Annotated in this window: 48 protein-coding genes and 1 pseudogene (1 of these 49 cut by a window edge); 24 read left to right on the top strand and 25 right to left on the bottom strand. The window is 73.9% G+C overall.

The window, feature by feature from the left end:
- From GXW83_RS21415 to GXW83_RS21400, 4 genes are all read left to right on the top strand, one after another.
- Positions 1 to 1,124, top strand: partial view of an XdhC family protein gene (locus tag GXW83_RS21415; RefSeq protein WP_182444627.1) — the 3' portion only. The gene continues 61 nt to the left of window position 1, outside the view; only the last 1,124 of its 1,185 coding nucleotides appear in the window; its start codon lies beyond the left edge, outside the window; it ends in the stop codon at positions 1,122 to 1,124.
- 248 nt (positions 1,125 to 1,372) lie between these two features.
- Positions 1,373 to 2,050: a response regulator transcription factor gene (locus GXW83_RS21410; protein WP_182444626.1), complete on the top strand. Its 678-nt coding sequence runs from the start codon at positions 1,373 to 1,375 to the stop codon at positions 2,048 to 2,050.
- 80 nt (positions 2,051 to 2,130) lie between these two features.
- The gene (locus tag GXW83_RS21405) at positions 2,131 to 3,432 is read left to right on the top strand and encodes a sensor histidine kinase KdpD (protein WP_225447158.1); all 1,302 of its coding nucleotides are present in this window, start codon (positions 2,131 to 2,133) and stop codon (positions 3,430 to 3,432) included.
- 142 nt (positions 3,433 to 3,574) lie between these two features.
- Complete coding sequence (locus GXW83_RS21400; RefSeq protein ID WP_225447157.1) at positions 3,575 to 4,669, top strand: endo alpha-1,4 polygalactosaminidase; 1,095 nt, start codon at positions 3,575 to 3,577, stop codon at positions 4,667 to 4,669.
- A 6-nt stretch (positions 4,670 to 4,675) separates the two neighbouring features.
- Here GXW83_RS21400 and GXW83_RS21395 read toward each other — a convergent pair whose 3' ends face one another.
- Positions 4,676 to 5,578 (bottom strand): polysaccharide deacetylase family protein, encoded by a 903-nt coding sequence (locus GXW83_RS21395; protein ID WP_182444624.1) that lies wholly within the window; start codon positions 5,576 to 5,578, stop codon positions 4,676 to 4,678.
- A gap of 450 nt (positions 5,579 to 6,028) precedes the next feature.
- Here GXW83_RS21395 and GXW83_RS21390 point away from each other — a divergent pair, with 450 nt between their 5' ends.
- The 4 genes from GXW83_RS21390 to GXW83_RS21375 all read left to right on the top strand — a co-directional run bounded on the left by GXW83_RS21390 (position 6,029) and on the right by GXW83_RS21375 (position 10,787).
- Entirely contained in the window at positions 6,029 to 6,298 is a 270-nt protein-coding gene (locus GXW83_RS21390; protein ID WP_182444623.1) for a hypothetical protein, read from the top strand.
- Positions 6,291 to 6,782 carry a hypothetical protein gene (locus tag GXW83_RS21385; RefSeq protein ID WP_225447156.1) on the top strand — a complete coding sequence of 164 codons (492 nt, stop codon included), beginning with the start codon at positions 6,291 to 6,293 and terminating at the stop codon, positions 6,780 to 6,782. Before GXW83_RS21390 ends, GXW83_RS21385 begins: the two co-directional genes overlap by 8 nt.
- A gap of 500 nt (positions 6,783 to 7,282) precedes the next feature.
- Positions 7,283 to 8,542: a hypothetical protein gene (locus GXW83_RS21380; RefSeq protein ID WP_182444622.1), complete on the top strand. Its 1,260-nt coding sequence runs from the start codon at positions 7,283 to 7,285 to the stop codon at positions 8,540 to 8,542.
- Between the two features lie 19 nt (positions 8,543 to 8,561).
- Entirely contained in the window at positions 8,562 to 10,787 is a 2,226-nt protein-coding gene (locus GXW83_RS21375; RefSeq protein WP_182444621.1) for a tetratricopeptide repeat protein, read from the top strand.
- A 10-nt stretch (positions 10,788 to 10,797) separates the two neighbouring features.
- On the opposite strand, the gene GXW83_RS21370 is transcribed toward GXW83_RS21375, so the two are convergent.
- The 5 genes from GXW83_RS21370 to GXW83_RS21350 all read right to left on the bottom strand — a co-directional run bounded on the left by GXW83_RS21370 (position 10,798) and on the right by GXW83_RS21350 (position 15,620).
- A complete protein-coding gene (locus GXW83_RS21370) occupies positions 10,798 to 11,556 on the bottom strand; it encodes an AfsR/SARP family transcriptional regulator (RefSeq protein WP_182444620.1) in 759 nt (252 codons plus the stop codon).
- A gap of 193 nt (positions 11,557 to 11,749) precedes the next feature.
- Complete coding sequence (locus tag GXW83_RS21365; RefSeq protein WP_182444619.1) at positions 11,750 to 12,433, bottom strand: ATP-binding cassette domain-containing protein; 684 nt, start codon at positions 12,431 to 12,433, stop codon at positions 11,750 to 11,752.
- Positions 12,423 to 13,109: an ABC transporter ATP-binding protein gene (locus tag GXW83_RS21360; RefSeq protein ID WP_182444618.1), complete on the bottom strand. Its 687-nt coding sequence runs from the start codon at positions 13,107 to 13,109 to the stop codon at positions 12,423 to 12,425. Before GXW83_RS21360 ends, GXW83_RS21365 begins: the two co-directional genes overlap by 11 nt.
- A complete protein-coding gene (locus tag GXW83_RS21355; protein WP_182444617.1) occupies positions 13,106 to 15,070 on the bottom strand; it encodes an ABC transporter permease in 1,965 nt (654 codons plus the stop codon). Before GXW83_RS21355 ends, GXW83_RS21360 begins: the two co-directional genes overlap by 4 nt.
- A gap of 4 nt (positions 15,071 to 15,074) precedes the next feature.
- On the bottom strand, positions 15,075 to 15,620 hold the full coding sequence (locus tag GXW83_RS21350) for a hypothetical protein (RefSeq protein ID WP_182444616.1): 546 nt from the start codon (positions 15,618 to 15,620) through the stop codon (positions 15,075 to 15,077).
- Between the two features lie 84 nt (positions 15,621 to 15,704).
- Between GXW83_RS21350 and GXW83_RS21345 the strand changes: the two genes are divergently transcribed.
- Both GXW83_RS21345 and GXW83_RS21340 read left to right on the top strand, forming a co-directional pair.
- On the top strand, positions 15,705 to 16,334 hold the full coding sequence (locus GXW83_RS21345; RefSeq protein ID WP_182444615.1) for a hypothetical protein: 630 nt from the start codon (positions 15,705 to 15,707) through the stop codon (positions 16,332 to 16,334).
- A 6-nt stretch (positions 16,335 to 16,340) separates the two neighbouring features.
- Positions 16,341 to 17,666 (top strand): ABC transporter substrate-binding protein, encoded by a 1,326-nt coding sequence (locus GXW83_RS21340; RefSeq protein ID WP_182444614.1) that lies wholly within the window; start codon positions 16,341 to 16,343, stop codon positions 17,664 to 17,666.
- 18 nt (positions 17,667 to 17,684) lie between these two features.
- On the opposite strand, the gene GXW83_RS21335 is transcribed toward GXW83_RS21340, so the two are convergent.
- Both GXW83_RS21335 and GXW83_RS21330 read right to left on the bottom strand, forming a co-directional pair.
- Positions 17,685 to 18,131, bottom strand: coding sequence for an adenylyltransferase/cytidyltransferase family protein (locus GXW83_RS21335; RefSeq protein WP_225447155.1), 447 nt, complete (start codon positions 18,129 to 18,131; stop codon positions 17,685 to 17,687).
- A 66-nt stretch (positions 18,132 to 18,197) separates the two neighbouring features.
- The gene (locus GXW83_RS21330) at positions 18,198 to 19,019 is read right to left on the bottom strand and encodes a CDP-alcohol phosphatidyltransferase family protein (protein WP_182444613.1); all 822 of its coding nucleotides are present in this window, start codon (positions 19,017 to 19,019) and stop codon (positions 18,198 to 18,200) included.
- Positions 19,020 to 19,169: 150 nt separating this feature from the next.
- Between GXW83_RS21330 and GXW83_RS21325 the strand changes: the two genes are divergently transcribed.
- The gene (locus GXW83_RS21325; protein ID WP_182444612.1) at positions 19,170 to 20,477 is read left to right on the top strand and encodes a glycosyl hydrolase family 28-related protein; all 1,308 of its coding nucleotides are present in this window, start codon (positions 19,170 to 19,172) and stop codon (positions 20,475 to 20,477) included.
- A 19-nt stretch (positions 20,478 to 20,496) separates the two neighbouring features.
- Here the strand turns inward: GXW83_RS21325 and GXW83_RS21320 are convergent, their stop codons facing one another.
- The 3 genes from GXW83_RS21320 to GXW83_RS21310 are packed head-to-tail and all read right to left on the bottom strand — an operon-like array spanning position 20,497 to position 25,414.
- Positions 20,497 to 22,071 (bottom strand): oligosaccharide flippase family protein, encoded by a 1,575-nt coding sequence (locus tag GXW83_RS21320; RefSeq protein WP_225447154.1) that lies wholly within the window; start codon positions 22,069 to 22,071, stop codon positions 20,497 to 20,499.
- Positions 22,068 to 23,861, bottom strand: a complete 1,794-nt coding sequence (locus GXW83_RS21315) for a lipopolysaccharide biosynthesis protein (protein WP_182444611.1) — start codon at positions 23,859 to 23,861, stop codon at positions 22,068 to 22,070. The genes GXW83_RS21320 and GXW83_RS21315 overlap by 4 nt, the downstream gene beginning before the upstream one ends.
- Positions 23,858 to 25,414 (bottom strand): hypothetical protein, encoded by a 1,557-nt coding sequence (locus GXW83_RS21310; RefSeq protein WP_225447153.1) that lies wholly within the window; start codon positions 25,412 to 25,414, stop codon positions 23,858 to 23,860. The genes GXW83_RS21315 and GXW83_RS21310 overlap by 4 nt, the downstream gene beginning before the upstream one ends.
- Before the next feature lie 169 nt (positions 25,415 to 25,583).
- On the opposite strand from GXW83_RS21310, the gene GXW83_RS21305 reads away from it, so the two are divergent.
- A complete protein-coding gene (locus GXW83_RS21305; RefSeq protein ID WP_370466745.1) occupies positions 25,584 to 26,723 on the top strand; it encodes a glycosyltransferase family 4 protein in 1,140 nt (379 codons plus the stop codon).
- 44 nt (positions 26,724 to 26,767) lie between these two features.
- Here GXW83_RS21305 and GXW83_RS21300 read toward each other — a convergent pair whose 3' ends face one another.
- From GXW83_RS21300 to gmd, 3 genes are read right to left on the bottom strand one after another with little or no spacing between them, the layout of a single operon-like run.
- Positions 26,768 to 27,868, bottom strand: a complete 1,101-nt coding sequence (locus GXW83_RS21300) for a glycosyltransferase (RefSeq protein WP_225447151.1) — start codon at positions 27,866 to 27,868, stop codon at positions 26,768 to 26,770.
- Between the two features lie 44 nt (positions 27,869 to 27,912).
- Positions 27,913 to 28,482, bottom strand: a complete 570-nt coding sequence (locus GXW83_RS21295; RefSeq protein ID WP_182444609.1) for a DapH/DapD/GlmU-related protein — start codon at positions 28,480 to 28,482, stop codon at positions 27,913 to 27,915.
- Positions 28,479 to 29,492 (bottom strand): GDP-mannose 4,6-dehydratase, encoded by a 1,014-nt coding sequence (gene gmd / locus GXW83_RS21290; RefSeq protein WP_182444608.1) that lies wholly within the window; start codon positions 29,490 to 29,492, stop codon positions 28,479 to 28,481. The genes GXW83_RS21295 and gmd overlap by 4 nt, the downstream gene beginning before the upstream one ends.
- A gap of 106 nt (positions 29,493 to 29,598) precedes the next feature.
- Here gmd and GXW83_RS21285 point away from each other — a divergent pair, with 106 nt between their 5' ends.
- Positions 29,599 to 30,582, top strand: coding sequence for a GDP-L-fucose synthase (locus tag GXW83_RS21285; RefSeq protein WP_182444607.1), 984 nt, complete (start codon positions 29,599 to 29,601; stop codon positions 30,580 to 30,582).
- 145 nt (positions 30,583 to 30,727) lie between these two features.
- Here GXW83_RS21285 and GXW83_RS21280 read toward each other — a convergent pair whose 3' ends face one another.
- Together GXW83_RS21280 and GXW83_RS35110 are read right to left on the bottom strand one after the other, a co-directional pair.
- Entirely contained in the window at positions 30,728 to 32,134 is a 1,407-nt protein-coding gene (locus GXW83_RS21280) for an exopolysaccharide biosynthesis polyprenyl glycosylphosphotransferase (protein WP_182444606.1), read from the bottom strand.
- A 346-nt stretch (positions 32,135 to 32,480) separates the two neighbouring features.
- On the bottom strand, positions 32,481 to 35,459 hold the full coding sequence (locus GXW83_RS35110; protein WP_304940968.1) for a LamG domain-containing protein: 2,979 nt from the start codon (positions 35,457 to 35,459) through the stop codon (positions 32,481 to 32,483).
- Positions 35,460 to 35,625: 166 nt separating this feature from the next.
- Here GXW83_RS35110 and GXW83_RS21265 point away from each other — a divergent pair, with 166 nt between their 5' ends.
- Entirely contained in the window at positions 35,626 to 35,895 is a 270-nt protein-coding gene (locus GXW83_RS21265; RefSeq protein WP_370466887.1) for an STAS domain-containing protein, read from the top strand.
- 72 nt (positions 35,896 to 35,967) lie between these two features.
- Here GXW83_RS21265 and GXW83_RS21260 read toward each other — a convergent pair whose 3' ends face one another.
- Positions 35,968 to 36,696: a hypothetical protein gene (locus tag GXW83_RS21260; protein WP_182444604.1), complete on the bottom strand. Its 729-nt coding sequence runs from the start codon at positions 36,694 to 36,696 to the stop codon at positions 35,968 to 35,970.
- 290 nt (positions 36,697 to 36,986) lie between these two features.
- Here GXW83_RS21260 and GXW83_RS35395 point away from each other — a divergent pair, with 290 nt between their 5' ends.
- Complete coding sequence (locus GXW83_RS35395; protein WP_182444603.1) at positions 36,987 to 37,670, top strand: hypothetical protein; 684 nt, start codon at positions 36,987 to 36,989, stop codon at positions 37,668 to 37,670.
- Positions 37,648 to 38,283, top strand: a pseudogene (locus tag GXW83_RS21250) (phosphoribosyltransferase); the annotation flags it as partial. The gene GXW83_RS35395 and the pseudogene GXW83_RS21250, both read left to right, overlap by 23 nt.
- A gap of 64 nt (positions 38,284 to 38,347) precedes the next feature.
- Here the strand turns inward: GXW83_RS21250 and GXW83_RS21245 are convergent.
- Positions 38,348 to 39,130 carry a G1 family glutamic endopeptidase gene (locus GXW83_RS21245; RefSeq protein WP_182444601.1) on the bottom strand — a complete coding sequence of 261 codons (783 nt, stop codon included), beginning with the start codon at positions 39,128 to 39,130 and terminating at the stop codon, positions 38,348 to 38,350.
- Positions 39,131 to 39,285: 155 nt separating this feature from the next.
- A complete protein-coding gene (locus GXW83_RS21240; protein WP_225447150.1) occupies positions 39,286 to 40,224 on the bottom strand; it encodes a squalene/phytoene synthase family protein in 939 nt (312 codons plus the stop codon).
- A gap of 34 nt (positions 40,225 to 40,258) precedes the next feature.
- Between GXW83_RS21240 and GXW83_RS21235 the strand changes: the two genes are divergently transcribed.
- A complete protein-coding gene (locus GXW83_RS21235; RefSeq protein WP_182444599.1) occupies positions 40,259 to 41,188 on the top strand; it encodes a deoxyribonuclease IV in 930 nt (309 codons plus the stop codon).
- A 51-nt stretch (positions 41,189 to 41,239) separates the two neighbouring features.
- On the opposite strand, the gene GXW83_RS21230 is transcribed toward GXW83_RS21235, so the two are convergent.
- The 4 genes from GXW83_RS21230 to GXW83_RS21215 form a co-directional block, all read right to left on the bottom strand.
- Positions 41,240 to 42,055 (bottom strand): ABC transporter ATP-binding protein, encoded by an 816-nt coding sequence (locus GXW83_RS21230; RefSeq protein WP_182444598.1) that lies wholly within the window; start codon positions 42,053 to 42,055, stop codon positions 41,240 to 41,242.
- Positions 42,052 to 43,086 (bottom strand): iron ABC transporter permease, encoded by a 1,035-nt coding sequence (locus GXW83_RS21225; RefSeq protein WP_182444597.1) that lies wholly within the window; start codon positions 43,084 to 43,086, stop codon positions 42,052 to 42,054. The genes GXW83_RS21230 and GXW83_RS21225 overlap by 4 nt, the downstream gene beginning before the upstream one ends.
- A 19-nt stretch (positions 43,087 to 43,105) precedes the next feature.
- Complete coding sequence (locus GXW83_RS21220) at positions 43,106 to 44,107, bottom strand: ABC transporter substrate-binding protein (protein ID WP_182444596.1); 1,002 nt, start codon at positions 44,105 to 44,107, stop codon at positions 43,106 to 43,108.
- Between the two features lie 273 nt (positions 44,108 to 44,380).
- Positions 44,381 to 45,097: a TetR/AcrR family transcriptional regulator gene (locus tag GXW83_RS21215; protein ID WP_182444595.1), complete on the bottom strand. Its 717-nt coding sequence runs from the start codon at positions 45,095 to 45,097 to the stop codon at positions 44,381 to 44,383.
- Positions 45,098 to 45,222: 125 nt separating this feature from the next.
- Between GXW83_RS21215 and GXW83_RS21210 the strand changes: the two genes are divergently transcribed.
- The gene (locus GXW83_RS21210; RefSeq protein WP_182444594.1) at positions 45,223 to 45,966 is read left to right on the top strand and encodes a DUF2470 domain-containing protein; all 744 of its coding nucleotides are present in this window, start codon (positions 45,223 to 45,225) and stop codon (positions 45,964 to 45,966) included.
- Positions 45,967 to 46,120: 154 nt separating this feature from the next.
- On the opposite strand, the gene GXW83_RS21205 is transcribed toward GXW83_RS21210, so the two are convergent.
- A complete protein-coding gene (locus tag GXW83_RS21205; RefSeq protein WP_182444593.1) occupies positions 46,121 to 46,867 on the bottom strand; it encodes a FadR/GntR family transcriptional regulator in 747 nt (248 codons plus the stop codon).
- A gap of 494 nt (positions 46,868 to 47,361) precedes the next feature.
- Here GXW83_RS21205 and GXW83_RS21200 point away from each other — a divergent pair, with 494 nt between their 5' ends.
- The 6 genes from GXW83_RS21200 (at position 47,362) to GXW83_RS21175 (ending at position 55,644) form a co-directional block, all read left to right on the top strand.
- Positions 47,362 to 49,434, top strand: a complete 2,073-nt coding sequence (locus tag GXW83_RS21200; protein WP_182444592.1) for a phosphocholine-specific phospholipase C — start codon at positions 47,362 to 47,364, stop codon at positions 49,432 to 49,434.
- Positions 49,435 to 49,706: 272 nt separating this feature from the next.
- The gene (locus tag GXW83_RS21195) at positions 49,707 to 51,266 is read left to right on the top strand and encodes an amino acid permease (protein ID WP_182444591.1); all 1,560 of its coding nucleotides are present in this window, start codon (positions 49,707 to 49,709) and stop codon (positions 51,264 to 51,266) included.
- Complete coding sequence (locus GXW83_RS21190) at positions 51,266 to 52,630, top strand: glutamine synthetase family protein (protein ID WP_182444590.1); 1,365 nt, start codon at positions 51,266 to 51,268, stop codon at positions 52,628 to 52,630. The genes GXW83_RS21195 and GXW83_RS21190 overlap by 1 nt, the downstream gene beginning before the upstream one ends.
- Positions 52,627 to 53,475 (top strand): gamma-glutamyl-gamma-aminobutyrate hydrolase family protein, encoded by an 849-nt coding sequence (locus tag GXW83_RS21185; protein WP_225447149.1) that lies wholly within the window; start codon positions 52,627 to 52,629, stop codon positions 53,473 to 53,475. Before GXW83_RS21190 ends, GXW83_RS21185 begins: the two co-directional genes overlap by 4 nt.
- Positions 53,472 to 54,866 carry an aldehyde dehydrogenase gene (locus GXW83_RS21180; protein ID WP_182444589.1) on the top strand — a complete coding sequence of 465 codons (1,395 nt, stop codon included), beginning with the start codon at positions 53,472 to 53,474 and terminating at the stop codon, positions 54,864 to 54,866. Before GXW83_RS21185 ends, GXW83_RS21180 begins: the two co-directional genes overlap by 4 nt.
- 4 nt (positions 54,867 to 54,870) lie before the next feature.
- Entirely contained in the window at positions 54,871 to 55,644 is a 774-nt protein-coding gene (locus GXW83_RS21175) for a 3-oxoacyl-ACP reductase (protein WP_182444588.1), read from the top strand.
- Positions 55,645 to 55,734: 90 nt separating this feature from the next.
- On the opposite strand, the gene GXW83_RS35105 is transcribed toward GXW83_RS21175, so the two are convergent.
- On the bottom strand, positions 55,735 to 56,829 hold the full coding sequence (locus GXW83_RS35105) for a PP2C family protein-serine/threonine phosphatase (protein ID WP_182444587.1): 1,095 nt from the start codon (positions 56,827 to 56,829) through the stop codon (positions 55,735 to 55,737).
- Between the last annotated feature and the right edge of the window lie 86 nt (positions 56,830 to 56,915).

Genomic DNA, 56,915 nt, shown 5'->3' with positions numbered 1-56,915 from the left:
CCACGGTGGTGCGGACGTTCCACAGCGCCCCCCGGCAGCCCGGCGCGGCGATGGCGGTGTCGGCCGCAGGCACGGTCGTGGGCAGCGTCTCCGGCGGCTGCGTCGAGGGCGCGGTGTACGAGGAGGCCGCCGAGGTGCGGGCCACCGGCCGCCCCGTGCTGCGCAGCTACGGTGTCAGCGACGACGCCGCCTTCGAGGTGGGGCTGACCTGCGGCGGCACCCTGGAGGTGTTCGTCGAGGCGGTCTCCCGGCGGACGTTCCCCGAGCTGCCGCAGGTGATGGCCTCGCTGGCGGCGGCCGAGCCGGTGGCCGTGGCGACCGCCGTGTCCGGCGGCGGGGGAGCGGCCGGGCGGCGGCTGGTGGTCTGGCCGGACCGGCACTGCGGCAGCCTGGGCGTCCCGGCGCTGGACGCGGCGGTGGCCCAGGACGCGCGCGGCCTGCTGGAGCAGGGTGCCTCGCTGCTGCGGCACTATGGGGCGGCCGGTCAGCGCCGGGGCGAGGAGCTGGCGGTGTTCGTCGGCTCGTTCGCGCCGCCGCCCAGGATGCTGGTGTTCGGCGCCATCGACTTCGCCGCCGCCGTCACCGACCTGGGGGCCTTCCTCGGCTACCGGGTCACGGTCTGCGACGCCCGGCCGGTCTTCGCCACCGCCGGGCGGTTCCCGCACGCGGACGAGGTGGTGGTGCGCTGGCCGCACGACTACCTCGCCGAGGAGGCTGCGGCGGGCCGGATCGACGACCGCACCGTGGTGGCCGTGCTGACCCACGATCCCAAGTTCGATGTGCCGCTGCTGGCCGCCGCGCTGCGGCTACCGCTGGCGTACGTCGGCGCGCTCGGCTCCCGCCGCACCCACCGGGACCGGCTGGCGCGGCTGCGCGAGGCCGGGCTGGACGAGCGGCAGCTGGCCCGGCTGGCCTCCCCGGCCGGGCTCGACCTGGGCGCCCGCACCCCGCAGGAGACCGCCGTCTCCATCGCCGCGGAGATCGTTGCCGCCCGCTGGGGCGGCACCGGACGGCGCCTGGCCCACACCGACGGCCCGATCCACCACGCCCCAGCCCCGACCCAAGCCCCCGCCGTCGGCGGGCGGCCCGCGCGTCCGGCCCCGGCCGCCGTCCGGCACGGCTGACCGCCGCCCGAACACCCCGCCGGGGACGGCCCGGCCACCGCCGCCGCTGCCACCGCCGCTGGCGGGCGGCCTGCGCGTCCGGCCCCGGCTGCCGTCCGGCGCGGCTGACTGCCTGCCTGGGCACCCCGCCGGGCTGCCCCGCGGCCGGGGGCGGTTGCGTCGTTCGGACGCCAGGGCTACGGTCGCACTTCGTTGCGGTCGCGTCCGGTTCGTGTGCCGCAGGACGTACGGAACAGACGAAGGTGCCCATGCGAGTGCTGCTGGTGGAGGACGAGCCGGATCTGCGGGCGATCATCGCGGCGGGGCTGCGGACCTCGGGTTTCTTCGTCGACCCGGTCGGGGACTGGCCCGCCGCCGACGAACTGCTCGACCTCAACGACTACGACTGCGTGGTCCTGGACCGGATGCTGCCGCAGGGCGACGCCCTGCACGCGCTGCGGGACCGGCGCAGGCGCGGATGGGCCGCGCCGGTGCTGTTCCTCACCGCCCTGCACTCCCTCTCCGACCGGATCGCCGGCTTCGAGCACGGCGCCGACGACTACCTGGCCAAGCCGTTTGCCATGCCCGAGCTGGTGATGCGGGTGCGCAGCCTGGCCCGCCGCTCGCACGAGCGGCAGCCGGTCTTCCTGCGCTGCGCCGACGTCGAGCTGGACCTGGCCCGGCGCGAGGTCCGCCGCGCGGGCGTGCTGCTGTCGCTGACGCCCAAGGAGATGTCGGTCCTGCACCGGCTGCTGACCTGGCAGGACCAGGTGGTGACCAAGACCGAGCTGTTCGCCCACTGCTGGGACGAGATGGCCGACCCCTCCTCCAACGTCGTGGACGCGGTGATCGCCGGGCTGCGCCGCAAGCTGGGGGCGCCGCCGCTGGTGCACACCGTGCGCGGGCAGGGCTTCCGGATGGCGGCCGCACCCGTACCGGCGCGATGATCCGACGCCGTCACCGGGCGGCGGCCCGGTCGGCCGCCCGGTCCGCGGCCCGGACCGTGTTCCGGCCGCGCTCCCGGCGGGTGACCCGCTCCCCGGCCCGGGCCAGCCTGAACCGGCTGCGGCTGCGGCTGACCGTCGCGTACACCCTGCTCACCGCCGTCGGGCTGGCGGTGCTCTCCACGGTGGCGGTCCGCACCGACGCGCGCTCCTGGCGGGACGTCGAGTTCGACGAGATGCGCCGCCGGGCCGCCGTGGCCGAGTCGCTGATCTACTACGACGACGGCGGGCGCATCCAGCTGGACGGGCTCTACGGGGACGCCGCCACCACCGGCAGCCCGCAGGTGACCGTCCTGCTCCAGCAGCCGATGGACACCCTGGGGGAGGTGTTCGCCAGCCGCCAGCCGGCCTTCCCGGTGTCCGTCGCCCGGCTGTCGGTGGCCGCCCGGTCGGCCATGGCCGAGGACGACACCGTGACCTCGACCGCCCCGGACGACACCGGCCGCGCGGTGTACTACCTGGCGACGCCGTTCTACCAGGACGACACCCAGACCGTGGCCGGGGCGGTGGTCGTGGTGGGCGATCCGCAGCGCGGCGCCGGCTCGTACCACGAGCTGATCGCCGCCCTGGTCGTCGGCTGCGCCGCGCTGACCACGCTGTCCGCGGCCACCGGGCACGTCCTGTCCGGCCGCAGCATGCGCCCGGCCTGGAGCGCGCTGGAGCAGCAGGAGCGGCTGCTGGCCGACGCCGCGCACGAGCTGCGCACCCCGGTCGCGGTGATGCGCGGCGCGGTCGAGGTCGCCGAGCTGGAGCCGTCCAGCCTGACCGAGCACCTGCCGAGGATCCGCCGCGCCTCCGAGCGGATGTCGGACGTCATCGAGAACCTGCTGGCCCGGGGGCGGCTGCAGGCCGGGGCGGACGCCCCGCAGCGCGGGCCGCTGCGGCTGGACCAGCTGGTGGAGGCGGTCTGCGCGGAGCTGCCGCCGGGCGGCCACCGGCTCCGGCTGGACCTGCGCGAGTCGGTGGTCTCGGCCGACGCCGGGCTGGTCCGGCTGGCCGTGCGCAACCTGCTGGACAACGCGCTGCGGCACGGCGCGATGCCCGGCGAGGGCGCGGACGTCACGGTGATGGTGCGCGGCGCGCAGGTGTCGGTGGCCGACCGGGGGCCCGGGATCGCCCCGGACGACCTGGCCACGATCTTCACCCGGTTCCACTCGCTGGGCGGCAGCAGCGGCATCGGGCTGTCGCTGGTGCACTGGGTGGCCACCGCCCACGGCGGCAACGTCGAGGTGCGGGCGCGGGCCGGGGGCGGGGTGCTGTTCACCCTGCGGCTGTCCCGGAGCGGCGCGCGGGGCCGGGGGCAGCGGCGGCGGCCGCGGATGTGACGGCCGCGACCGGCGGGGCGCCGGGCCGGAAGGGAACACCTGAGCCCCGAGGGAACGTCCTCACGTTTTTCTCATGGCCGGTACGGCACGCTGTGGCCCGTTCTGAACCGTTGTTCCCTTCCTCCTCTCTGCTGGAGTGCGCATGCCCAAGCACGCCTTCGCCGCGCGCCGTAAGACGGTGGTGATCACCCTGGCCACCTCGGTCGTCGCCGCCGCCGGCCTCGGGTTCGCAATGACCGACGCCTCCGCGGGCAGCCTGCGGACGAGCGCCGCCGCCCACCCCCGCCCCACGCACGGCCACCACACGCCCACGCCGAAGCCGTCGTCCCCGCGGTCCGGCCGGCCCACCCCCACGCCCACGCCCAGTCGGTCGGTGGCGCCGACGCATTCGGCCACGCCCACGCCCACGGCCGCGCCCACCACCGCGGCGCCGTCCGCCCCGGTCACCGGCGCGCCGGTGGCGGCCACCTCGGTGCCCGCACCGCTGGCCTGCTCCGGCTGCTGGCACCCGGCGGTCAAAACCAGCTGGGACTGGGTGCTGTCGGCGGTGCCCAAGGCGCCGTTCCGCAAGGTCTCGATGTACGACATCGACGGCTTCGACGCCACCGCGGCCACCGTCTCCTCGCTGCACAGCGCCGGGATCAAGGCGGTCTGCTACATCTCCGCCGGAACCTACGAGGACTGGCGTCCGGACGCCTCGCACTTCCCGTCGGCGCTGCTGGGCAGCGGCAACGGCTGGGCCGGGGAGAAGTGGCTGGACATCCGCGACATCCAGAAGAGCGGCAGCGCGCTGCGCTCGATCATGGACAGCCGGCTGGACATGTGCAGCCAGAAGGGCTTCGACATGGTCGAGCTGGACAACATGGACGGCTACACCAACAGCACCGGCTTCCCGCTGACCGCCAAGGACCAGCTGATCTACGACGCCACGCTGGCCAACGACGCGCACGCGCGCGGCATGAGCGTGCTGCAGAAGAACGACGACGCGCAGATCCCGCAGCTGCTGCCGTTCTTCGACGGCGCCCTGAACGAGCAGTGCAACGAGTTCCAGGAGTGCACCACCGCCCAGAACGGCTCCTACGGCTACGACCAGTACGTCGCTGCCGGGAAGCCGGTCTTCCAGGCCGAGTACAACCTGTCGACCTCCGACTTCTGCTCCGCCGACAACGCGGCCGACCTCAACGGCGTGCGGTTCGACCTGGACCTGGACGACAAGACGTACCAGCCCTGCCGCTGACCCCGGTCAGGCCGCGTCGGGCACGGTGAACCGGAACCCGGCGTCGACCAGGCGCGGCAGGTAGTGGCGCAGCGCGGTGACGGTCTGCGAGCGGTCGGCCGGTCCGCCCGGCGCCGGGACGGCCCCGTCGGTGAGGCAGCCGTCGTGGTCCAGCACGATCGACCCGGTGCGGGCGTGGCGCAGCACCCGCTGCGCGATGGCGTCCGCGCCGGGGTTGGCCCAGTCCTCGGGGTCGACCGACCAGGAGACCGGCCGCAGCCCCAGCTCGCCGCAGAGGTCCATGGTGGCGTGGGTGAAGAAGCCGCCGGGCGCGCGGAACAGCGACGGCCGCCCGCCGCAGAGCCGGGCCAGCAGGTCGCCGGTCCGCTCCAGTTCGGTGCGGACCTGAGGCCGGGTCAGCGTCCCGAGGTCGGGGTGGGTCCAGGTGTGGTTGCCCACGGTGTGGCCCTCCTCGACCACCTGGCGCACGGTGTCCGGGTACCGGGCGGCATTCAGGCCGATCATGAAGAACGTCGCGGTGACCCGGTACTGGCGCAGGATCGACAGCACCTCCGGGGTGTAGACCGGGCTCGGCCCGTCGTCGAAGGTCAGCGCCAGCGCCATGGCGCCGGCGTGCACGTAGTACTCGGGCGCGGTCGGCGCCGGGCCGGGCGCGGACGCGGCCCGCGCGGTGGCGTCCGGGTCGGCCGGTCGGCCGTCGCCGGAGACGGCGCGGCCGGACAGGGCTGCCGCGCGCGGCGCGGCGGGAGGCGGCGGTGCGGTGCGACCGGCGGCGGCCGGCCGTGCCGCACCGCCCCGGCTCCCCGGTCCGGAGGTGACGGCCCAGGCTGCTCCGCAGGCGGAGGCCAGGGCGGCGGCCCCGGCGACCAGCAGCGGACGCCGGGCGGGCGCACTCTGATTATCAGTCATTTTCGCAGTATCAGCCGGTCTGTGCCATTCCCGGTCGGGACACGCCCGCACCCCTCCGTCCGGATCCCGAGCTGCGTCCGGCCGTGGTACGGGTGTTCCGACGGGGCACCGGGAACTCCCTACGGCCCCACGGGCCCCATCCGGCAGCCGTGCTCCCGGGAGTCCATTTCGGACGGGCGGATTCCGGCGGACGGTTTCCGGACACTGCGCGCACCGGCAATTCGCCCGGCCTGCCTCCGGCAAATCACCGGCAGCCCTACGGCAACGGGCCTTTCTGGCATCGTTTCCGGCCATTGCGGGAGACGGGCACCCCCGCGGGGGGTGGCACGGTCCCTAGAGTTCTCCCTCAGGCGACCGATGCTATTCGTCAAATGCCTGTTTCCACGTCGGACTCGACCGAGTTCGGACACCCATGGGTATGCACCCCACTGCGCACATGGAGAGGAACGCATGAAGCACACCACGGGCATCCGCGCCGCCGCCGTAGCCACCGCCGTCCTGGCGGCCGGACTGGCGACCGCCGGAACCGCCAACGCAGCCCAGGCCCAGGCCACCCGCCCGGCCACCACCCGGATCACCGGCCAGGAGCAGCTCCGCGCCAGCATCCTGGCGGCGGTCCACTCCGAGGTCGCCGTCTGCGGCCCCGGCGCCAGCTTCGGCGTCCACCCGATGGGCGGCTGGACCCCTCCGATCGTCCCGCCCAGCAGCAGCCTTGGCTGAGCCCGGCAGAACAGCCGCGCAGGACTCCGAACCGGGCGTGTCCTGGTGCCCCAGCGGTCTGCCGGACCGCCCGGAGTCCGTGGTCCTGGGCGTGCGCTCGGGCGAGGACGGCAGTGTCGCGTACCTCGCCGAGCCGGTGCCCGCCGCCGAGGTGATCGGCCTGGTCCCGGAGGGCGTCGAACCCCGGCGCGTGCTGCGGTTCGCCTCGCACTGCGAGGCGGACTGCGTGCAGCGGGTGGGGAGCGAGTGCGGGCTGGTCAACCGGATCGTGGCGCTGCCCGATCCGGCGCCCGGCTCCGGCGTCCCGCGCTGCCACCTGCGCACGCAGTGCAAGTGGTGGCGGCAGAGCGGTGTGGACGCCTGCCGCCGCTGCCCCGCCGTGGTCAGCCTGGTGCGCACCGACGACGACCTGGGCAACCTGGTCGCCGACCCGGCCACCACCCGGGAGCAACTGGAGGCGTGGGTCGCCGCCGCGGACGGCTGAACGCCCCCGGGCCGCCCCGGACCGCATCCGCCACAACAGGTTCCACCTGCACCTCCGCCACCGCGTCGGGCGGTGCTCGTCAGTGACGAGCACCGCCCGACGCTGCGTTTCCGGCCCTGGTCAGAGGCGTGTGACGGCGCGTTAGGCGGACGTTGGGGCGGCGATAGGTGCCCATATGACTCTTGCTCGGGAGCATCCCGACGACAGGTATGGGAGCCCCGCGACCGAGAGGACAGCCATGAAGAAGATCGAGGTCCGCAAGACCGGCGACGTCCGCCTGACCAGCGCCGCGAACCCGCTGTACGGCGTTCTGGCCGCCGGCAGCCACAGCAGCATCAGCATCGTCGTCTGTGGCTGACCTGCTGAAGCGCTGACCGTTTGATGACCCCCCACGGGGCCCGGCCGCTCGCAGCCGGCCCCGTGGGGCAGCCCGTCCCGCACCCGCCCGCACCGCACACGCCCGCACCGCATACGACGATCGAGGTGGACAGTTGCCGACCGTGGCCGACCCGGGACAGGACGCCGCTTTTGACCCCGCGAAGCCCGTCCGGGTGCACCCGCTGACCTATCTGGACGAGGGCGACGAGGTCACGGTGGGCCGCCGCGAGGAGGACACCTACGTCGTCCTGCCCGCCGACGGCGCGGCCCTGCTGCGGCGGCTGGCGGACGGCGACACCCCGGCCGAGGCCGCCGTGTGGTACCAGGCCGCCTACGGCGAGACCGTGGACATGGCCGACTTCGTCGACACCCTGATCGACCTGGGCTTCGTCGCCGGCGCCGAGGACGAGCAGGCGGCGGTGGACGACAGCCCGGTCCGCTGGGCCCGGCTCGGGCGCGCGCTGTTCTCGCCGGTGGGCTGCGTGGTGGCGGTCGCGCTGCTGGTCGCCGCGGTGGTGGAGATGGTCCGGGTGCCCGGCCTCGCCCCGCGCTACACCGACCTGTTCTTCTCCCGGTCGATGGTGCTGGACGGCCTGCTGGTGGCGTTCGGCCAGATCCCGCTGGTGCTGCTGCACGAGACCGCACACGCGCTGGCGGGGCGCCGGCTCGGGCTGCGCTCCCAGCTGTCGATCGGCCGCCGGCTGTACTACGTGGTCTTCCTGACCTCGCTCAACGGCCTGGTCACGGTCGAGCGGCGGAAACGGTTCCTGCCGATGCTGGCCGGGATGATCACCGACCTGCTGGTGGTCGCGGCGTTCACCCTGGCCGCCGACGCCGCCGAGCAGCACGGCCACCTCACCGTGGTCGGCAGGATGCTGCTGGCCCTGGCCTACTTCACCCTGGTCCGGGTGGGCTGGCAGTTCCTGTTCTACCTGGAGACCGACCTCTACTACGTCGTCACCACCGTGCTGGGCTGCACCGACCTGCAGAAGACCGCGCGCCGGATGGCCTACAACCGGCTGGCCCGGCTGGTCGGCCGGCGCACCCCGCGCTACGACGAGTCGCTGTTCCACCCGCGCGACCGGCAGGTGGCCCGCTGGTACTCCTGGCTGCTGGGCGTGGGCTACGCCGCCTCCCTGGGCCTGCTGGTGATGACGCTGGCCCCCACCGTCACGCTGCTGGGCACGGTCTTCGGCCGCTTCGTCCACCCCGGCCGGGCGAGCGCCACCGGGCTGCTCGACAGCTCCGTCTTCGTCGCCTTCATCCTGGCCCAGATCACCCTGCTGCTCTGGCCCTCGTACCGCGCCCGGCGCAGTGCGCGGGCCGTGGGCGCCGCACGCCCCGCGCGGCCCGCCGACAGCGCACCGTCCGCATCGTCCTGAGCGTCCCGATCGGAGATTCATGGCCCCCGTCCGTGCCCACCAGCTTTTCGTCACCCCGGACGGCCGCCGGCCCGACGCCGCCGTCGCCGAGGACGGGGCGCCCCTGCTGCTGCCGCCGGTCAACGCGCACCGGCGGCTGCGCGGGCCCTACACCGCCGCCGGAACGATCCTGCGCGCGGTGGTGCCCGGGGCGCTGGAGCGCCACCCCGAGCTGGTCGCCGCCCATGTCATCGAGATCCTCAGCACCTCGCCGGAGCTGCACCGGGTGGTGCCCGCCACCACCGAGACGCTGACCTCGCTGGCCATCCCCAAGGAGCGCACCCGCTTCTACTCCCGGATGCGCACCCTGCGGATCGCCCACGGCCTCACCGGCTTCCTGCACGACCTGCTGCTGCTGGACGGCGGCGAACCGCGCACCCTGGTGGTGGACCACCTGGACGCGGCCGACCCCACCGACCAGGAGTTCTTCGGCGTCCTGCTGCGCAGGATCCCCGCCGGGCTGCTGGCGGTGTCGGCGGTGGTCGGTCCGGACGCCGCACCGGAGCCGCTGCTGGCCGCCGCGCTGGAGCGCCACACGGTCCGGCGTCCCGCGCCCGACGCCGCCCCGGCCGAGGCCGCTCCCGCCCCGGCCGCGCTGACCGGCGAGGCGTTGACCGCCGCCGCCCGGGCCTATGTCGCCGGCGAGTGCCTGGACGCCGACCCGGCGCTGCGCGCGGCCTACCAGGCGGTCGGCCCGGAGCAGCGGGCGCGGCTGCACGACGAGCGCGCCGCCGAGCTGGAGGCCGCCGCCGAGGGCTCGCTGCGGCTGGGCGCGGTCCCCTTCCACCGGGAGCACGGCAGCGACCCGCTGGGCGCCGGCGTCCCGGCCCTGCTGGCCGCCTCCGACTGGTGCATCGAGAACGGCTTCTACGACGCCACGGTGGACCTCGCCAAGCGCGGCCTGGAGTTGGTCGGCGAGCTGGACGACGACGCCGACGCCGACCCGCTCACCACCTGGTGGCCGCTGACCACCAAGGTGACCATGTCGCTGGCGGCGCTGGACCGCGCCGCCGAGGCCATGGCCATGTACGACGCCGTCCGGGCCCGCACCACCCTGCCCCGGGTGCACATGCACGCCGCGTACGCCACGGCCATGCTCTACACCCGCCACCTGCCCGAGGGGCAGCGCGACCACCGGCTGGCGCTCGGCTGGACGAACATCGCCATCGCCATCGCCTCGCAGCTCCAGGGCGGCGAGGACCAGGCGTTCTCCACCGTCTTCCAGCAGAACGGCCGCGCCCTGGTGGAGGGCCACCTGGGCAACGCCGAGGAGGCCCTGGCGCTGGTCACCGGCGGCCTGGAGCGGCTGGACCGGGAGCTGGGCGAGGGCGAGCACGGGCTGCACCGCTCGGTGCTGCGGCACAACCGGGCCCAGGTGCTCAAGGGCCTCGGCCGACTGGACGAGGCCCGCCAGGACTACGAGAAGGTCATCGCGCTCGACCCCAACTACGCCGAGTACCACTTCGAGTACGCCGGACTGCTGCGCCGCCTCGGCCGCCACGAGCAGGCGCTGCGGGAGTACACCCGGGCCATGGAGCTGACCCCGCCCTTCGTCGAGCTGTACTACAACCGGGGCGACCTGCGCGCGGTCACCGGCGACGTCGACGGCGCGCTGGCCGACTTCGGCTTCGCGCTGGAGCTGGACCCGGAGTACGTGGACGCCTACGTCAACCGGGCTGCCCTGCTGCTGAACCTGGGCGAGCTGGAGGCCGCCGCCCAGGACGTCGCGGCCGGGTTGGCGCTCGCCCCGGACCACGCCCACCTGCGCTGCCAGCAGGCCCGGGTGGACTGGGAGGGCGGCGACCTCAAGGCGGCGCTGGCCGGGCTGGACCGGGCGGTGCTCAGCGCGCCGGAGATGGCCGAGGCGTGGGCGCTGCGGGCGGCCGTCCGCTTCGACTCCGCCGACCTGGAGGGCGCCCTGGCCGACCTGGGCCGCTCGCTGGAGATCGAGGACTCGGCGGTGGTCCGCTACAACCGGGGCTCGGTGTACGAGGCGCTGGGGCAGTGGGCGCAGGCGGCGGACGACTACACCCGGGCCATCGAGGGCGATCCGGCCGACCCCGACGGCTGGCTGCGCCGCGCGGTGTGCCGCACGCGGTTGGGCGACACCGGGGCGGCCCGGGCCGACCTGGAGCACTTCACCGGGATCGCCCCCGAGCGCAGCCAGGAGGCCGAGGCGGTGCAGGCGGGGGAGCCGGTGGGCTGAGCGCGGCCGGTCAGCGGCGCAGGCACATGGAGTGCGTCGGGGGAGATCCGCAGGGTCTTCCCCGGACGCCGCACTCGATCAGCGGATCCCGCGCCCCGGACAGCACCTGGCGGTGCATCTGCTGGAGCTCGGGTCCGGGCTCGATGCCCAGGTCGGTGACGAGCAGCCGGCGCGCGTCCTGGTAGACGGCCAGTGCCTCGGCCTGTCGGCCGCTGCGGCAGAGCGCTGCCATCAACTGGCAGTGGAACCGCTCGCGCAGCGGATAGGCACTGACCAGGGGTCTCAACTCCACGATCAGGTTCGAGTCGTGGTGCAGCATCAGGTCGGCGTCGATGCGCCACTCGACCAGTTGCAGCCACCGCTCGGTGAGCGCCGGCACCCATTCCCGGCGCAGCGCCTCGCAGGGCACGTCGATCAGCGGCACTCCGCGCCACAGCGCCAGCGCCGCCCGCAGCGCGGTCCCGGCCTGGTCCCACTCGCCTGCCTGGACGCTGGCCTGGGAGCGCCAGGCGAGGGCCTCGAATTCCCGCCAGTCCGCTTCGGCGTCGTTGGCGAGTTCCAGCGCATAGCCGGGGGAGCGGGTCATCAGACGGGGCGCGGCCAAACCCATGGACTTTCTCAAGCGGGCCACATAGTTGTGTAATGCGGCGTGCCAGGATTCGGGCGGGGCACCGTCCCAGAGAAGGTCGACCAGTTCGTCGATGGGGACGATGCGGTTGGCGCTGAGAGCCAGTGCGGCCAACAAGATCCGCTGTTTGGGAGCGGTCATCTGACGACGCGTTACTCCGTCGTCCACCAAGAGCTGGCCGAGAACGCCGAAAAGCACAGCACCCCCCAAATCAGGTTCATGCCAACGACTATGGGCCGAATGTATCGCCCGGCGATTCCAAAAAACAGTGTCTCGCCCAGTGAGATTTCCGGTAATCCGGCGCGGATTCGATGTGCCGCCGAATTCGGCGCGGTCATGTCAAATTGCGGAGTTCCGCCGCCGGCTCTCCGGGCTCCCCGACGAAAGCCACCGAGCCGCGGTGCAGGACGTACACCAGATCCGTCGCCAGCCCCGGCGGCAGCCGCTGCTCGGCCAGGACGACGGTCCGCCCCGCCGCGACCGCCGCCGCCAGCGCCGCGTGCACCCGGGCCAGCACCGGCGCGGCCAGTCCGCGCCCCAACTCGTCCAGCAGCAGCAGCCGGTGCGGCCCGGCCAGGGCCACGGCCAGCGCCAGCAGCTGCTGCTCGCCGCCGGAGAGCGTCCCCGCGCGGCGCTCCAGCAGCCGCCGCAGCTCGGGAAAGAGCTCCAGCGCCGCTCCGCGCGCCGGGGGCGCCAGCCGGGACAGGTGCTCCGCCGCCGACAGCGACGGGAAGACCGCCCGCTCGGCCGGGACCAGGGCCATGCCCAACCGCGCCCGGCGAAAGGCGTCCAGGGCGGTGATGTCGCGGCCCGCCGCCGCCCCGCCGAACCAGCGCACCCGCCCGGCGGAGAGCGGCTGCGAGCCGGCCAGCGCGTGCAGGGCGGTGCTGCGCCCGGCGCCGTTGCGGCCCAGCAGCACGGTGATCCGGGCGGACGGGATCCGCAGGTCCACCCCGTGCAGCGCCTCCAGCGGGCCGTAGCGCACCCGGGCCGCGCACAGGGCGATCTCAACGGCCATCGGCGGCGCTCCCCCCGGCGATCCGTCCGTCCGCCATGGTGTGCACCCGGTCGGCGATCCGGTCCACCAGCTCCCGGTCGTGCTCGACCAGCAGCACCGCCAGGCCGTCCCCGGCCAGCGCCGTGAGCAGCACCGCCAGCCGCTCCGCCTGCTCCCGGTCCAGCCCGGCGGCCGGTTCGTCCAGCAGCAGCACACCCGGATCGGCGGCCAGCGCTCGGCCCAGCTCCACCAGCCGCAGCGTGCCGGTGGGCAGCGCGGCGGCCGGGCGGTCGGCCACCCGCTCCAGGCCGAGCAGTCGCAGCGTCCGGGCCACGGCGGCGGCCGACTCCCGGGGCCCGCGGCCGCCCGCCTGCTCCGCGCCCACCCGCAGGTTGTCCAGCACCGACAGCCCGGCGAACACGGCGACCTGCTGGAACGTCCGGGCCAGGCCCAGCCGGGCGCGGGCGTACTCGGGCAGCCCGGTGATGTCCCGCCCGTCCAGCAGCACCCGGCCCGCGTCCGGGCGCAGCGCGCCGCTGAGGCAGCGGAACAGGGTGCTCTTGCCCGCACCGTTGGCGCCGGTCAGCGCCGTGATCAGGCCCGGGGGCACCTCGATGCAGGCGCGGTCGAGCGCGGTCACCCCGCCGAAGCGGCAGACCAGGCCCTGCGCCGAGAGCCGTGAGCGCTGTCGGCTCACTGGAGCCCGCCGTGCTGCCGCGCCCGCCCGGCCGGTCCCCGGCCCGTCCGACCGGCCAGCTCCCGCCCGCGCGGGCTCAGCCGCACCCGCCCGGCCCCGGCGGCCACGGCGGCCCCGGTCGGGCGCGGTCCGTGCGGGGCGGGTCCGCGCTGGGCGGGCAGGCGTCCGCGCAGCAGCGCCAGCACGCCCACCACCGCGGCGGACACCCCCGGCGCGGTGGCCGCGTCCACGGCGGTGAGCGCCACCGCCGCCAGCACCGCCCCGGACGCGCTGCCCGCGCCGAAGACCACCACCGCCGCGAACCACACCAGGCCCAGTACCGGATCGAAGGCGTCCGGGTCGAACGCCTGCGCGCCCAGGCCCAGCAGTCCGCCGCCGAGCGCGGCCAACGCCGCACCGGCGGTGAACGCCAGCAGCTTCAGCCGGGGCACCCGCACCCCGCAGGCGTACGCCGCCGGCTCGTGGTCCCGCATCGCCCCCAGCGCCCTGCCGGTCCGGCCCCGCCGCAGCGCCCGCACCAGCAGCAGCGCCGCCCCCAGCAGCGCCAGCTCCACGCCGTAGAAGAACCGGTCGTCGGCCCAGGCGCCGGTCCGGTCCAGGACCGCCCCGTCCGTCAGATACGGCTGCTGGAAGACCAGTCGGCTCACCGCCGTGCCCAAGGCGAAGGTGGTCAGCGCCAGGGCCAGCCCGCGCCGCCGGATCGCCGGCCGGCCGACCAGCAGCCCCAGCGGCGCGCACACCAGCACCGCCAGCGCCAGCGCCAGCGGTGCGGACAGCACCGGGACGCCGGGCACGGTGCCGCCGCTCAGCGCCCCGGTCAGCAGCGCGCCCAGCCCCGCGTACCCGGCCTGGCCCAGCGAGATCTGGCCGCCGTAGCCGGTGACCACCACGATCGACAGCAGCACCAGCGCCAGCGCCGGGCCTGGCAGCAGCTGCCGCAGGTCGTCCGCGCGCAGCAGCAGCGGGATCAGCAGCAGCACGGCGGCCCCGCCCAGGAACACCGCCCGGGGGACGGCCGCGCGCAGCCGGCCGCCCGGCAGCAGCAGCCCGGACGCGGTCTCCGCCGGGGCCGCCGACCGGCCCGGGATCAGCACCACCACGACCAGGGCCAGGACGAACAGGTTGGCGCTCACCGCCTGCAGCAGCTCCTCCGGCCGTCCGGAGAGGTGCACGGCGGTCAGCTCGCTCTGGCCGATCCCCAGCGCCAGCGCGGCGGCGACCGCCAGCGGCAGGCTGCGCAGGCCCGCCGCCACCGCCACCGCCATGGTCTCCATGACCAGCAGCGGCAGCCCGTACGGGTCCAGCCGCAGGCCCGGGGCCAGCAGCACCCCGGTGAGCCCGGCGGTGAACGCGCCGAAGGCCCAGCCGACGGAGGCGACCTCGTCCGCGTCCATGCCCGCCAGCTCGGCCAGCCGTCGGTTGTCCACCACCGCGCGCACCGTGGTGCCGAACGGCGTCCAGCGGCTGACCGCGCCCACCCCGGCGGTCAGGACCAGCACGATGCCCAGGTCCACCACCGTGTCCAGGGTCAGCCGCAGCCCGCCGGGGGCGACCAGCAGCCGCGCGGGTACCAGGACCGGCGCGTCCCCGCGCGAGGACAGCCCCCACAGCAGCGCCGCCGCGCCGACCAGCAGCACGAACACGGCGACCCCGGCCGCCAGCGTCTCGGCCGTCCCGGCGCCGCGCCGCTGCAACCGCCGGAACACCGCCACGTCCATCAGCACGCCCAGGCCCGGCGCCAGCACCAGCACGCAGGCGGCGATCGCGGCCAGGCGCGGCCAGTGCCACACCACCACCGTCTGCCGCAGCGCATAGGCGGTGACCATGGCCACCGCGCCCTGAGCCAGGTTCAGCACGCCGGTGGCGCGGTAGCAGACCACCAGGCCCACGCCGGAGAGCGCGGCGGCGCTGCCCACCGTGACACCGGCGACCGCGAGGTCCAGCACGAGCGGCGTGGCCATCCGTTCAGGCCTCCGGCGGTTCGCACAGCGGGCAGGGGCGCAGCCCGCGCCCGGCGGCCGAGGCCGGGGTCACCGGCTCGGGATCGCTGCGGCCCTCCAGCAGCACACAGCCGGGCCGGTGGTAGCTGCTGCCGCCGGCCACCGCCAGCAGGCCCCCGGACGCAGGGCCGGGCTCCGGCTCCGGTCCGGCCTCCGGTGCGGCTGCCGCTGCGGCATCGGGCCCGGCTTCGGTGGCTGCTCCTTGGGTTTCGGTCTCCGTCAGCAGGGCGTACAGCGTGTCGATCTGGCGGCGCGACCGCTGCTGCTCCGGGCCGTCCGGCCCGGCGGGGCCGCGCGCTGCGAGCAGCACCAGGCCGCCGGCCAGCAGCGCCGCGCCCGGGGCGGTCGCCGACGCCAGATAGGGGATCTGCCGCGCGGTGTAGCGCTCGCCGGACACCCCGTACCAGCCGAGCCCGCACAGCACCGCCCCTGCCGCGCAACAGATCCACCCGAGGTACGGGCGCAGCGTTCGCAGGACAGCGGCCACCCTTTCGGCTGATTCGCCCGTCATCGGCTCCCCAGAGAAACACGGCTACGGCAGGTAACCACTAGCGTGCAAGATAGCCCATTCTGGACAAATCAGGATGATTAGGGCATGAAACTCAAGTCGGGTGGTGAGGGCTCCATGTTCAACCGCAGATCAGCGCCCCTGGTCGCGCTGGGGGCCGCCGTGCTCCTCGCTGCCTCGGCCTGCAGCAGCAGTGGCAGCAGCAGTACCGGCAGCGCTTCGGCGAGCCCGGTGACGACCACGCCCTCCACCGCGACGCCCTCCACCGCGACCGGCAGCGCCGCGGCCACCGGCACCGCCGCGCCCGCCACCTGCGGCACCGCCGTCGCGCCCACCGTGAGCGGCAGCGGACCGGCCGACCCGGCCACGGCGGGCAAGCAGGTCGCGGCCAACTTCCAGAAGTTCTTCGACCCGGCGACGACCACCGCCGGCAAGCTCGCCCTGCTGCAGAGCGGCGCGCAGTTCGCCCCGCTGGTCCGGGGCTTCGCCGGCAACGCCCTCGCCGGGCGGGCCAGCGCCACCGTGCTCACCGTGGACTTCACCAGCGCCAGTGCCGCCCATGTGACCTTCAACCTGTGCCAGAGCGGCACCCCGGCGCTGCCCGGCGCGGTCGGCATGTCGGTCCTGCAGGGCGGCGTCTGGAAGGTCGCCGACAGCACCCTGTGCAACCTGATCAAGCTCAACAACAGTGGGTCGGCCCTGCCCGGCTGCCCCTGACCCGGGGTGAGACCCTCCCGTCCGCGCCCCGCCGGGGCCGTCCGCGCGGCCCTGGCACTGCTGCTGCTGGCGGCGCTGCCGCTGTCCGGCTGCGGCAGCCGGCTGCCGGAGCGCGACTTCACCGGCGCGCCCGGCGGCACCGGCGCACCCTCGGCGACGGCCGCGCCGATCACGGTCGGCATCGTCGCCTCGCTGAGCAGCATCCTCGGCACCCAGACCTTCAGCGGGCCGCCCTCCGGTGCCCAGGCGTTCTTCCGCGCACTGAACGACGCCGGCGGGCTGGGCGGGCGCCCGGTCAGGGTCGTCGTCTGCGACGACAGCGGTGACGGCGGCGACAACCAGGCGTGCGTGCACCGGCTGATCGGACAGGACCACGTGGTGGCGCTGGTCGCCACCACCGCCATGGACTACGCGGGCGCGCCGTACGTCAGTGCCCAGGGCGTGCCCGACATCGGCGGACAGCCGATCGGCACCGCCTACGACCAGTACCCGCACCTCTACCAGATCTACGGCAGCTCCGAACCGCGCGACGGCAGGGCCGTGGGCTGGAACGGCGTCGAGTACCAGACCACCCAGGTCTACCGCTACTTCGAGCAGCGGCTGGGGCTGCACAGCGCCGCCGTGGTCTCCTACAACCAGTCCGAGTCGGCGAGCTACGCCGCGCAACTCGTCCAGGGCCTCAAGGCCGAGGGCTACCACGTGCTGAACGAGACCGTGGACTTCGCCCTGCCGGACTTCGGCGCGGTCGCCGCCGGAATGAAGGCGGCCGGAACGCAACTGGTGATGGACGCCATGGACACCGGCGGCAATGTGGCCCTGTGCCAGGCCATGGCGGCGGCCGGGGTGTCGGTGGCGGCCAAGGCCACCAACGTGCAGAACTGGACCGCGCAGGCGGGCGCCGACTACCACGGCGTCCCCGGCTGCCTGAACGCGCTGTGGGTCACCTCGAGCAGCCGCTCCTACGAGGACGTCCGCTACCCGGCCGTGGCCGCCTTCCGCGCTGCCATGCAGCGCTACTACCCCTCCCGGGTAGGCCAGTTGTCGCAGTGGGAGCTGGAGGGGTGGGCGGCCGCGCAGTGGTTCGCGGACGCCGCCGCCTCCTGCGGCGCCCGGGTCGACCACGCCTGCCTGGACCGCTTCATGCTGCGCCCGCAGCCCTACGACGCGCACGGGCTGCTGATCCCCACGGACTTCGTGGTCAAGCCGCCGCCGACCGGCCCGCAGCACGCCTGCCTCAACGTGGCCCGCTGGCAGGGCCGGGGCTGGGCCACCCAGGTGCCCGACATGGACACCAACTGCTACGACGTCCCCGCCCTGCCGTACCGCCCCTAGAACAGATGTGACGGACCGTCAGGAGACGTCGGCCAGGCCGTCCAGGACCCGCCGCAGCAGGGTGCTGGAGGTGTGCACGGTGTAGGGGAAGTAGACGATCTCCACGCCGACCGCGGCGAAGTCGCGCTCCAGCCGCTCGCCCTTGGGGGTGCCGCGCCAGTCGTCGCCCTTGAAGAGGATGTCGAAGGGCGTCTGCCGCCAGGTGTCGAGTTTGTTCGGCACGGTCTCGGCGATGGCCTCGTCCACGAAGCGGACGTTGCGCACGATCTCCAGCCGCTCGTTCAACGGCACCACCGGCGGGCGGCCCTTGGCCAGCACCGCCATCTCGTCGGAGACCACCCCGGCGATCAGCCGGTCGCACTGGCTGCGCGCGTGGCGCAGGATGTTGAGATGACCCACATGGAAGAGGTCGTAGACCCCGGGCGCGTAGCCCACGCGTAAGCGGGCGCGGCCTTGTCCTGCCACGATGTTCCCCCAACAGCCCGGATCGGGCCGGTCGTCGTAGCGTGCGGTTGCTGGTTGCACGGCAGTCTAGGAGAGCGCCGACGGTGTCCGGGGGGCTTCGCTGATTTCTCCGGCAGGTGAACCGGGGATGGCCGAAAGGCGTCCGAGCGCCGAGAGTTCGCGGAACCACTTCACCAGCAGGGCCGGCATCAGCACCGCATTGGCGAGCAGCAGCAAGGCGTACACGGTGAGGAACACCCGGCGTCCGCCGCCGTAGCTGAGGAACAGCAGGCAGAACAGGCCGTAGTCGGCGGGCAGCAGCAGCAGCGAACGCAGCGCCGACGGGGCCTCGGCGGCGCGCCCGGCGGCGCCCGGGGCGCGGGCGTGGGCCCGCTTCAGCTGCTCGGTGAGGATGCCGCCGAAGAACGTCACCACGGCCGTCACCTGGTACGCCAACGGCATTGCCAGCGCCGCCGCCGAGCGGTGCTGCGGCCCCGGCTGGCCCAGGTGGTAGAAGCGGTAGAACGCCACCAGCAGCGCCAGATGCAGGGTCAGCATCTTCGCCACGTCCACGGTGTGGTCCAGCCACTCCCCGACCGGGCTGCCGGCCCGCCGCAACCGGGCCAACTGCCCGTCGGCGGAGTCCAATGCGAAACCCAGCACCAGCAGCGCGGCCACCCCGACCGTCAACGGCCAGGACGGCGGCACCAGCGCGATCAGGGCGATGCCGCAACCGGTGACCAGCGCACTGATCCCGGTCACGGCGTTGGGCGTCAGCCCGGTCGGGTACGCGGCCGCGGCCAGCACCCGCCCCAACGGCCGGTTGATCCAGCGCGAGTAGTAGGAGACGCCCTTGGACGACTTCTGCGCGCCGCGCAACTCACCGAGCGCCCACGTGAATCCAGCCATGACAGTACGTCACTCCTCAGCGTTTGCACGGGAATCGTCCGGGTGATGCACCGTTCGTCCGCCGATCCTTCCGTATTCGCCCGCCCGTGCGCCAGGGTCCACCTACGATGCTGGGAACGGACGGGCCGGACTTCTGCAGGTGGGGGCGCGATGCACGACAGGCACGAGCAGGGCGGCTCCAGTCGGCGGACGCTGCTGCTCGGCGGGGTCGCGGCGGCGGGCGCCGTGGGCCTCACCGCCTGCTCCGGCTCCGGCTCCGGCCCGACACCCGCGCCCGGTTCCGGTGCGGTCTCCGCCGGGCCCGGCGGTGCCGACCGGGCCGTGGTCAACGTGGTCGCGGACTTCGGCGCCAAGGGCGACGGGCGCACCGACGACAGCGCGGCCTTCGCCGCCGCCTACGCCCACGCCGTCGCCCGGGTGAGCGACCACGTCGGCCGCACCCTGATCGAAGTCCCGCCCGGGCAGTACCTGGTGACCCGGCCCGGCGCGCTGCTGGACGCCGACACCCCCGACAACCCGGCCAACGGCCTGCGGTTCGTCGGCGGCGGCAAGCGGATCACCGAGATCGTCTTCCGGCCCGACCGGGCCGGGGCGTACCTGTGCAGCAACACCGACACCTGGGCCAATGTCGCCTTCGAGGAGATGACGTTCACCTCGGCCACGCCCGGCGCGTCCTTCCTCTACTCGTACTCGACCGGCAACGCCCAGGACTACCGCTTCCGCGACTGCGAGTGGCTCGGGGAGTGGACCTACGGGCTGGCGCTGGACGGCAGCAACACCAACTCCGAGATGCGCTGGGAGGCGTGCCGGGTCGGCGGCGCCTACCGCAGGGCGTTCCTCTACTCGGGGCTGTCCCAGAAGTCGCAGGACCCGGCCGCCCAGGATCAGTTCCTGAACTACTGGTTCACCGACATGAAGGTCGAGTACGAGTGGGGCAACTTCCTGGAGTTCCCCTACGGCGGCTCCATCACCTGCCGCGGCGGCTCGTACATCGTCACCGGCACGCGTCCCGCGCCCGATCCGGTGTACGGGACGCTCAGCACCTTCTTCCGGCTGCCCACGGCCGCCCACGCGGCCTCGGTGCAGCGGTTCCACGCCGAGGACATCCGCTTCGAGGTGCGCAACCCGGACGTGGTGGTGATCGACAGCCACTGGTCCGGCGGAACCATCCGCTTCAACGACTGCGACGACACCGCCAACGCCTTCAAGTCCTTCGCGCCGTCCGTCCAGGCGCACCGCATCGACATCGGCCCGCGCGGCCCGCTGGTCCGCTACGACTCCTGCCAACTGGTCGGCGCCCACCAGTTCCGCACCCCGGCCGGGGCGCCGTCGGCGCAGGTGGTCCGGTACGACATGTGCAGTTTCGCCAACCAGCCGCAGACCGCTCTGACCGCCGCCACCACCGGCACCGGGCCGGGCGCGGTGAGTTTCGTCGACTGCCTGGGCAGGCCCGGCTGACCGGGCCCGGGCGGCGGCGTCAGCCGCGACGGCGCCGGAGCGTGCCGAGGAACTCCGGCACCCCCAGCGGCACCCGCAGCCGCCACACCGCCGCGCCGAAGCAGGCCAGGGCCAGGGCGGTGCCCGCGCCGACCCCGCCGGGGGTGTCGCCCAGCTGCCAGCGGACGGCCCCGGCCACCGCCGCCACCAGCAGCATCCCCACGCCCACCGCCAGCGCGTAGCCCCGGTCCACGGTGCGGAACCCCAGCCGGTAACGGACCAGCGCCGCCGACAGCAGGTTGTCCACGACCACCGACGCCCCCCAGGAGATCCCCGCCCCCAGGACGCCGGTGCGGGGGATCAGCAGCACGCCCAGGCCCACCTGCACGGCGCAGGCCGTCCCGGCCACCGCCAGGTTCCACGAACTGCGCCCGGCCATCAGGATCACCGTCTGCGCGTTGCCGACCATCACATTGACCGTGTTGGCCGCGCACAGCACCACCAACGCCGCCGCCCCGGACGGGAATCCGCCGCCGAACAGGGTGAGCACCGTCCTCGGGAACACCGCCATCAGCACGAACACCGGCAGCGAGAACAGGGCGATCCAGCGGGTGGACAGCCGGTGCAGCCCGTGCGCCTCGCCGTCGCGTCCGCCCGCCAGCAGCCCGCTGATCTGCGGTGCGACCGCCAGCCGCACCGCGAGCTGCAACAGCGTCCCGGCCGTGATCAAGCGGCTGACCGCGGTGTAGATCCCGGCGTCGCGGCTGCTGCTGAACAGCGACAGCAGCACCACGCCGACCCACACCGAGGTGATGTCGAACACTGAGGAGATCGCCCTCGGGCCCGAGAAGGACCAGAACTCCCGTGTCAGGGCGCGGTGTTCGTCCGCCGACAACACGGCCGCCGGGGCGTCGGTGCGGCGTCGGCGGCGCAGTGCCACCCAGGTGACGGCGGTGCCGCCGACGGTCGGCAGCACCCACGCGGCGGACAGGCTGAGCGCCGAGGGCGCCAGCAGCACCAGCGGCAGTGCCAGCACCACCCGCAGCAGTGGCTTGCCGACCTGCTCGGTGCCGACGAACGGCACCACCGTGCCGTAGCCGCGGGTCGCGCCGAGCAGCACCAGGGCCACCGTGGCGGGCGGCAGGAACACCGCGAACATCCGCACCACGGCCGTGGCCCGCCCCGGCGGCAGGCCGGGCAGCAGCGCGTGCGCGACCGGCGGGAACAGCAGCAGCGCCAGCATCGCCGCCACGCTGACCAGCAGCACCGGCAGCACGGCGATCCGCAGCAGGGCGCCGGTGCGGGCGCCGCCGGTCGCCGTCCGGTCGCGGGAGACGAACCGCACCAGGCCGGTGTCGGCGCCCAGCTTGAGCCCGTTGCTGAGGATGGTGAACACCGCGATGCCGGTGAACACCGCGCCCGCCGCCGACGCGCCCAGCCCGTGCGTGCACAGAGCGACCAGCGCGAACCCGGCCACCGCGTTCACCGCCGAGCCCACCAGCCCGATCCAACTGCCGCGCGCGGTCACGGCGGTGGAGTCGGCGGCGGGTAACGGCGCGGGGCCCGGGTCGGCCACCCCGGCGGCCGTGCCCGGGCCCACCGGTGCGCCGCTCACTCGCTGCCGCGTTCCAGCAGGCTTGCGCGCAGCCACTCCTGGTCGGCCTCCCGGCTGTCGGCGCCGTCGCTCTCGCGCCGGCCGGTGGCCAGGCCCCGGGACCAGTCGGCGGGCGCGCGCACCGCGCCGGCGGCCGGGGCCCGGCCGGTGCGGGCCTCCAGTCCGGCCTGCTCCGGGCGGTGCCGGACGCCGCCCGCGGGCTCTCGGCCGAAGCGCAGCGCGTCGGCCGCGCGCAGCACCAGCCGCCCGAGCCGGCCGCCGGGCGTCCGGGTGGCCACCATGCCCAGCACCGGGGTGTTGGTGGCCGCCAGGAACTCCCGCACCTGGTCCAGATCGGTCCGGCGCAGGCCGCCCGGATCGCCGACCAGGACCACGCCGTCGGTCCAGCGGGCCACGGCCAGCGCGTCCGGGTGCGACAGCACCGCGGGCGCGGTCACCACCAGGGTGGGGCCGGAGCGCAGCGCCTCGGCCTCGGAGTCCACCAGGGCCAGCGCCCGCAGCGCCGCCGGAACCCGGCTGCCGGGCACCAGGGTGAAGCTGCCGGCGCTGCCCGCGGCCACCGTGACCGGGCGGTGCGGCCAGCCGTCGGGGGTCGCCCCGGGCCGGATCACGGCCTCGGCGCCGACCCGCCCGGCGAGCCTGCGGCGCAGCCGGGGGCGGCGCAGGTCGGCCTCGATCAGCAGCACCTCCTCGCCGGTCTCGGCGTACGCGGCGGCCAGGTTGGCGGCCACCGCGGCGGCCTGCCCCAGCGTACGCGGCTCCACGACCAGGATGCCGCGCGGATCGTGCTGGTCGGTGGCCAGCGCCACCCGCAGGGCCAACGTGCGGTACGCCTCGGCCAGCCGGGAGGGGGAGGAGCCGACCGCCAGCAGGCCGCCGCCGGGCCGCAGCCGTCCGGGCCGGAACGGCAGGGTGACGAGGATCGGCGCGCCGAGGTGCCGCAGCACGTCCCGGCCGTCCCGGACCCGGCGCTCGAACACGCTGGCCAGCCAGGCCAGCAGGATGCCCAGGGCCAGGCCGACCACGCCGCCGATCGCCGCCAGCAGCGAACCGCTGATCCCGGCCGGGGCGGTGGGCGGTGCGGCCTGCGCCAGGATCTGCCCGGGCGTGGTGTTCACCGCCTGGTAGTCGGCCAGTTGCGACTGCACGGCGGCGATCTGGGTGGCCACCGAGGCGCGTTCGGACAGGGCGTAGTCCTTGGCGGTGCCGTCGCCGTCGCCGAAGTCGTTGATCTGCTTGCTGAGCGAGTTGTAGCTGGCCATCAGCGGCTTCAACTGGCTGTCCAGCCCGGCGGTGATGCCCTTCAGGTCAGCCGCGGCCGTGGCCTGACGCTGACTCAGGTACGCGGACATCACCGCGTTGACCCGCCGGGCCGCCTCGACCGGATCGCTGTCGGTGTAACTCAGCTGCAGGATCTCGGTGTTGGGCGAGGCAGCGACGGTCAGCCGCTTCTGCAGCGCGCTGCCCTGCAACCCGGGCTCCTTGAGCGCCCGCGCGGCGGCGTCCGCCACCACCAGGCTGGACGCCACCTGCTGCTCGGTCTGCATGTTGATGTTCTTGCCCGCCGCGACCGAGCTGTTGAACGGCGTGGTGCTCGGCGCGTCCACCAGCAGCTGCCCGGAGGCGGTGTACTGGTCGCCGGTGGCCCGGTGCGCCTCGACGCCGCCGAGGACGCCCAGCGCCAGCGCGCCGACGATCAGCACCGGATGCCGCAGCAACTGCCGCACCTGGTCTCTGAGCTGGTCGGGCTCGTCGTAAGGAGGCTCTTCGGCACGGGGCGTGTCGGTCATGGAAGCGTCCTTCCGGAGGCGACAGGGGTCAGCGGGACGGCTGGGGCCGGGGCGGGGGCCGGAGCGGGATCGGCGGCCCCGGTCGGCGCGGCGGCGGGCACGGCCGCGGCGGGCAGCGCCCGGCGGCGGGTGGAGATCAGCAGCGGGATGAACACCAGCAGCGCCAGCGGCGCGGTGGCCGCCAGCAGGCTGCCGCGCAGCAGGATCAACTGGTAGAAGCCGAAGGCCGGGACGAGCAGCGCGGAGAGCGTCCCGGAGCGGGCGCGCAACCGCTGCCGGGCCTCGTCGATGCGCCGGCCCACCGCCCCGAGCAGCGCGAACGCGGCCACCAGGGACGGGATTCCGGCCCACAGGTAGCTCTCGATCCACAGCGGCGCGGAGAGGTTGGTGAAGTCGTAGCCCGCGAACTGGGCGATGTCGATGCCGGTGTCCTCGGGCTTGCCGGGCCAGTAGGCGCGCGGCAGCCAGAACAGCGGCGGCCCGAGCAGGCGCTGCGGCTGGAACCCGGTGCGCTGCTCCATCGCCAGGCCGGTCTGCACCTGCTGGTAGGCGTCGTAGTCCGGGTTGGTGGTGAACTGCTGCGCCATGGAGACCACATGGACCTGCCCCCGCTCGGTGTAGCGGAAGTAGTCGCTGTACGGGAAGATCACCAGGATCACCGCCAGCGTCCCGGCGGCCGCGATCCGGAAGCCGCGCGGGCGGCGCAGCGCGGGCAGCGCGAACAGGACGGTGAGCAGCACCGTCCCGGCCCAGAAGCGCGGATTGCTGATCGGGTTGTTGACGATGCCGTTGAGCACCAGCATCACCGGCAGCGCGATCAGCCGCGCGCCCTTGAGCAGCCGGTCGCCGCGCCGCGAGCGGGAGAGCTGCAGCAGCCCCAGCAGCGACCAGTAGGCGGGCACGGTCAGCCCCCAGGCGGCCAGCGCCGCACCGGCCTTGGTGCCGCCCCCGGTGGTGCTGTCGGCGGTGGTGATCGCCTGGCGGCTGGTGAAGAACGTCGACAGGCCGCCCTGCTTGGGGATCAGGTACGCGGCCAGGGCCAGCGAGAGCAGGCACAGCATCAGCAGCCGTACCGGGGCTATCTCGCGGTCCAGGACCCGCTCCAGCGGGCGTGCGGCGCGGGCGTCGGCCCGGCGTCCGGCGAGGGCGCTGCCCAGCGAGTAGGCCAGCAGCCCGATCTCCAGGATCGCGCTGGACTCCACGGCGATCCTGGCGTCCGTGCGGTAAGGCCAGGGGTAGGTGTCGGTGGCGAGCATCGCCAGCGGGGCCAGGCCCAGCCAGATGTAGGTGAACAGCCAGAAGCCGAAGGCGACCGGTCGCACGGTCCGGTCGGTCAGCACCCTCGCCAGCCCCAGCCCCGCGTGCAGCACCACCACGCACTGGACCAACAACGCCGCCTGGATCTGGGCCGTGGTACCAGCCAGTACCAGCGCGGGGGCGAGGGCGTCGAGTAACAGCAGCCAGACGGCGAGACCCGCGATGCCGCGCGGCCGCCGGACCGGAATGCGCGGGGCACGGGGATGTGGGGCAGGTGATGTTCCCCAGCCACTCACCGGTAACCCCCAGGTCGTCGAAATCCCCACCAGTATGCCGTGCCACCTGAAAACATGTGATCGAATCAGGAACAGCCACAGAGAGGTTTCCAGCGTGCCTCGTCGGCTCTTGCTCGTCTCGACCAACTACGCCCCTGAACACTCGGGGATAGGACCGTACTCGACCCAGATGGCCGAGCACCTGGCCCTGGCCGGCCACGAGGTGCACGTGCTGGCGGGGATGCCGCACTACCCGGCCTGGAGCGTCGACCCGGCCTACCGGGGGGCCTGGCGGCGTACGGAGCAGCGCGGCGGCGTCACTGTGCACCGGCGCCGGCACACCGTCCCCGCACGGCAGAGCGGGCTGCGCCGGGCGCTGTACGAGGCGAGCTTCCTCGCCCACGCCGGGGCCACCCCGCCGCGCGGACGCTTCGACCTGGTGCTCAGTCAGATGCCGGGCCTGGCTGGTGGATTGATCGGCTCCCGGGTCGCCGCCCGGGCCGGTGTGCCGCATGTGGTGGTGGTGCAGGACCTGATGGGCGCGGGCGCCGCGCAGAGCGGCATCGCCGGCGGGCAGCGGGTGGCCGGGATCGCCGCCGGGGTCGAGGCCCGGGTGCTGCGCCCGGCGGCGCTGGTCGGCGTGGTGCACGAGACCTTCCGGGAGCGGGTGGCGGCGATGGGCGTGCCGCAGCAGCGGATCAGGGTGGTGCCCAACTGGAGTCATGTCGCGGCCCCCGCCGCCGACCGGGAGGAGACCCGGGCCCGGCTGGGCTGGCGGGCCGACGAGACGGTGCTGCTGCACTCCGGCAACATGGGCCTCAAGCAGGGGCTGGAAGTCCTGGTGGAGGCAGCCGGGCTGGCCGGGCCCTCGGTGCGGGTGGTGCTGCTGGGCGACGGCAACCAGCGGGCCGCGCTGGAGGAGGCGGGCCGGGGCCTGGACCGGCTGGAGTTCCTGGCGCCGGTCTCCGACGCGGACTTCCCGGACGTCCTGGCCGCCGCCGACGTGCTGGCGGTCACCCAGCGGGCCTCGGTGCTGGACATGAGCATCCCCTCCAAGCTCACCTCGTACTTCGCCGCCGGACGCCCGGTGCTGGCCTCGGTGGCGGCGGGCGGCGGCACGGCCGAGGAGGTGCTCCGCTCCGGCGCGGGCGTGCTGGTCGCCCCGGAGGACCCGAAGGCGCTGCTGGCAGCCCTGCAGGAGCTGGCGGCCGACCCGGCCCGGGCGCAGGCGCTGGGCGCGGCCGGGCCCGGGTACGTCCGCGAGCACCTGGGCAAGGAGGCCGGGCTGGCCCGGATCGACGCCCTGATCGAGGAGGCGCTGGGCGGCTGAGCCCGTCCCGGTCCCGGGCCGGTCACCCGGACCGGGCCAGGGGCTCACCGCCGCAGCGCCTCGGTGTAGAGCGCGGCCAGCCGGTCGGCGACGGCCGACAGCGAGAACACACCGGCGACGGCGGCCCGCCCGGCGGCGACGGTGCGCTCCCGCAGTCCGTCGTCGGTGAGCAGCCGCTCCACCGCGTCCGCCAGGGCCTGCGGCGTCCCGTCGGTGATCAGCGCGGCGCCGGTGGACGCCAGCTCGGCCGCTATCCCGCAGCTGCTGGTGGCCACCACCGGCGTCCCGGCAGCCAGCGCCTCCAGCACGCTCATCGGAAACGGCTCGTGGACGCTGGGCAGCACGTACACGGCGGCCTCGGCCAGCCGCTCCAGGGCGGTGCCGTGCGGGACCGGGCCCCGGTACTCCACCCAGGACTCCAGCCGCTGCGCGGCGATGGCCCGCTCCACCTCCGGCAGCGAGCCCTCGTCCGCCCCGTGCAGCACGAACCGCAGCCCGGGCAGCCGGGGGAGGAGCAGCCCGGCCGCCGCGACGAACGCCTCCGGGCGTTTGCGCGGATGCAACCGGGCCAGGTAGAGGACCAGTTTGCCGTCGGGTTCGCCGGTGCGGGGCCGTGGCCGGACGCCGTTGGCCAGGCGCAGCAGCGGGGGGTGGCGGCCGTGGAAGACGGTCGCCAGGCCGCGTTCCTCCTCCTCGGTCAGCACCAGGCAGGCCCGGGCCCGCCGCAGCAGCGGCACGTAGACGCTGTCGAACAGCCGGGCCACCGGCTTGGTCCGGGGCGGGACCATGCCGTGGGTCTGCACCAGGAACGGGGTCCGGCGCAGCCGGGCCACGGCCAGCGCGGCCAGCGTCACCAGGTCGCGCCCGGCGTGCAGGTGCATCACGTCGGCCCGGCCGGTCTCGCGCCACAGCAGCCGCAGCAGCCGGGGGTTGAGCAGGGCCAGGAAGCCCATGCCGGGCAGGACGGTACGGGCCGGGACCGCCAGCAGCGGCACCCCGTCCACATCGGCCGGGGGCGGCCCGGCCCCGCGCCACAGCGAGAGCAGCGCCGCATCGTGGCCCCGGGAACGCAACTCCGCGCACTGCCCGGCGGCGACGCTCACCGGCCCGCCGTAGGCGCCGTCGTCGCTGACCAGCGTCGCCACCTGACGGATGATCAGGGCATGCTCTGCAGAAGGGCCTTGCTGCTTCAACGGCCCGCCTCCGTACGGCTGCCGCGCTCCGCCCCGGCCGCGACCAGCAGTTCGCCCGGAGCGAGATCCCGGTGGGCCACCGCCCCGGCCCCGACCACCGCTCCCTCGCCCACGGTCACCCCGCGCAGCACCACGGCCCGGGCGGCGATCCACGCGCCGGGCCGGACGTCGATCGGACCGTTGTCGAACTCGAACGTGGGGCTGCGGCGTTGGTGGCTCCCGGTGCACAGCAGCGCGCCCTGGGAGACGCACACGTCATGGCCCAGGGTGATCGGCTCCAGGGTGACCAGCCAGGCGTCCTCGCCGATCCACACGTCGTCGCCGACGGTCAGCTTCCACGGCCACTGCACCCGCACCCGGTGCCGGATCAGCACCCGGGCGCCCACGGTCGCGCCGAAGGCCCGCAGCAGCGCGGGCCGCAGCCGGGGCGGGAACCACCAGCGGCTGAAGACCAGGTTGAGCACGGCGAACCACAGGGCCTGCACCGCCAGTCCGCGTCCCTTGTCGTACCCGGCCCCGGTGAAGCCGCGCAGCGAACGGGCCCCGGGGCCGGCCGCGCCGGTCAACGGTCCACCCGGACGGAGCTGCCGTCGAGCTGCGCGGCGAGTTGCGCGATGTCCGCCTCGACCATGATCCGGGTCAGCTCGTGGAAGGTCACCTCGGGCTTCCAGCCCAGCAGTTGCTCCGCCTTGGAGGCGTCCCCGATCAGCGAGTCCACCTCGGCCGGCCGGTCGTACTTGGGGTCGTAGCGCACGTACCGGGCCCAGTCGAGACCGGCGGCGGCGAACGCGTACTCGCAGAACTCCCGTACGCTGCGGGCCGTTCCGGTGGCGACCACGTAGTCGTCCGGCTCGTCCTGCTGCAGCATCCGCCACATGGCCTCGACGTACTCCGGCGCGTAGCCCCAGTCCCGGACCGCCTCCAGATTGCCCAGGTAGAGCCGGTCCTGCAGCCCCGCCTGGATCCGGGCCACCGCCCGGGTGATCTTACGGGTGACGAAGGTCTCGCCCCGGCGCGGCGACTCGTGGTTGAAGAGGATGCCGTTGGTGGCGTACATCCCGTAGGACTCGCGGTAGTTGACGGTGTTCCAGTAGGCGAAGACCTTGGCGCAGCCGTACGGGCTGCGCGGGTGGAACGGCGTACGCTCGCTCTGCGGCGGCGGCGTGGCCCCGAACATCTCCGACGAGGACGCCTGGTAGACGCGGGTGCGGATACTGCTGGCCCGGACCGCCTCCAGCAGCCGCAGTGAGCCCATGCCGGTCACATCGCCGGTGTACAGGGGGGAGTCGAAGGACACCCGCACATGGGACTGCGCACCCAGGTTGTATATCTCGTCCGGCTCTATGGCGTTCAGCAGGCTGCTCAGGGATATCCCGTCGGAGAGGTCCGCATAGTGCAGCACCAGATCGCGCTCCGGGGTCTGCGGGTCCTGGTAGATGTGGTCCAGCCGCTCGGTGTTGAAACTGGAGGAGCGCCGCACCAGCCCGTGGACCTGGTAGCCCTTGGCCAGGAGCAGCTCCGCCAGGTAGGAGCCGTCCTGCCCGGTGATGCCGGTGATGACTGCCGTTTTACGCACATTGACCTCCACGGGGACGGTTGACCGATTGCCTGCCGGCGGTATCGGGGGGCCCGGTTGCGGAAAGCACATCCCGGGGCAAGTCAGGGAATGTCAGAATCGCGGCATGACCGAGCTTCCGATCGACCGGCAGGGCGATCTGCTGCCCCCGCCCGCCCGGATATTCGTCGCCGGACACCGAGGACTGGTCGGCTCCGCCGTCCGTCGCCGCCTCGCCGCCTCCGGCTACGAGGTCCTCGTCCGCACCCGTGCCGAACTCGACCTCCGCGACGCCGGGGCCACCGCCGCCCACCTGCGCGAGCAGCGTCCGGACGCGGTGGTGCTGGCCGCCGCCAAGGTCGGCGGCATCCTGGCCAACTCCACGTATCCGGTGCAGTTCCTGGAGGACAACCTGCGGATCCAGCTCAGCGTCGTGGCCGGTGCGCACCAGGCCGGTGTGCGCCGACTGCTGCTGCTGGGCTCCAGTTGCATCTACCCCAGGCTCAGTCCGCAGCCCATCACCGAGGACGCGCTGCTCACCGGCCCGCTGGAGCCGACCAACGAGGCGTACGCCATCGCCAAGATCGCCGGTATCGTCCAGGTGCAGTCCTACCGCCGCCAGTACGGCGCCTCGTTCGTCTCGGCGATGCCGACCAACCTGTACGGGCCGGGCGACAACTTCGACCCGGACGGATCGCATGTGCTCCCCGCGCTGGTGCGGCGGTTCCACCAGGCGGCCCGGGACGGCCTGCCCGAGGTGCGGCTGTGGGGCACCGGCCGCCCGCGCCGGGAGTTCCTGCACGTGGACGACCTGGCCGCCGCCTGCGAGCTGCTGCTGCGCCGCTACGACGACGACACCCCGGTGAACGTGGGCTGCGGCACTGATCTGACCATCAGCGAGCTGGCCGGGATCGTGGCCGAGGTGACCGGGTTCACCGGCGCGATCGGCTACGACACCTCCAAGCCGGACGGCACGCCGCGCAAGCTCCTGGACATCTCCCGCCTGGCCGGGCTGGGCTGGAAGCCGCAGATCGGGCTGCGCGAGGGGATCGCCGGGACGTACGCCTGGTGGCTGGAGAACGAGGCCGCCGCGCGGGGCGCGGGCCGGTAGCGGCCCGGGCGGGTCCGGCGGCGGTACCGCGCCTGCCGCCGGGCCCGGACCGGTCGCGGCGGGGCCGCGAGCGGAACCGCGAGCGGGGACGCCGTGGCCGGGGGAGTCGCGGCTCGGGGAGTCGCGCTGGGAGGTGCCCATGGGGTCAGTACGCTCCCCGGCCCTCGGCCACCGCCCGTAGCGTCCGGGCCAGGACCTGGGCGTCCACGCCCAGCGACCAGTTGTCCACGTAGCGCAGGTCCAGCGTGACGGTCTCGTCCCAGGTGAGGTCGGACCGGCCGCTGACCTGCCAGAGCCCGGTGAGCCCGGGGCGGACCCGCAGCCGGCGCAGCTCCACCGGGGTGTAGTCGGCGACCTCGGCGGGCAGCGGCGGGCGCGGGCCGACCAGGGACATGTGCCCCATCAGCACGTTCAGCAGTTGCGGCAGCTCGTCCAGCGAGTAGCGGCGCAGCACCGCGCCGACCCGGGTGATCCGGGGGTCGCGGCGCAGTTTGAACATCCGCCCGTCGTGGTCGTTGTGCTCGGCGAGCACGTCGCGCAACCGCTCGGCGTGCACCACCATCGACCGGAACTTGTACATGGTGAACGGTTCGCCGTGCTGGCCGACCCGGGTCTGCCGGTGCAGGGCCGGGCCGCGCGAGCTGAGTTTCACGGTGAGCGCCAGGGCCAGCAGCAGCGGCGTCAGGGTGACCAGCAGCAGCAGGGCGGCGACCCGGTCACCGACGCTCTTGGCGGTGCGCGCCAGCCCGGCCCCCACCGGCGCGGCCACGTGCAGCAGGGTCAGTCCGGCGGCGCTGCTCAGGCCGACCCGGCGCGAGGCGACCTCGACGATGCCCGGCAGCACCGACAGCGCCCGCCCTGACTCGTGGACGGCCCAGCTCAGCCGCCGCAGCCGCTCCCCGGCCAGCCACGAGCCGGTGGCGACGAAGACGCTCTGCGCGTCGAGTTCCTCGGCGGCCGACAGCACGGTGGCGCGGTCGGCCTCGTCCCGGTCGGCCTGGAGGCCGGCCTGTCCCTGCGGGTGCGGTTTGACCAGCGAGAGGCCGGGTGCGCTGCCCGGGGCCGCCGGTGCGGCGTCCAGCCTGCCGGCCACGGTGGTTCCGGTGCCGGGTTCGCCCTCGCCCACCAGGCAGGCGCCGACCACCACGTACTCGTGGTGCGTCTGCTTGGCGAGCCGGTCCACCACGCTGTCCACGGCCCGGGGGGTGCCGACCACCAGCACGCGCTGCACGGCGAGGCCCATCCGGTGCATACGGAGTAATCGACGCTGCGTCAGTTTCCTTCGGGCGCAGGTGATCAGCAGCAGCAGGACCAGGGCGACCAGGGAGGGGCCGGGCAGCAGCGACAGTTCGAAGTAGGTGCGGAACACCGCCAGCAGGCCGAGCAGGACGAACCAGTCCCACAGCACCGGCCGCAGGGCGGCGGTCTCGCCGAGGCTGTGCCGGGTGTAGCGGCCGCGGGCCAGCCCCACGCCGACCCAGGCCACGGCGGTGACCAGGGCCACCAGCCAGGAGTGGGCGGCCTCGTGCTGGAGGCTGAGGACCAGTCCCATGGGCAGCAGTGCGCCGAGCGCGTCCCCGAGGACGGCGGTTTTCGGACCGTCCGGCCGGCGATCGGAGGCGGCGGGCCGAGATGGCCGGTTCGCGTCGTCCGGATGGTGCTGTGTCGCCGTGGCTGAGGCATCGATCGATCGCAAGTTTCCCCCCGCAGGTGTTGTGGACCCGTGGTACCCGCATGTTCACGTCACGCGATGCGTCGTCTGAAGATATCTGTACTTGGTCAGTACATATGCGCTTCTCTTGGAAGTAGCCGGAATTTGGCTGAGTTGTACGGCTTGCCGCGTGGGGACGCCGGTCGCTATGGGCCGGCCAACCGGCGTCCCCCGCCGAGGCGTTGCGCTAGTGCGTCGCGGCCGCGTAGTGCGCGGCCACCTGCGCGGCGGTCAGCGCCGTCGGGTACACCGCGACCTCGTCGATCGACCCGGCGAACCAGTCGCTGTCCGGCTGGTTGGGCCAGCCGTTGAGGTTGTCCCCGCCGACCCGCCAGTACCCGTTGTACGCCTGGCTGGTGGTGGTCGGGTTGGTGCCCACCAGCGTGCCGTCGACGTACAGCGCCATGCCGGACGCGCCCTGGGTGGCCACCAGGTAGTGCCAGGCGCCGTCGTTGTAGGCGCCGGACGAGGTGATGGTGTCCGCCGAGCCGTTCCAGGTGCCGAAGACCAGCTGGCCGCTGTCGGTCATGTAGACGTGCTTGTCGTAGTTGCCCGACAACCCGGTCTGGCTGTTGCCGAAGCCGATGAGTTTGCCGCCGACGGCGGTGGTGGTCCTGAACCACAGCTCGGTGGAGTAGGAGCTGGGCGAGGCCGAGGAGTTGTTGGCGCTGACGATGCCGTCCGAGGCGCCGTCCAGGGTCACTGCGGTGCCGTCCCCGGTGGGCAGCGCGCCCGGTGCGCCGAGGGTCGCCCCGGTGCCGTAGGCGGCGGTGTTGCCGTTGTTGGAGGCGTCGGCGGCGGTGGTGCCGCTGGTCTCGTCCAGCCGCCAGTAGCTGCTCGGCGCGTCGTTGTAGACGGCCTTGCCGTAGCTGTCGGAGGGCGTCGGCGGCACGGCCACGGTGCCGCCGGCCAGGGTGTAGTGGGTGGCGACCTGCGTGGGCGTCAGCACGCCCGGGTAGACGGCGGTCTCGTCGACGATGCCCTGGAAGTAGCTGCTGCTCGGCTGGTCGGGCCAGCCGCCCAGGCTGTCCGCGCCCACGTGCCAGTAGCCCTGGTACTGCTGGTTGGCGGTGGCCGAGGTGTTGCTGCCGACCCGGCTGCCGTCCACGTACAGGGCCATGCCGCCCGGCCCCTGGGTGGCGACGGCGTAGTGCCACTGGCCGTCGTTGTACGCGTTCGGCGTGATCACCGTCTGGGTGCCGCCGCTGTACGTGCCGAAGACCAGCTGGCCGCTGTTGGTCATGTAGATGTGCTTGTCGTAGTTGCCGGAGGCGGCCGTCTGCTTGTCGCCGAAGCCGACCAGCACGCCGCCGCTGGTGGTGCTGGTCTTGAACCAGGTCTCGATGCTGAAGGTGGCCGGACTGGGCTGCGCGGTCTCGTCGTAGACGAAGCCGCTGGTGCCGTTCAGCCCCAGCGCGGTGCTGGCGTCCCCGGCGATCGCGCCGGTGCCGTCGCGCCAGGTGCCGCCGCCGTTGAAGTAGCCGTTCTGGTTCGCTGACGAAGTGTCACCGATGAAGCTTCCTGACGCCTCGTCATACCGCCAGTACAGTTGGGCCCCGTCGGCGAGCACCTGGCTGGCGTACGGCAGCGTGGCCGGAGCAGCCCGGATGGTGTACGTCGGCGAGGTGGTGGTGTTGGTGCCGTCGCCGGCGGTCACCCGGTAGGTGTGCCAACTGCCGGGCACCAGGCCGGTGTCGAGGTACGACAGCTGCGGCCGCGACCACCAGTAGGAGCTGCCGGTGCCGGTCCAGACGGGCGTGCTGCCGCCGTCCCGGTACAGCTTGTAGGTGAGCGTGCCGTCGTCGGTGTCGGTGGCCGTCCGCCAACGCAGCTGCACGGTACCGGCGGTGGTGGCGGAGCTGGTGATCGCGGGCACGCTGGGCGCGGCCAGGTCGGGGCCGTCGCCGAAGCGGGTCAGGCCCTGCTGCGGGCTGCCGTTGACGGTGGTGAACTCGCCCGCGACCCAGAGGTAGGGCTGGTTGTTCTCGGTGGCCACGGTCATCGCCCGGGGCCCGATCTCCTCCACCGTGGGCAGGCCCGGCGGGGCGACGTTGGGGCTCGGGCCGTCGTTGGTGTCCGGGTACCAGGGGTACTCCATGCCGCTGCTGGTGGTCTCGGCGATCAGGTGCTGCCGCCGCCCGTCCGGTTGTTCGCCCATGCTGGAGCAGTCATGGGTGTGCGAACCGGCGTACAGCACGTTGTCGTAGACCAGGACGGCCTGGGTCGCGCCGAGGCAGGTGTCACGCCAACGCTGGTTCAGGGTGGACCAGTCGATGGCGATGCGGCCGTCGAAGACCCCGCCGCCGGTGCCCTCGTTGGCGGTGTAGAAGCCGGTGGCGTCCGTCGCCAGGTCCTTGACCACGGAGTTCTGCTCGATGAAGCCCAGCGGGTAGTCCTTGATGGTCGCCCCGGTGACCGGGTCGACGATGCCCAGGGCGTGCGAGTCGGCGCCGTTGAGGGTGAAGAAGTCACCGCCGACCACCAGGTCGGTGCCGTCCGGCGAGAGCACCATCGAGCGCACGGTCAGGTCGGTCGTCGGCGCCCAGGACAGCAGCGAGCCCGGGGCGGTGTCGCCGACCGTGGTGACCTCGGCCAGGTGCTGGCGGGCCGTCCCGTCGACCGAGGTGAAGTCGCCGCCGATGTAGACGCCGGTGCTGGTCGGCAGGATGGTTCTGACCGTTGCGTTGACCTGCGGGTGGAAGGTCGGGACCAGCGAGCAGGTGGCGATGTCGATCGCCACCAGGCTGTTCACGTAGACGCCGTTGACGTGGTCGAAGTAGCCGCCGACGTAGAGGGTCCGGCCGTCGGGGGAGACCGCCAGCGCCCGGATGGTCGCGGTGCCGCTGCTGATGGTGAAGTTGAGGCCGCAGCCGGTGGGCACGCCGGTGGCGGCGTCCAGCACCATGAAGTTGGCGGCAGGCGTCTCGTTGGTCCCGATCGCGGACCCCGGAGGCCGGATGGCGGTGAAGCTCCCGCCGGCGAAGACCGTGCCCCCCGTCTGGGCCAGCGCCCAGACCACGCCGTTGGTCTGCCAGGTGGAGAGGTTGTTCGAGGTGAACGCGATGGGCGCGTCCGGCGCGGCGGTCGCGGCCGGGGCTAACGCCAACGCCGTCGAGCCGACCAGCGCGAGCGCCGCCAGCCCGGCGAGCATCCGGGTCCTTTTCACTAAGTTCCCTCCGTCTTCATCGAGTCTTCACGACTCGGCTAGAACCGGAGAGTAGAGGCGGGCAGCTGACCTCGTCTCAGTTTCCGCCCAAGTGGTACACCGGCGCAACACATCGGCCGTCCGGGCCGTCGCCGTCCCGCCGCGCGGAACGGTCGGGGATTGAGTCATCCGACGGAAGCGGGGCACGGCCGCGACTGCCACGATCGTCCTGGCGGCCGCGGAGGTCTCGCGCGGCGTCCGGGAGGTCCGGGAGGTTCGGGTGGACTTCACCGGTGTCCCCTTCATGGACACCAGCGGACTGGCCTTCGTCACCGATCTGCGGCAGCGCTGCCGGGAGGCCGGGGCGCTGCTGCGGATCGGCGGCCTGCGCCCGCAGCCCCGCCGGGTGTTCGCCGTGGCCGGGTTCCCGCTGCCGGAGCTGCCGGCCGTCGAGTGACCCGGCCGGACCGGCGGCGTCGGCCCGGTGGCGGGCGCAGCTGCCCCTTCCCTAACCATTGATGACGGAGCGTCAGACCTGCTTGAGGTCGGCGGTGAGGGCGCCCAGGTCGATGCCGTTGACCGTGCCCGCCTGCCGGTACTGCTCGGGCAGCACCGCCCACGCCTCGTCCGCGTAGGTGGACCACCAGTCCCAGGAGACCTGCTGGACCGCGCCCCAGGTGATCGCATACAGCCAGTCGGCGTCGTAGCCGAGCAGCGGTACGGCGTGGCCGCCCTCGATCGGCTGCTGCTGCCAGCCGGTGACCAGCGTCCACGGCTGGCCGTCCTGGAACTGCTGCTGCGCGTTGGCCGGCACCTGGATGCCCGCGTAGACCCCGCCGAACAGGGCGATGGTCTGCTGGATCGCGGTCAGCGCGTGCACGTTGACCGGCGCGTAGGCCACCACCTTGTTGCCCCACAGGCCCGTGCGCTGCCAGGTCTTCAGCACGTCGGACTCGACCAGGCCGGTGTCCTTGCCCCCGGTCAGCTTGAGGTACTCGCTGACGACCTGCCGGTCGGCCGGTACCGGGTCCTGCTCGCCGGTCTGCGCGTTCCAGGACTGGATCATGTGCGCGGCGGCGGCCATGGTGCAGTCGCCGTACTCGTCGTTGCCGTCCATGGGCCAGTCGGAGACCCCGGTGGCCCAGTCGACGGCGGCGGGCGGCGTGGGCAGGGGCACGGCCTGGTAGGCGGTGAAGTCCCGCAGGGCCACCGGGAACTGGGGACCGAGCTTTCCGTATCGTCCGGGTGCACGGCTCATCTGCGTCTCCAATCGGTCGGGCTGATGGTGGCTTCACGTTGGCAGATTCGCGCACCCCCTCCCGTCGCCCCGACAACACCGCGGCGACGGGTTCCGCAGCCGTCCGCCGGCCATCGGCATGGCTGTGACCTGCGCCGACTCCCGGGACGGCGGGCGCGCGCCGGGAGCCGTGCCGATGCCGGGGGCGCGCCCGCACCAGGACCGGCCCGGCCGGATTTCACCCGAACGGGACACCGGGCCGGACCGCTCCGCCGCAGGCGCGAGCCGGAACCCGGAGCTACGCTTTCCTCATGGGAGAGCGATCCGCTTCGCCCGGAGCCCCGGTGAGCGGCCTGCCGAGCCCCGCTGACAGCGTCCGGCAGCCCTCCGCGCTGACCGCGATCACCGGCGTGGGCCGCCCGCCCACCTCCGTGCGCCGGGTCCCCGCCCGCACCGTCCGGATCGGCCGGGCCACCGACAACGACCGGGTCGTGTCGTGGAAGACCTCGCGGTCTCCCGCGACCACGCCGAACTGCGTACCCACAGCAACGGCCGCTACGAGATCGCCGACCATCGGCCACTCGGTGTTCTGCCTGGTCGGCGACGAACTGCAGGAGTACATCGACGCCGGCGAGGTCTCGCTGCAGGTCGACGGCCTGGAGGTACGCGTCGGCCCGGAGCGCCGGGCACTCTTGGACGCGGTGTCCTTCCCGGTCGCCGAGAAGACCCTGCTGGCCATGGCCGGGCCCAGCGGCGCGGGCACGTCTCCCCTGCTCCATGCCCGCACCGGGCTGCGCCCCTCGCACTCGACCCCGCCGTCGTCGTCCACCGCCACCACCTCGCCCAGCGGCGGGACCACCCCGCCGCCCCCGCCACCGCCGCCGAGCTCGTTCACCCCGGCGTCGCCCTCCGGCGCCGGTCGGCTCGCCCTGACGCGGGCCGCCCGGACGGGAAGGCCGAGGAGGGTCCACTGTGTACTTCAGCGACCGCCGTGACGCCGGGCGGCAGCTGGCCGACCGGCTGCGCGGTCTCGGCGGCGGCCCGGTGGTTGTGCTCGGCCTGCCGCGCGGCGGGGTGCCGGTGGCGGCCGAGGTCGCCGCGGCCCTCGGCGCGCCGCTGGACGTGGTGCTGGTGCGCAAGCTCGGCGCGCCGTTCCAGCCGGAGCTGGCCATGGGCGCCATCGGCGAGGGCGGGGTACGCGTGGTGGACGACGAGGTGGTGCGGCTGACCGGCACCTCGGCGGACGAGCTGGCCGAGGTGGAGCGGCGGGAGCGGATCGAGCTGCTCCGGCGCGTCGACCGCTACCGGGGCGGCCGGGCCCGGACGCCGATCGAGGGCCGTACGGCGGTGCTGGTGGACGACGGCGTCGCCACCGGGGCGACCGCGCGGGCCGCCTGCCGGATCGCCGCCCGGCAGGGCGCGGCCCGGGTGGTGGTCGCCGTCCCGGTCGCGCCCCGGGACTGGACCGAACGGCTGGCGGACGCCGCCGACGAGTTGGTCTGCCTGCGCACCCCGGCGGTGTTCTTCGGGGTCGGGCAGTTCTACGCCGACTTCACCCAGACCTCGGACGCCGAGGTGGTGTCCTGCCTGGCAGCCGCTGCTGCCCGGACGGGGCGGGCCGACCGGCCCTGACCGGTCGGCCGGGCCGCCCCACGACCGTGGGCGGCCCCGGTCAGGCGTGCAGCCAGGCGACCGGGAACGCGGTGCCGCCGAGCGTGCCGTCCTGGGTGAGCAGGGTGCCGCTGCGCTCCAGGTTGGTGCTGTTCACCGTGCCCGCGGAGGCGAAGGGGACGCCGTCGGCGGTGACGTCGGTGAACTGGACCTGGTGGAAGTCCGGGCAGGGCGGGATGGTCTGGCTGCCTATCGCCTCCACGATGACCTCGGCGGAGCTGAGCGCCACCGACTTGGCGGTCTTGGTGTAGGTCTTGGTCCAGCCCTGGGTCGGGTCGGCCAGGACCAGGGTGAAGGAGCCGCTGCCGTTGGTGGTCACCGACGAGTCCATCTCGTCACCGGCCTTGACGGTCTCGGTGAAGTAGATGGAGTTGGCCGGGTACATCTCGACCCACGGGTTGTACTGCACCGCGCCGTTCTTGGTGCACACCGCGTCCAGGCCGATCTGCTCCACCGAGCTGCTGGTCCAGCCGTCGAGGCCGGACCAGAAGGAGATGTCGCCCGCCGTGGCCGAGCAGTCCAGGGCCGGGACGGTCCAGTCGCCGGTGACGGTATGGAAGGTCCCGCCGGTCACCGCGTAGCCGCCCCAGCTGTTGTTGGCCCCCTTGTGCCGGACGAGCCGGTGGGCGGGGCCTTGACCGGCGTGGGCCGCCAGTGCTGAAGTGGCGCTCGCCGGAGCGGCCAGGGCGGTCGTGGCCAGGGCGGGAGCGGCCAGCGCCGGTGCGGCCAGCGCCGTGGCCGTGAGGCCCAGGGCGAGCAGGCAGGCGGAAGCCTGGTTGGGCATGGATCCCCCTTGTGGGTGACGCGCGGGCCGGGGCCGCGTGGTGGTGCGTCAGAGAATCCTCCCGGTGACATGGACACGTCAATAGTGCCTCCAGGGCCGACCCCGGGACGCCCCCGGCCGGGGCCGTCGGACCTCCCGCCTAGTCGCCCGGCTGCCTAGTCGCCCGGCCGACGTCGGGCCCGGCGGGCGGCGCGGTGCTCGCGCAGCAGCAGCCCGAGCGCGGCCGGGACGGACGGCCGCAGCGGGCCGCGCAGCAGGGCGTCACCGGCGTCCGCCGCCTCCCGCGCCGTCAGCAGGTCCAGTCCGACCAGCGCCCGCACCAGCGGGCGGTTGACCGGCGCGGTCAGCCCGGCCAGCCCGCGCCCGGCCTCCAGGCTGGCCCGCGCCTGCCCCAGCAACTGCCCCAGCAGCGCCCGGACTTCGGCGGTGGCCCGGCCTGCGGCCAGATCCTCGCGGGTCACGCCGTAGCGCTTCAGCGCGTCCTCGGGCACGGTCAGCCGGTCGGCGGCCAGGTCCTCGGCCAGGTCGTTGACGAAGTCCAGCCGCTGGCTGCCGTCGATGTAGGTGCGGCACGCCGCCCGGAACCCGGCGTCCACCCGGCCGTCCGGGTCGACCGGGGCGAGCAGGCAGGCCACCACCATCAGCGCGGGCAGCGAGTAGGCGTCGATGTAGTGCTGGTAGTCCGCCTCGCTCCGGAAGCCGGTGAACTCCAGGTCGGTGCGGGCGGTGTCCAGGAAGGCGGTGATGTGCGGGCGCAGCACCGGGTGCGCGGCGCAGCTGTGCCGCAGCGCGCGCACCAGCGGCAGCCCGGCCGTCCCGTCGCCGTCCAGCGCCGCGCGCACCTCGCGCTCCCACCCGGCGTACGCCTCCGGCCGCCGGTCCGGGCTGCCGGAGTCCAGCAGGTCGTCCGTGCGGTGCATGAACGCGGTGGCGGCCAGCACGTGCGGCACCAGCTCCGGGGCGACCAGCAGCCGTACCGCGAGGTAGGCGTCGCGTTTGAAGCCGGCCACCGTGCTCCGCGCCTGCGCGTAGTCCTCGCGGAGCCCGGGTGCGGTGATGCCGGCGGCGTCGAGGGTCCTGTTCCAGGTGGTCACGGTGGGCCAGCCTGGCACATGCGATCCTGGGGGCATGACCCCGCCTGCCCCGCGCAACCCCGTCGGCGCGCACGTCCCGGTCGCCGGGCGCGGCCTGGCCGGCACCGGCCTGGCCTACGCCGACAAGGTGGGGGCGGAGACCGTGCAGGTCTTCGTTGCCAACCCGAGGGGCTGGGCGGTCCCGGCCGGCAACCCCGCGCAGGACGAGGCGTTCCGCGCGGGCTGCGCCGAGCGCGGCATCTCCGCCTACGTGCACGCCCCGTACCTGATCAACTTCGGCTCGGACTCGGCGGCGACCCGCGAGCGCTCGGCCGAGTCGCTGCGCCACTCGCTGCACCGGGCCCACGCGATCGGCGCGTCCGGGGTGGTCGTGCACACTGGCTCGGCCCTGTGCGGCAGCCGGGAGCAGGCGCTGCGGCTGGTCCGGGCGGGGGTGCTGCCGCTGCTGGACGAGCTGGACGGCTACGGCGGGCAGGCGCCCTGGCTACTGCTGGAGCCCACGGCCGGGCAGGGCAGTTCGCTGTGCTCGCGGATGGCGGACCTCGCCGACTACACCGAGGCCCTGGAGCGCCACCCCCGGGTCGGCGTCTGCCTGGACACCTGCCACGCCTTCGGCGCCGGGCACGACCTGGCCGCCTCCGGCGGCACCGCGCGGATGCTGGACGAGCTGGTGGCCGCCGCTGGGCCGGGGCGGCTGCGGCTGATCCACGCCAACGACTCCAAGGACGTGGCCGGGGCCCGCAAGGACCGGCACGCCAACATCGGCGCCGGGCACATCGGGGCCGACCCCTTCGGCGAGCTGTTCGTGCACCCGGCCACCGAGGGCGTCCCGCTGGTCATCGAGACCCCGGACGACCGGCACGCGCCGGACCGGGTCGAGGGGGCGCTGCACGCCCGGGACATCGCCCGGCTCAAGCAGTTGCGCAGCGAGCGCGCCGCCGCCGTGCCGGTCGGCGTCGGCTGACGGGTACGGGCGTCCGACCCGGTACCGGCGTCCGGCGCGTCCGGCGCCGGGTCAGCAGTCGTTGCTGCGGACCGGGGTGACCACGGGTCGGCCCCGGGGGTCGGCGGTCACCGTGACCCGGGCCTGGTAGACCCGGGCGATCACCGGCTCGGTGAGCACGGCGGCGGCCGGCCCGCTGCGCTCCACCCGGCCGCCGTCCAGCAGGACCAGCGTGTCGGCGTACTGCCCGGCGGTGGTGAGGTCGTGCAGGGTGCTGACCACGGTCAGTCGCTGGGTCCGCCGCAGCTCGTCCACCAGGTCCAGGACCTGCTGCTGGTGGCCGATGTCCAGGGCCGAGGTGGGTTCGTCCAGCAGCAGCAGCCGGGGCTCCTGGGCCAGCGCGCGGGCCAGGGCGACCCGTTGCCGCTCGCCGCCGGACAGGGTGGCCAGCCGCCGGTCGGCGTAGCGGGAGACGTCCAGCCGCTCGGCGGCCCGCGCGGCGACCTCGCGGTCGTGCCGCCCGGGGCCGGCCAGGTAGCCCAGGTGCGGGGTGCGGCCGAGCAGGACGTACTCGGCGACGGTGATGTCGGGCGGCAGCACCGGCGACTGCGGCACGTACGCCATCAGCCTGGAGCGCTCCCGGCCGCCCAGCGCACCGGCGTCGGCGCCGCCGACGGTGACCGTGCCCCGGTACGGCAGCAGCCCCGCGACGGCGCGCAGCAGGGTGGACTTGCCCGCGCCGTTGGGCCCGAGCACCGCCAGCCAGCCGCCGGGCTGCACCGCGCAGGAGACGCCGCGCACGATCGGGGCGCGCTCCAGGTCGACGTCCAGCCCGCGCACCTCCAGGCCCGGGGGGACGCCGGGGTCGCCGTCCGCAGGCGCGGTCATGTGCGCACCGTCCTGGTGGTGCGCAGGATCCAGACGAAGACCGGCGAGCCGATCAGCGCGGTGACCACGCCGATGGGCAGCTCGGCCGGGGCGATCACGGTCCGGGCCAGAGTGTCGGCCAGGACCAGGAACCCGGCGCCGACCAGCAGCGACAGCGGCAGCACCACCCGGTACGAGGTCCCGGCCAGCCGGCGCACCGCGTGCGGCACGATGATGCCGACGAAGCCGATCAGCCCGCTCACGGCGACGGCGGTGGCCGCCGCCAGCGCGCAGGCGGCCACCACGGCCAGCCTGATCCAGCCCGGGCGCAGGCCCAGCGAGCGGGCCTCCTCGTCGCCGACGGCGAGCACGTCCAGGTGGCGTCCGTGCAGCAGCACCACGGCGGTGCTCACCGCCGCGTACGGAAGGACGACCAGCACCTGGTGCCAGCCGGCGTCGGCCAGCGAGCCGAGCAGCCAGGAGTACACCTGCTGCAGGTCCTGCGAGGAGCGCTGCAGCAGGTACGTCTGCACGGCCGTCAGGAACATCCCCACCGCCAGGCCCGCCAGCAGCAGCGTGGCCGTCCCCGGCCCGCCGGAGGCGCCCGCCAGGTAGGCGACGGCGACCCCGGCCAGCGAGCCGACGAACGCCGCCACCGGCACCGCGGCCTGGCCGGTGCCGCCGAGGTAGACGATGGCGACGGTGGCGCCCAGGCCCGCGCCCGCCGAGGCGCCCAGGAGCCCCGAGTCGACCAGGGCGTTGCGGAACACGCCCTGGTAGCCGGCGCCGGAGACCGCGAGCAGCCCGCCGACCAGCGCGCCCAGCACGATCCTCGGCAGCCGGATGTCGAACAGGACGGCCCGGTCCAGGGGGCTCAGCCCGGACGAGAGGTGCACCAGCGGCAGCCGGTCCAGCAGCGCCGCGACGGTGGCCCACGGGTCCAGGCCGGCCGCGCCGACGACCGTGCTGACCAGCACCGCGACAAGCAGGAAGGCCACCGCGACGCCGTAGGCGCGCACCGTCCGCAGCGTGCGCCCGGCCCCGGCGCTCACCGCCGCGACCCCTCCCGGCTCACTTGCCCTCGGTCTTCTCGACGGCCTGCGCCAGCTGCGCGACCAGCTGCGGCAGGCGCGGCCCCCAGCGCGAGGCGATGTCGTCGTTCAGGCCGACCACCTGGTGGTCCCTGACCGCCGGGATGCCGGACCAGCCGGGGCGGGCGGAGACCAGGGCGGGCGTCTGGCCGCCGTCCGACGCCTGGTTGTCGGCGAGGAAGACGATCTGCGGCTTCGCCGAGACGATGTACTCCTGCGACAGCTCCGGGTAGCCGCCGTCCGACGCCTTGTCGGCCGCGTCGGCGATGTTCTTCAGCCCGAACAGCGAGGCGATCTGGCCGATGAAGGTGGAGGAGGTCGCCGAGTAGTACGGGTTGGCGCTCAGCTCCCAGTAGTAGCTCACGGCGGAGTTGCCCGAGCCGGCCTGCTTCACGTCGGCGGCGATCTGCGCCTTCATGGCGGCGACGGTGCTCGCGGCCTGCGCGGGGTGGCCGGTGGCCGCGCCGATCTGGCCGATCTGGGCGTAGGCGTCGGCCAGGGTGGCGGCGGAGGGCTCGATCAGCACCGGCACGCCCAGCTTGGTGAGCTTGGCGACCAGGCCGCCGGAGTCCTGCGAGGCGATCACCAGGTCCGGGCTGTACTTGACGATGGCCTCGATGTTCGGGGTCAGCCCGCTGAGGCTGGTCACCGGGGCGCCGGCCGGGTAGTCGGAGTACGAGTCGACCGCGACCACCTGCTTGCCGGCGCCGACCGCGTACAGGTCCTCGGTGGCGGTGGGGGAGAGCGAGACGATGTGCTCGGGCTGCGCCTTGACGGTGACGCTGCCGTTCTCCGGCGCCACGGTGACCGGGAAGGACGCCGCGGCGGACGGCGCGGACGGCGCGGAGGAGGCCGGGGCGGCGCTGTGCGCGCTGCTGGAGCCGCAGCCGGCGACCAGGGTCACGCCCGCGAGGGCGGCGGCTCCCGCCGTGAGGGCGCGGACGACCGGTCCGCGTCGGCCGGGCCGATACCTGCTGAGCATGTGCGCCACGTCCTGCCGTGAGGGGCGGGAAGGCGCGAGCCCGCCGAAGGGCAGGGCAGCCGTGCCCTGCGACCGGTACGGATCGCCCTTCCCACGAGGGTCGATGTCGTAGCGCGGCAGGAGGCGGCCTGGCTTGGGCCCCGCCACCGGCGGGGCCGTCACAGTTGCGGGACAGCGCCGGACTGGTCCGCCGGGCGGACGTCACCGGCTTCGCTGCCTGGCGCGCTGCCGGCGGGCACGCGTCAGCGCGCCCTGGTCCGGCGGCTGGTCACACTAGCACGCGGGGGGTTGCGGCCCGCCGCTCCGGTCCACCGGGGCACCGGCCCCGGCCAGCAGCGCGACCAGCAGCGCGTCCAGGCTGCGGGCGAACTCGCGCTCGCGCCCGGCGGCGTCCGGGGCCTCCCGGGAGCAGCGGTCCAACGCGGGCAGCCGCTGCGGATCGACGGCGGCCGGGGCCCGCTGACGCCGGTCCGGCTCGGGCGCAGGCCGGATCGGGTGCTGCTCCAGCAGCTCGCCCAGGACCAGCTGCCAGCCCGAGCGGTACGCGGCCATGGCGGCCCTGGGGGTGAGCCCGGCGGCCAGGAAGTCGGCCAGGCAGGCGTCGGTGAAGGCCATGGCGTTCTCGGCGGCGGCCTCGCCCCCGATCAGCAGGTGCAGCACCCAGACGTGGTCGGACAGGTGGCCGTGGGCGTCCAGCAGCCGCCGCAGCAGCCGGTCGTGCGGGGTGGTCCCGGGGACCTCGACCGGCAGCCCGGAGGCGATCTGCTCCAGCATCGCCAGCAGCAGCGCATCGCGGTCGGCGACATGGCGGTACAGCGAGGCCGGGGCGGTGGACAGTTCGGCGGCGACCGCCCGCATGGTCAGCGCGTCCAGGCCGCCCCGCTCGATCACGGCCCGCCCGGCGGCGACCACGGCGGCGTGGGTGAGCCCCGGGCGGGACTGCCGTCGGCGATCGGGCCCGGGCCAGGGGCCTGGAGTGCGCTCGAACATGCCTCCATGGTCGCAGACCTGAGCCGACCGCTCCGAGGCTTCGGCGCAGTCCGTGCCGGGGGGTCGGCTTGGCGCGCGGGTCAGCGTTTAATAAGGTTAGGCTTACCTAAGTAGATGGAGGGCATATGAGCACCGACGCGCCCCGGGCGACCGAACCGTCCCCTGCCGAACGCATCCGCAGCGTCATCGCGGCCGCCGCCTCGATGACCGTCATCGCCAACGGCGACCGCGAGGACCTGCACGGCAGCGGCCTGGTCGGCTTCGGCGACGGCATCCGGCTGCGGGTGCCGGCCGACTCCCGGCTGGCCGGGGACGCGGCCTGCACCCCCGGCGGCGGCGCGCCCGCGCTGATCGAGTGGACCGACGTCGCCCCGGTCGCCGTCCGGGGCCGCATCCGCGCCCGGGTCCGCATCGCCGGTCGGCTGCACCCGCCGCAGCCCGGCCCCGAGGGCACCGTCACCATGCTGCTGGAACCCCGTCAGGTGGCCCTGGCCACCGGCAGGGAGACCACCCTGGTCGATCCGGCAGGGCTCTGCGCGGCCGAGCCCGACCCGGTGGCGCCCTTCGAGGCGGCGCTGCTGATCCACCTCGACGAGGACCACCGGGACCAGGTCGCCGCCATGACCCGGCTGATCCACCCGCAGGACCTGCTCGGCGTCGTCCGGGTGGTCCCGCTCGCGCTCGACCGGTACGGCATCGTGCTGCGGCTGGAGTACCCGAGGGCCCAGCGCGACGCCCGGCTGGTCTTCGCCGAGCCGCTGACCGACGTCGACCAGGTCGGCGCGCTGATCCACACCCTGGTCGCGCACACCGCCCGGCAGGACGGCGGCCCCGCGGAGCGGCCGGGCGCGAGGGGCCGCGCCTGCTGACCGCCGCTCCAGTCGCTCCCCCGTCACCGGGCCTTCCGCTGCCGGTGGACGGCGGCTACACGGTCCGCAAGTAGCCGCAGGCGCGGGGCCGTCCGTACCGCCGCCGCGCTGCGGACGGCCTCAGCCCCGGGCTCACCCCGGCCTCGGCCCGGCCTCAGCCCAGGAAGGCGCGCAGCAGCGCGGCGGTGCCGGCCAGGTGCTCCTCGGTGGCCCGCCGGGCCCCCTCCGGGTCGCCGGAGAGGATGGCCTGGACCATGGCGCGGTGCTGCGCGGTGGAGTTCTCGATGTTGTGGTCCAGCATCGGGATGGCGTTGAGCAGGTCGTTCAGCCGCATCCGGACGTCGGCGATGCTGGCGGCCAGCGAGTCCGAACCGGTCAGCTCACCGATCGCCAGGTGGAACCGTGAGTCGGCCTGCCGGTACTCCCCGGGGGGCGCCTGCTCCAGCTCGGTCAGCCGGCGCTGGAGGTGGGCGCGCTGCTCGGCACTGAGGCTGCGCCGGGCGGACTGCTCGGCCGCGCCGGTCTCCAGCACCAGCCGGAAGGTCAGCGCGTCGGCCAGCTCCCCGCCCATGTCCTCGGCCACCCGGCGCAGCTCGTCCGGGCCGGGCGCGGTCGTCCGGTAGGTGACGAAGGTGCCGCCGTAGCGTCCGCGCCGGGATTCGACGTACCCGGCCTGTTGCAGCGAGCGTATGGCCTCGCGCAGGGTGACCCGGCTGATGTTCAGCCGTACGGCGAGGTCGCGCTCGGCCGGCAGGCGGTCCCCGTAGCGGAACACGCCGAGCTTCACCGCCTGCAGGATGCGCTCGACCGTCTCCTCGAACGCGTTGCCGGCTCGGACGGGCCGGAAGATCCGGCCGCCTCCCCAGTCGGTCCGGCCGTCCTGTACGAGTGGCTCGCTCACAGCGGCTCACCCTACCCGCGTTGCGGCAGCGCAGGTGTGCGGGCACGGGGAACGGTCCTCTCGTGGGCGGGCTCCCGACTCGGGTGATCATGTGTGCGCGTTATGCAAAGAAATCCAGCAGATTCAAACATGCCCGGAGCCGAGTGTGCGACTCTGGCCGTGGCGCGTCAAGGCTCCGCGGGGCAGCGGTTCACCTGGCCGCTGCTGAATCGTCAGATCCATTTCAGAACCCCCGACTTGCGGTCGCCCACCCCGTCCGCAGCGCCCACGGGGCCCCTTGACACCCCCGTCGGACGGCGGGTAGACAATGCGCCAAAGGACTGGTCCCAGCCCATTGGGCGGTCCTGCTCCGGCGCCCTCCCCATGTGCCGGAACCGCCCGTGCCCGTGTCTGACGGAGCGTCAACCCCCCTTTTCCCGGCGTCGAACGCTGCCGTCGGGCGCGTTGCCGTGGGCGCTCCCGCCCTGCTCCGACCCCCACTCCCGGAGGACGCCGTGTCCCCTCTCACCCGCCGCACCTTCCTCGGCTCCGCGGCCGCCCTCGGCGCCGCCGTCGGCCTGGACGCCCTGCCCGGAACCGCCCCGCGCGCCTCGGCGGCCGGGGCCACCGGCACCATCAAGGACGTCAAGCACGTCGTGGTGCTGATGCAGGAGAACCGCAGCTTCGACCACTACTTCGGCACGCTCCAGGGTGTGCGCGGGTTCGCCGACCGCTCGGCCATCGCCATCGCCGGTGGCTACTCGGTGTTCAACCAGCCCAACGGCTCCTCCCGGCAGTACCCGTGGCAGCTGAGCGACACCGCGGCCGCCGACAGCCAGACCCCGGAGACCCTGGCCCAGTGCGACGGCTCGCTGGACCACGGCTGGTCCACCCAGCATGCCGCCTGGGACAGCGGCAGGATGGACGGCTGGGTCGCCGCCAAGGGCTCGGTGCGGACCATGGGCTACCTGGAGCGCTCCGACATCCCGTTCCACTACGCGCTGGCCGACGCCTACACCGTCTGCGACGCGTACCATTGCTCGATCATCAGCGCCACCGGCCCGAACCGCACCTACCTGTGGAGCGGCATGATCGACCCGGGCGGCACCGCGGGCGGCCCGGCGTACGACGGCGGCGACGAGTCCGGGCTGAGCTGGCAGACCTACGCCGAGGCGCTGCAGAACGCCGGCGTCAGCTGGAAGGTCTACCAGAACGCGGGCGACAACTTCGGCGACAACGCGTTGGCGTACTTCAAGCAGTTCGCCAACGCCGCCACCGGCAGCGCGCTCTACCAGAAGGGCATGGCCTCGGTGCCCTCCACCGGCAACACCCCGGTGGACATCGCCGACGCCATCGCCGCCGACGCCAGGGCGGGGACGCTGCCGCAGGTCTCCTGGGTGGTGGCCGACCAGAACACCAGCGAGCACCCCGACGCCCCGCCCGGCAACGGCGCCTACTTCATCGACCTGGTGCTCCAGGCCCTGGCGTCCAACAGCACGGTGCTGGACTCCACGGTGCTGTTCCTGAACTACGACGAGAACGACGGCTTCTTCGACCACGTGCCGCCGCCCGCCGCGCCCGCCGGAACGGCCGGGGAGTTCTACGACGGCAGCAACATCGGCCTCGGCTTCCGGGTGCCGATGGTCGTGGTCTCGCCGTGGTCGCGCGGCGGCTGGGTGGACTCCCAGGTCTACGACCACACCTCGGTGATCCGCTTCCTGGAGACCTGGACGGCCGCCCTGGGCACCCCCGCCACCTGCGCGAACATCAGCGCCTGGCGGCGCCAGGTCTGCGGTGACCTCACCGGCGCCTTCGACTTCACCAGCCCGGTGAACGGCCTGCCCGCGCTGCCCGCCACCGCCGTCGTCCGGGCGCAGACCGCCTGCGACCCGCTGCCCAACCCGGCCCCGCAGACCAACGCGCTGCCGGCGCAGGAGTCCGGCACCAGGCCCGCCCGGGCGCTGCCGTACCAGCCCAACGGCTCGGTGGACCACTTCGAGTTCGACTCCGGCAACAAGATCCTGCTGTGGCTGAAGATGTCCAACGAGGGCGCGGTCGCCACCAGCGCCGCGCACTTCGCCGTCTACGCCAACGCCAACCGCAGCGGCGGCCCGTGGCAGTACACCGTGCCCGCGTACAACGCCGCCACCGGGACCGACGGCACCGCCGGCGACTACTACAACATCGGCTCCGGCTACGGCAACGGTGCCTACGACTTCACCATGACCGGCCCCAACCGCTTCCTGCGGCACTTCGCCGGGAACGCCACCACCATCGGCAAGAACCTGGAGGCCACCAGCTCCTACGCGGTCGCCTCCGGCACCGGCAAGCTCGCGGTGTGGTTCACCATGACCAACGCCGCCGCCTCCGGCACGACCGCGGTGTTCACCATCACCTCCACCAACTACCGCAGCGACGGCCCGTGGACGTACAGCGTTCCGGCCGGGGGCAGCGCCTCGGACTACTTCAACGCGGTCGCGTACGACAACGGCTGGTACGACTTCACCGTCACCAACAACCTGGACCCGGCCTGGTCCCGCCGCTTCACCGGCCACCTGGAGACCGGCAGCGCCAGCGTCACCGGCTGACCGGCCAGGACCCCGCACGCCCTCCCCGCACCCGCGCGGGGAGGGCCTGACGCGTGTCAGCGCGGCCTCACGGGCCCCGCCGCCGTACCGAAACACAGTCGGCGGGAGTCCGTAGCACAGCGAGTCTTGACGGCGCCGTTACGAGGTGAAACGGTGTGCAACACGTCAATGGACTGGTTTTAAACCAATGGATTTCCGGGGCAGGCACGGCCGGTACCGGCGCGCTCCCCTTCGATTCCCCACGACACACACGACACCTCAAGGAGGTGCCCATGTCTGCTGAACCCGCAGCGGATGGCACCGCGGTACGCGCCCCCGGCGCCCCCGGCGCCGAATCGGCCGACGAGCAGCGGCTGCGCGAGCTGGGATACACCCAGGAGCTGGCCCGCTCGATGTCGGGCTTCTCCAACTTCGCCGTCTCCTTCTCCATCATCTCGGTGCTCTCGGGCTGTCTGACGCTGTACGGCTTCGGCATGAACACCGGCGGCCCGGCGATGATCACCTGGGGCTGGCCGCTGGTCGGACTGATGACCCTGCTGGTCGGCCTGGCCATGGCCGAGGTCTGTTCCAGCTACCCGACCGCCGGCGGGCTGTACTACTGGGCCGCGGCGCTCGCGCCCTCCCGGGGCCCGGCCTGGGCCTGGTTCACCGGCTGGTTCAACTTCCTCGGACAGGTCGCGGTCACCGCCGGTGTGGACTTCGGCGCGGCGTTCTTCACCAACGCCCTGCTGGAGATGCAGTTCGGCTTCGCCGCCACCCCCGGCCACACCGTGCTGATCTTCGCGGTGATCCTGGCCATCCACGGCCTGCTGAACACCCTGGGCGTCAAGCTGGTCTCGGTCTTCAACAACGTCAGTGTGTGGTGGCACCTGTTCGGGGTGCTGATCATCGTCGGCGTGCTGGTGCTGGTGCCCGACCACCATGCCTCGGCCTCCTTCGTGTTCACCAAGTTCGTCAACAACACCGGCTTCCACAGCCCGATCTACGTCGGCCTGCTCGGGCTGCTGCTGGCGCAGTACACCTTCACCGGCTACGACGCCTCCGCCCACATGACCGAGGAGACCAAGGACGCCGCCCGCTCCGGCCCGCGCGGGATCGTCATGTCGATCCTGGTCTCGCTGGTCGCCGGATGGATCCTGCTGCTCGGCATCACCTTCGCCATCCGCAACTACACCGGCGAACTCAACAGCGCCACCGGCGTGCCCCCGGCGCAGATCTTCATCGACGCCATCGGCGACACCGGCGCCAAGCTGCTGATGGTCATCGCCATCGGCGCCCAGTTCTTCTGCGGCATGGCCTCGGTCACCGCCAACTCCCGCATGATCTACGCCTTCTCGCGGGACGGCGCACTCCCCGGCTCCAAGCTGTGGCACCGGATCAACGACCGCACCCGGACCCCCACCAACGCCGTCTGGCTGGCCACCGGCTTCGCCTTCCTGCTCGGCGTGCCCGACCTGTGGAACGCCACCGCCTACGCCGCCGTCACCTCGGTGTCCGTGATCGGCCTGTACATCGCCTACGTCATCCCGGTGCTGCTGCGGCTGCGCCAGGGCGAGCGGTTCCGGCGCGGCCCCTGGCACCTCGGCCGCTGGAGCAGGCCGGTCGGCGTGCTGGCCGTGGTCTGGACGGCGCTGATCACCGTGCTGTTCATGCTCCCCACCGTCAGCCCGATCACCGCCACCAGCTTCAACTACACCCCGGTCGCCGTCCTCGCGGTGCTCGGCTTCGCCGGAGTGTGGTGGCTGGTCTCGGCCCGCCGCTGGTTCACCGGGCCGAACGTCCAGGGCAGCGCCGAACCGGCCGCGGCCCAGCAGGAACTGGAGAACATCTGATGCGCCCGCACCACCCCCGCCTGACCCTGGACGAGCTGCGCGCCCTCATCGACAGCGGCGAGATCGACACCGTCGTCCTGGCCATGACCGACATGCAGGGCCGCCTGCAGGGCAAGCGCATCGCCGCCGACTTCTTCCTGGACGACGTCCTCGCCAACGCCGCCGAGGGCTGCGACTACCTGCTGGCCGTGGACGTCGAGATGAACACCGTCGACGGCTACCAGAACTCCTCCTGGGAGAACGGCTACGGCGACATCGTCTTCCAGCCCGACCTGTCCACGCTGCGGCGCGTGCCCTGGCACCCGGCCACCGCCATGGTCCAGTGCGACGTGCTCGGCCACGACGGCGGACCGGTGACCGTCTCGCCCCGGCAGATCCTCCGCCGACAGCTGGACCGGCTCGCCGCGTACGGCTGGAACGCCTACGTGGGAACCGAGTTGGAGTTCATCGTGTTCTCCGACAGCTACGAGCAGGCGTGGGACAAGGACTACCACCGGCTCTCGCCGGTCAACCAGTACAACGTCGACTACTCGATCCTGGGCACCGGCCGGGTGGAGCCGCTGCTGCGCCGCATCCGCAACGAGATGGCCGGCGCCGGGCTGACCGTGGAGTCCGCCAAGGGCGAGTGCAACCCGGGCCAGCACGAGATCGCCTTCAAGTACGACCAGGCCCTGGTCACCTGCGACGACCACTCCGTCTACAAGACCGGCGCCAAGGAGATCGCCGCGCAGGAGGGCGTCAGCCTGACCTTCATGGCCAAGTACAACGAGCGCGAGGGCAACTCCTGCCACATCCACCTGAGCCTGCGCGACGGCGAGGGCCGACCGGTGATGGCGGGCGACGGACCGCACGGCTTCTCGCCGGTGATGGAGCACTTCCTGGCCGGACAACTCGCCTGCCTGGCCGAGTTCTCGCTGCTGCTCGCACCCACGGTCAACTCCTACAAGCGCTACGCGCCGGGCAGTTTCGCGCCCACCGCCATCGCCTGGGGCGCGGACAACCGCACCTGCGCGCTGCGCGTGGTCGGCCACGGGCCCTCGCTGCGCTTCGAGAACCGGGTGCCCGGCGGCGACGTCAACCCGTACCTGGCGGTGGCCGCGCTGATCGCGGCGGGCCTGCACGGCATCGAGAACCAGCTGCCGCTGCAACCCGAACTCTCCGGCAACGCCTACACCTCCGACGCGCCCCGGGTGCCGGCCACGCTGCGCGACGCGGTCCAGCTGTTCGAGCACAGCACGGCCGCGGCCGAGGCCTTCGGCAAGGACGTGGTGGCCCACTACACCCACGCCGGCCGGGTCGAACTGGCCGCCTTCGACGCGGCGGTGACCGACTGGGAGCGCCGCCGCAGTTTCGAACGGCTGTGACCGGCGCCCACGAGGAGGCCGCCTACGACGACGCAGCCGACGACGCAGCCGACAACGACGCCGCCGACGCCGTCCGTCCGCTGATCGGCATCAGCAGCTACCTCGACCAGGCCGCCTGGAGCGTCTGGCGGCAGCCGGCCGCGCTGGTCCCGCAGACCTACGTGGACGCGGTGACCGCCGCCGGGGGCGTGCCGGTGCTGCTGCCCCCGCAGCAGCACGGCGCCCGCCGGGCCGTCGCCGCCCTCGACGGACTGCTCCTGGCCGGCGGCCCGGACGTCGACCCGGCCTGCTACCGGGAGCCGGCCCACCCGCTGACCGGGGCACCGCACACCACCCGGGACGCGTGGGAGCTCCGGTTGCTGGACGCCGCTCTCGAGCGCGATCTGCCGGTCCTCGGGGTCTGCCGGGGCATGCAGCTGCTCAACGTCGCCCGTGGCGGCGCGCTGATCCAGCACCTGCCCGACCGGCTCGGCCACGGCGGCCACCAGCCCGCCCCGGCCACCTACGCCCGGCAGGCCGTGCGGATCCGCCCGCGCAGCCGGCTCGGCGGCATCCTCGGCGGCGCGGCCGCCGTGCGCTGCTACCACCACCAGGCGGTCGGCCGCCTGGGCGAGGGCCTGCTGCCCTCGGCCTGGAGCGAGGACGAGTCGGTCGAGGCCCTCGAACTGACCGGGGCCCGCTTCACCGTCGGCGTGCAGTGGCACCCGGAGACGGACGACCAGGACCCGCGGCTGTTCGCCGCCTTCGTCGCCGCCTGCCGGGACACCCGCGCCCGCCCCGACGCCGACCGGCCGCAGCAACCGCGAGAGACGACGCAGACGCGAGAGAAGGTGGAAGCCCGATGACCCGACCGTCCGACCCGGACCACGCCCCGAGCCTCTGCCAGGTGGTCAACCCCGCCACCGAAGAGGTCATCACGACCGTGCCGCTGGCGACCCTGGCGCAGACCGACGCCGCCGTCGCCCGCGCCCACGCCGCCTACGCGCAGTGGCGCACCACCGCGCCCGCCGACCGGGCCCGGCTGCTGCGGGCCTTCGCCGCCGCCGTGGACGCCGACCGGGAGCACCTGGCCCGGCTGGAGGTCGCCAACTCCGGCCACACCCTGGGCAATGCCCGCTGGGAGGCCGGGCACGTCCGCGACGTCCTCGAGTACTACGCGGCGGCGCCGGAACGCAACTTCGGCCGGCAGATCCCGGTGCACGGCGGGCTCGACGTCACGTTCAAGGAGCCGCTCGGCGTCGTCGGCGTGATCGTGCCGTGGAACTTCCCGATGCCGATCGCCGCCTGGGGCCTGGCCCCGGCGCTGGCGGCCGGCAACACGGTGGTGCTCAAGCCGGCCGAGCTGACCCCGCTCACCGCGATCCGGCTGGGCGAACTGGCCCTGGAGGCAGGGCTGCCGCCGGGGGTGCTGGAGATCCTGCCCGGACGCGGCTCGCTGGTGGGCCGGCGCTTCGTCAGCCACCCCGACGTCCGCAAGGTCGTCTTCACCGGCTCCACCCGGGTCGGCAAGCAGATCATGGCCGGCTGCGCGGAGCAGGTGAAGCCGGTCACGCTGGAGCTCGGCGGCAAGAGCGCCAACATCGTCTTCGCCGACGCCGACCTGGCCAAGGCGGCGGCCTCCGCGCCCTCCTCGGTGTTCGACAACGCCGGGCAGGACTGCTGCGCCCGCTCCCGACTGCTGGTGCAGCGCCCGGTGTTCGACCGGTTCCTGGCCCTGCTGGAGCCCGCCGTCGCCGCGTTGCGCGTGGGCGACCCGGCCGATCCGGACACCGACATGGGTCCGCTGATCTCCGCCGCCCAGCGCACCGCGGTCGCCGGGTACGTCCCCGCCGACGCCCCGGTCGCCTTCCGCGGCAGCGCCCCGGACGGCCCCGGCTTCTGGTTCCCGCCGACCGTCCTGGCCCCGGTCGCCCTGGACTCCCCGGCCTTCACCGAGGAGATCTTCGGCCCGGTGCTCACCGTCGTCCCGTTCGACGACGAGGCGGACGCCGTGCGCATCGCCAACGACACCGAGTACGGCCTGTCCGGGTCGATCTGGACCAGGGACGTCGGCCGGGCGCTGCGCGTGGCGCGCGGCGTGGAGTCCGGCAACCTGTCCGTCAACTCGCACTCCTCGGTCCGCTACACCACCCCCTTCGGCGGCTTCAAGCAGTCGGGTCTGGGCCGCGAACTCGGCCCGGACGCGCTCGACGCGTTCACCGAGACCAAGAACGTCTTCATCTCCACGGAGGAATAGCACCATGACCCACACCCAGCGCCTGGACGGGCGCGTCGCCGTCATCACCGGGGCCGGCAGCGGCATCGGCCTGGCCACCGCCCGCCGCTTCGCCGCCGAGGGCGCGCACGTGGTCTGCGTGGACCTGGACCCGGTCTCCGGCAAGGCCGCAGCGGACGAGGTCGGCGGCCTGTTCGTGCAGGCCGACGTCACCGACGAGGAGGCGGTGAAGGCCATGTACGAGACCGCCGTGGCCGAGTACGGACGCCTCGACATCGCCTTCAACAACGCCGGCATCTCGCCGCCCGACGACGACTCCATCCTGACCACCGGCATCGACGCCTGGCGCCGGGTCCAGGAGGTCAACCTCACCTCCGTCTACCTGTGCTGCAAGTACGCCATCCCGCACATGCAGCGGCAGGGCAAGGGTTCGATCATCAACACCGCCTCGTTCGTGGCGGTGATGGGCGCGGCCACCTCGCAGATCTCGTACTCGGCCTCCAAGGGCGGGGTGCTGGCGATGTCCCGGGAGCTGGGCGTGCAGTTCGCCCGCGAGGGCATCCGGGTGAACGCGCTGTGCCCGGGGCCGGTCAACACGCCGCTGTTGCAGGAGCTGTTCGCCAAGGACCCGGAGCGCGCCGCCCGCCGCCTGGTGCACATCCCCCTCGGCCGCTTCGCCGAGCCGGAGGAGCTGGCCGCCGCGGTGGCCTTCCTGGCCAGCGACGACTCCTCGTTCATGACCGCCAACACCTTCCTGGTGGACGGCGGCATCTCCGGCGCGTACGTCACTCCGCAGTAGACCTTGCAGTAGACCGCCGTGGGCCCCGCGGCAGCCGTCCGGGGCCCACACACCGGCCCGCCCGGTCGCGGACCTCCGCGCGGGCGGGCCTCAGCGGTGCTCGCGGTGCACCGCCAGCACCGCCGCGTCGTCGTTCATGCCGTCCGGGACGTACGCCCGGACGTCCGCGATCAGCCGGTCCAGCAGCGCGGCCGGCTCCAGCTCGCCGAAGCCCCGCAGCCGCTGCGCCAGCGGGTAGAACACCCCGGCCGCGTCCCGGGCCTCGGAGACGCCGTCGGTGTACAGCAGCAGGGTGTCGCCCGCGGCGAAGTCGAAGCGGCGCTCCTGGTAGTCCACGCCCACCATGGCGTTCATGGCCAGCGGCGGCAGCCGCAGCGGCGGCTCGACCGCGGAGACCCCGGCGGCGTGGCACAGGAACGGGTCCGGGTGGCCGCAGTTGACCAGCCGGGCCGGGCCCTCCCGCTCCGGCAGGTCCAGCAGCACGGCGGTGACGAACTCCTCGCTCTGCGGGCGGCGGGCCAGCGCGGCGTCGATCCGCCCGGCCACCACCGCCAGATCCGGCTCGGAGCGGGCCGCGTCCCGGAACACCCCCAGCACGTCCGCCGCGGTCTCCACCGCGGGCAGTCCCTTGCCGCGCACATCGCCCAGGATCACCCGGGTGCCGTACGCCGTGGACAGCACCTCGTACAGGTCCCCGCCGATCCGGGCCTCGGCCTCGGCGGCCAGGTAGCGCACGGCGATCCGCAGCGCCCCGATCCGCTCCGGCACCGGCCGCAGCAGCGCCCGCTGCGCCGCCTCGGACACGCTGCGGACCTGCGCCAGCTCCTGCTCCCGGGAGGCGACCAGCACCACGGCCGCGGCGCTGGTGCAGGTGATGACGAGCACGGTCACCGCCGAGGTGGCGTGCACCAGCAGCGGCACCCCCTGGTTCACCAGCGCCAGCACGATCACCCCGGCCAGCGCCAGCAGCCCGGCCACCACCGGGACCCGCGCCCGCCGGGTGCCGATGCCGGCCAGCACCGGCACGGCCGCCAGCACCGGGGAGAAGGTCGAGCCGGGACCAGTGGCCAGGTCGGTGCCGACGGCGGCGGCCAGCAGCAGGTAGGCGGCGGTGAGGAAGCCGCGCACCCGACGGGAGAGCAGCACCGGCGGCAGCCCCGGTCGGGTGTCGGACACGCCTGCCACGGTCGCTCCTCGGTTGCCGGACGGGCCTGAGTCCAGTCTCGGCACTGCCCCGGCCCTCCGCCACCTCGGGCCTGGCCGCTACGCCG

The organism is Streptacidiphilus sp. PB12-B1b, assembly GCF_014084125.1.
In the GTDB taxonomy this organism is placed as follows: Bacteria; Actinomycetota; Actinomycetes; order Streptomycetales; family Streptomycetaceae; genus Streptacidiphilus.
This window is presented reverse-complemented; position numbering and strand designations above follow the sequence as displayed.

What these genes read in the sequence shown, in the direction of transcription:
- GXW83_RS21180 (WP_182444589.1), top strand. Translation starts at nt 53,472, where the DNA reads ATGACCCGACCGTCCGACCCGGACCACGCCCCGAGCCTCTGCCAGGTG.
- GXW83_RS21285 (WP_182444607.1), top strand. Translation starts at nt 29,599, where the DNA reads ATGACCGAGCTTCCGATCGACCGGCAGGGCGATCTGCTGCCCCCGCCC.
- GXW83_RS21235 (WP_182444599.1), top strand. Translation starts at nt 40,259, where the DNA reads ATGACCCCGCCTGCCCCGCGCAACCCCGTCGGCGCGCACGTCCCGGTC.
- GXW83_RS21345 (WP_182444615.1), top strand. Translation starts at nt 15,705, where the DNA reads ATGAAACTCAAGTCGGGTGGTGAGGGCTCCATGTTCAACCGCAGATCA.
- GXW83_RS21215 (WP_182444595.1), bottom strand. Translation starts at nt 45,097, where the DNA reads ATGTTCGAGCGCACTCCAGGCCCCTGGCCCGGGCCCGATCGCCGACGG.
- GXW83_RS21370 (WP_182444620.1), bottom strand. Translation starts at nt 11,556, where the DNA reads ATGACCGCTCCCAAACAGCGGATCTTGTTGGCCGCACTGGCTCTCAGC.
- GXW83_RS21245 (WP_182444601.1), bottom strand. Translation starts at nt 39,130, where the DNA reads ATGCCCAACCAGGCTTCCGCCTGCCTGCTCGCCCTGGGCCTCACGGCC.
- GXW83_RS21365 (WP_182444619.1), bottom strand. Translation starts at nt 12,433, where the DNA reads ATGGCCGTTGAGATCGCCCTGTGCGCGGCCCGGGTGCGCTACGGCCCG.
- GXW83_RS21280 (WP_182444606.1), bottom strand. Translation starts at nt 32,134, where the DNA reads ATGGGACTGGTCCTCAGCCTCCAGCACGAGGCCGCCCACTCCTGGCTG.
- GXW83_RS21210 (WP_182444594.1), top strand. Translation starts at nt 45,223, where the DNA reads ATGAGCACCGACGCGCCCCGGGCGACCGAACCGTCCCCTGCCGAACGC.
- GXW83_RS21410 (WP_182444626.1), top strand. Translation starts at nt 1,373, where the DNA reads ATGCGAGTGCTGCTGGTGGAGGACGAGCCGGATCTGCGGGCGATCATC.
- GXW83_RS21330 (WP_182444613.1), bottom strand. Translation starts at nt 19,019, where the DNA reads ATGGCTGGATTCACGTGGGCGCTCGGTGAGTTGCGCGGCGCGCAGAAG.
- GXW83_RS21230 (WP_182444598.1), bottom strand. Translation starts at nt 42,055, where the DNA reads ATGACCGCGCCTGCGGACGGCGACCCCGGCGTCCCCCCGGGCCTGGAG.
- GXW83_RS21325 (WP_182444612.1), top strand. Translation starts at nt 19,170, where the DNA reads ATGCACGACAGGCACGAGCAGGGCGGCTCCAGTCGGCGGACGCTGCTG.
- GXW83_RS21175 (WP_182444588.1), top strand. Translation starts at nt 54,871, where the DNA reads ATGACCCACACCCAGCGCCTGGACGGGCGCGTCGCCGTCATCACCGGG.
- GXW83_RS21375 (WP_182444621.1), top strand. Translation starts at nt 8,562, where the DNA reads ATGGCCCCCGTCCGTGCCCACCAGCTTTTCGTCACCCCGGACGGCCGC.
- GXW83_RS21305 (WP_370466745.1), top strand. Translation starts at nt 25,584, where the DNA reads ATGGCCGAGCACCTGGCCCTGGCCGGCCACGAGGTGCACGTGCTGGCG.
- GXW83_RS21390 (WP_182444623.1), top strand. Translation starts at nt 6,029, where the DNA reads ATGAAGCACACCACGGGCATCCGCGCCGCCGCCGTAGCCACCGCCGTC.
- GXW83_RS21190 (WP_182444590.1), top strand. Translation starts at nt 51,266, where the DNA reads ATGCGCCCGCACCACCCCCGCCTGACCCTGGACGAGCTGCGCGCCCTC.
- GXW83_RS21260 (WP_182444604.1), bottom strand. Translation starts at nt 36,696, where the DNA reads ATGAGCCGTGCACCCGGACGATACGGAAAGCTCGGTCCCCAGTTCCCG.
- GXW83_RS21400 (WP_225447157.1), top strand. Translation starts at nt 3,575, where the DNA reads ATGCCCAAGCACGCCTTCGCCGCGCGCCGTAAGACGGTGGTGATCACC.
- GXW83_RS21195 (WP_182444591.1), top strand. Translation starts at nt 49,707, where the DNA reads ATGTCTGCTGAACCCGCAGCGGATGGCACCGCGGTACGCGCCCCCGGC.
- GXW83_RS35395 (WP_182444603.1), top strand. Translation starts at nt 36,987, where the DNA reads ATGGGAGAGCGATCCGCTTCGCCCGGAGCCCCGGTGAGCGGCCTGCCG.
- GXW83_RS21315 (WP_182444611.1), bottom strand. Translation starts at nt 23,861, where the DNA reads ATGACCGACACGCCCCGTGCCGAAGAGCCTCCTTACGACGAGCCCGAC.
- GXW83_RS21395 (WP_182444624.1), bottom strand. Translation starts at nt 5,578, where the DNA reads ATGACTGATAATCAGAGTGCGCCCGCCCGGCGTCCGCTGCTGGTCGCC.
- GXW83_RS21350 (WP_182444616.1), bottom strand. Translation starts at nt 15,620, where the DNA reads ATGACGGGCGAATCAGCCGAAAGGGTGGCCGCTGTCCTGCGAACGCTG.
- GXW83_RS21220 (WP_182444596.1), bottom strand. Translation starts at nt 44,107, where the DNA reads ATGCTCAGCAGGTATCGGCCCGGCCGACGCGGACCGGTCGTCCGCGCC.
- GXW83_RS21355 (WP_182444617.1), bottom strand. Translation starts at nt 15,070, where the DNA reads ATGGCCACGCCGCTCGTGCTGGACCTCGCGGTCGCCGGTGTCACGGTG.